Raw genomic sequence first — 57,671 nt, 5'->3', positions numbered from 1 at the left:
CGCTGTGAGGTTGCTTTGCAGGGAATAGCCTACGGTGATTTAGTTAAGCAGTTAAATGATTTCTCTTTCCCGGAAGGGGTAAGCGGTTCCTTAGTGAGTCAGGAAACAGAACAAGAGATCAAGCTTATCGTCAAGGGAGTAGGGTCACATGGAAGTCTCCCGGAGAATGGAAAAAACGCGGTCTTCTATGCCTTGCGATTTCTGCGCACGTTAGCACTGAGTCCGGAAGAACAGCAAATTCTGGATTTTATCTTGGCTTACCCTGGCACAGGCTATTATGGTGAAGGTTTTGGAGTTGCTTTAAGTGATGAACCATCCGGTAAACTTTCCCTCAATCTTGGCATTTTAGAATTGACGGCAGATAATATTCGTTTCGTACTTGATATTCGTTATCCAGTCACCTACCAACGGGACGATGTTCTTCTCCCAATTGAAAAAATTGCCCGAAATGAGCAATTTAATATCAAAATCCTAAGCCATCAAGAAGCTCATCATGTCCCTAAAGAGAGTCCATTGGTTCAATCTCTGCTGAAAGCCTATTCAGATGTAACCGGACTTGAGCCATTTGCTTTTGCTATTGGCGGAGGAACTTATGCTAAAGCACTTCCCCAAGGAGTTGCCTTTGGACCGACTTTTCCGGGTGAGCCGGAAGTGATTCATTGTCCGGATGAATACATTTCCATTGACAACCTTCTTAAAACAACCAAGGTATATGCGCAAGCTATTCTTAATTTGGCGGCTGAATTAGAGAACTAAGCAAAACATAATCAAAGAGATATTGATAAATATAAACAAAAGGTTATTGACAGTTCTAAATTCTATATGTATACTAATAATTGTTGCTCGCGCGCCACTAGCTCAGCTGGTAGAGCATCCGACTCTTAATCGGCAGGTCCCTGGTTCGAATCCTGGGTGGCGCACCAAAAATGGTTTGTTAAGCAAGCGTTTCAGGTTACTGAGACGCTTGTTTTGTTATGTTTAACAAAATAGAAGGATCGTTTATAGGCCCTAGTGCTAAGAAGTCCCAATTTCTTAGCACTAGGTTTTTTACTTTTTTGCAATTATTCTCTATTAAAACCATAATACGACATAAAAAAATTAATATAGACAATATATTCCTGATTTACTATAATAATATAAGTAAACAATCACTCCTTAAGGTGGTAATGTATGGAAAATAACGGTTATGGATTACATAGAAAAGATAGACTTGTTATAACAACCATTGAGATCATTGATCAACTTGGCATACAGGGGTTATCGACCAGGGAGATTGCCAGAAGGCAAGGCGTTTCAGAAGCTACACTGTTCCGGCACTTTAAAAGTAAAAACCAACTGTTGCTCGTAGTTCTGGAAGACTTCTCAAAGTTTGATATTGATATATATCAATCTATCAAATTAAAAGAACTCAGACCTAAGGAATCTATTACATACCTTATCCGCGCCTATGCAGAATATTATGAGAGTTATCCGGCTATTACCTCAATCATGCAGGTGTTTGATGTTTTGCGGCATGAATCTGAACTGACAGACAGAGTTAAGAGTATATTAAATGATCGTTCAAGTTTCATGAAGCAATTGATTGAAGAGGCACAAAAGGCTGGAGAAATAAGTCCTGATATGGATAGTAAGAACTTAGCGGACGTGATCTGGGGCTTATGTCGGGAGATATGCCTTACCTGGAGACTTAACGGCCAAAGTTATTCATTGAAGGAAAGAACTCTATCAACCCTGGAAATGGTTTTAAAGGCTTTTAGTTAAGTTTGAGGGTAATCAGATTAGGAGTGTGAAGCAAGTGAAAAAAGTCCTTATTGTTGATGATGCAGCGTTCATGAGAATGTCAATTAAAATGATACTCGAGAAAAGTGGGTTTGAGGTATTAGGAGAGGCTGAAAACGGTATCGAGGGAGTTCGGAAGTACAAGGAGTTGAAGCCTGATGTAGTTACCATGGACATAACAATGCCTGAAATGACAGGCATTGAGGCGTTAAAAGCCATAAGAGAATTTGATCCCAAAGCTAAAGTTGTTATGGTATCTGCAATGGGGCAAGAAAGATTAGTTAAGCAAGCAATTATAAATGGTGCAAAATCCTTTGTTGTGAAACCCTTTACGGAAGACCATGTGTTGCAGACACTTAATAAGGTCTAAACAAAAATAAAACCTTAAGTTATAGGAGGTGATATAGATGGCAGATCAATTTTTAAATGAGCCAATGCTTGATTTGTTTATATTTGAAACCTCACAGTTGCTGGAACAGCTTGAACAATCCATATTAACCAGCGAAAAGACAAGCTGCTATACACAAGCAGCGATTAATGAAATTTTTCGCATCATGCATACCATTAAGGGTTCATCAGCAATGATGATGTTTAATAATATTTCAACTCTTGCCCATACGCTTGAAGATCTATTTTATTTTCTACGCGAGGAAAAACCCGATAATCCCGATTGCCTGGCTCTTTCTGATTTGGTATTAGAAGGGGTTGATTTCATAAAGGTAGAAATCGAGAAGATCAAAAACGGCGATGATGCAGATGGAGATACTGCGGCATTAATTGATAGCATAAAAGACTTTTTAGCCGAATTACAGCAGGGTAATCAGCCTGCTGCCCATAGGAAGGATATGGGACCAAACGACACCATCATACAGCAGTATTACATAAGTCAGGATAAGTCAGTAACTTCCAATTATAAACATACGTTTAAAGCGGTTATATATTTTGAAGACGGTTGTGAAATGGAAAGTATGCGTGCGTTTTCCATTATACATGATCTCAAAGATATCACTGACGAGGTTTTCTATATACCGGAAGATCTGATCGAAAATGAAGACAGCGGAGAAATCATAAGGCGGGAAGGCTTCAAGTTATACCTTAAAGCAGACCGCTCCTACGAACAAATGCATGAATTCTTCATGCAGACTATCTTTCTCAGGGATTTAGAGCTCATTCAACTGGAAGATAATGATGAATTTGAACAGTTCTCCCCGGTGAAGCAGATTGCTCCTCTGAAGTATCCCATTAAAGTACCTAATCTGGATGCGCAAGCTAAAGAGGAAAAGGAAGCTGCTGACAAGGAAATCCAAGCGGTCTCATCCCAGCAGAGTATTATCAGCGTTAGTGTTGCTAAGTTGGACAAGCTGATGGATTTAGTAGGAGAAATGGTGATCGCTGAAGCCATGGTTATACAGAATCCTGATCTAAAAGGACTGGAGCTGGACAACTTCCGAAAGGCAGCACGGCAGTTAAGTAAAATAACCGGTGAAATGCAGGATATGGTGATGTCTATCCGCATGGTCCCTCTCTCGGCTACTTTCCATAAAATGCATCGGATCGTGAGAGATATGAGCAAGAAACTGGATAAAGAAGTGCGGCTTGAGATTATTGGCGAAGAAACTGAAGTTGATAAAAATATCATAGAGCATATATCCGATCCGCTGATGCACCTTGTACGGAATGCTCTCGACCACGGGATGGAATCTACTGCAGACAGGTTGGCCAAGGGTAAACCACACGTCGGAACCATCAAATTGGAAGCCAAAAACGCCGGAAGTGATGTCCTTGTTATTGTCAAAGATGACGGAAAGGGACTAAACAAGGAGAGGATTCTTAAGAAGGCTAGTGAAAATGGTTTATTACATAAGTCTGAACCTGATATGACAGACAAGGAAATTTTTAATCTCATCTTCCTGCCGGGTTTCTCAACAAAAGACAGTGTGTCCGAATTCTCGGGGCGTGGTGTGGGGATGGATGTAGTAACCAAGAATATTGAGATGGTTGGTGGTTCTGTTTCGATCGATAGCGTTCCGGACAAAGGGACGACCATTACCTTGAAGATTCCTCTGACCTTGGCAATCATCGACGGGATGAATATAAAGGTAGGAAACTCCCGTTATACCATACCCATCATCTCCATTAAGGAATCCTTCAGACCAAAGGAAAAAGACATTATCACCGACCCCGATGGTCATGAAATGATTATGGTAAGAGGTCAGTGCTATCCAATTCTGCGCTTGCATGAGCTGTATAAGATTAAAAATAGCATTGCAAACATTATTGATGGAATTATCATCAGGGTTGAACAGGATACCAAGTCCCTTTGTGTGTTTGCGGACGAACTTATAGGACAACAGCAAGTAGTTGTAAAAGCGTTGCCTGATTATCTAAGAAAATTCAAGAAAATAAAGGGAATGGCTGGCTGCACCTTGTTAGGTGACGGCAGTATCAGCTTGATTCTCGATATTGGAGGGCTGATAAATTTGTAAGGGATTCTTGTGCTTGAGATAGATCATAGAGCAGAAGGGGATGAAACGATGGCAGACGTCATTGAAAATACAATGGAACTAGAGGAAGACACCCAAAAAGGCAGATTTTTGATCTTTTCATTAGGCAGAGAAAGCTATGGTATCGAAATCAAATACGTAACGGAAATTATAGGAATTCAAGAGATAACCGAGATACCTGAACTCCCGGACTATGTGAAAGGTATCATCAATTTAAGAGGCAAGATAATTCCGGTAATGGATGTCAGGCTTCGCTTCAAAAAAGAGCCTAGAGAGTATAACGATAGAACCTGTGTGATCGTCGTCGATATCAAGGATGTATCAATAGGGCTTATCGTTGACAGCGTTTCAGAAGTTCTGACAATTCCGGACCAAGGGATTGTTGAACCGCCAAGGATTAATAAGCAGTCTAATAACAGATACGTAAAGAACATCGGAAAAGTCGGAAACGATGTTAAGCTGCTGCTTGACTGTGAAAAATTACTAACAGAAGATGAACTGGAAGGATTAAGTGAGGCATTGTAAACTCTAAATTCATCTGTAAAGGGGAGTTTGAACGATGAAATGGTTTTATGATTTGAGAGTTGCTGCGAAACTGGTAAGCAGCTTTATAATAGTAGCTGTTATTGCGGGTGTGGTAGGAGCGGTAGGGATTGTAAACATCCAAAGGATGAATGTTTTAGACACTGAAATGTTTCAGAAGCACACCTCAACGATGGATGATCTTGCGGTATTTATAGATTCGTTTCAGCGAATGCGCGGAACATTGAAAGATATGGTAATCAACAAAGATACTAACAAAAGAGCAGAACTTGCCGACAGCATAGATGAATTAGTTAAAATGGAGCGCAGCAGCCTTGATGAATTTGAGAAGGGAATTGATGATTCACAAGTCCGGGTGGAATACGATAAAATCAACGGGCTAATTATGAACGAATTTATACCTTATAAAGATAATGTAATCAGACTCATTCGGGAAGGAAGAGATGATGAAGCAGCTGCATACATGTATAGCGAAGGAACAAATATTGTAAATGGGGTACAAGATTCTTTAAATAAATTGCTTGAGCTTAAAATTGCCTTGGCGGCTCAGAGCGCTCAAGTGAATTCAGATGCCGCAAGGACAGCATCTATCACAATGATCATCGTAATCATTGCCGGTGTGATTATAGCAATAGTGCTTGGCATTTTTATATCCCGAATTATCAGCAAGCCAGTCAACCAAATGGTTGAAGCTGCTGATAAGCTTGCTGTTGGAGATGTGAATGTAAATGTTGAAGCGGACACCAAGGATGAAATTGGCAGGCTTGCAGAAGCCTTTGGCAGGATGATCGCCAATATCCGTGCCCAGGCAATGGCTGCTGAAAGGATAGCCGACGGCGACCTGACGGTAGAGGTTGATGTAAAATCAGAAAATGATTTGCTGGGCAAAAAGCTGTCTGAAATGGTACGAAATAATAATGAAGTATTAACCAACATTGCCTCTGCTTCGGAACAGGTAGCGGCCGGATCGAAACAAGTATCTGATTCAAGCATAGCTCTTTCCCAAGGTGCTACTGAGCAGGCGAGTTCCATCGAACAACTGACAGCATCCCTTGAAGAAATATCTTCCCAGACAAAGCTGAATGCTCAGAATGCCAATCAGGCCAATGAACTGGCGGAAAATGCCAAGTCAAATGCTATTGAAGGCAATGCCCAGATGAAAGAAATGCTGATAGCTATGGAAGAAATCAATGATGCTTCCGCTAATATCTCGAAAATCATCAAGGTGATTGATGAAATTGCCTTCCAGACAAATATCCTGGCACTTAACGCTGCAGTTGAAGCCGCAAGGGCAGGTCAGCATGGCAAGGGTTTTGCGGTTGTAGCAGAGGAAGTCAGAAACCTTGCTGCCCGCTCAGCCAACGCAGCTAAAGAAACAACGGATATGATCGAAGGCTCTATCAAGAAGGTTGAAGGAGGTACAAAGATTGCAAAAGATACTGCAGACGCTCTGAATAAGATAGTCAACGGCATTGAAAAGGTAGCCGACCTTGTCAATGGCATTGCTGTTGCCTCTAATGAACAGGCAACAGGCATCGGACAGGTTAATCAGGGAGTTATGCAGGTATCAGAGGTTGTGCAGACGAATTCGGCTACTTCTCAAGAAAGTGCAGCTGCAAGTGAAGAACTTTCAAGTCAGGCTGCACTTTTAAAAGAAATGGTTAGCAAATTTAAACTAAGACAAAACGGCCGGTCGTTCAGCAAGTTGGATGAATTAAGTCCGGAAGTATTAACCATGCTTAAGAATATGTCCGAAACGAGAAACCTAAAACTAAGTCCGATGCAGGAAGCTTATGCTGAGGCGGCCGCCGCGAAAACGAAGATTGTCCTAAGCGATAGGGAATTCGGTAAATACTAAATTAGTTGAACATAAAAGGTATGGAGCAAGTCTCCATACCTTTGAAGGGCAGTTGTGACCTATGCTGGGAATTACCACTAAAGAATTCTGCCAATTAGCAGCCTATATCAAAGCCAATTACGGCATCCACTTGAAAGACGAAAAGAGGACTTTGGTAACTGGCAGACTTCATAATGTGCTCAGACAAAACAACTTCAGGGACTTCTCGGAATATTATGAGTACCTTCTTTCAGATAAAACAGGAAATGCGGCGGCGACACTCATAAATAAAATAACCACCAATCATACTTTCTTTATGAGGGAAGTTGATCATTTCAATTATTTCAAAGAAAAGGTGCTTCCTTACTTTAGAGGCAGAGTGAAAGATAAGGATTTAAGAATATGGAGTGCAGGGTGTTCCTCCGGGGAAGAGCCTTATACTTTAGCGATGATCATCGATGAATTTTTCGGGAACGAAAAAATGTGGTGGGATGCCAAAGTATTGGCCACTGATATTTCCAGCAATGTACTGGAAGAGGCTAAAAAAGGGATCTATAAAAAGGAAGAGATCTCGACCTTGCCGGCCCGGTGGAGGCTTAACTATTTCGAAAAAATTGACAACGAAAAATCGGTCCTTGTGGATAGGATAAGGAATGAAGTTATCTATAGGAAATTTAATCTCATGGATAGCACCTTTCCATTTAAACGGCAATTCCATGTGATTTTCTGCAGGAATGTGATGATATATTTTGATGCCCCAACAAAATCTGAATTAGTCAATAAGTTTTATGACTCTTTGGAGTATGGAGGATATCTATTTATCGGTCATTCAGAATCTCTTAACCGGGATGAAACTAACTTCAACTATGTTATGCCTGCAGTTTACAGGAAGGAATAACCTTTCAACCTATTTAGAATATAAGGGGTGATCAACAATGCAAAATAGGATATTGAAGGGGGAAAATCTTGAGTTTGCAGCAGCTGCCTTGTCTTGCATAGGAATTGGGGTTATCACAACGGACGTTAAAGGCAGAATCAGATATCTGAACCAAGCGTCGGAAGAAATTATTGGTTGGGAAGCAAATGAAGCTGTCGGAAAAGAGTTTGAAAAGGTTTTCGCCATCTTTAACGTAGACACGAAAAAACCTGTAAAATGTCCAATTGCCCATGTGCTTGTAAATGATACAACTACGGGCCTTGAGAATAACAGTGTTATTATTTCAAAGGACTACATCAAAAAATATGTTTCGGCGACTTGCTCTCCGGTAAAGGCGGCCGACGGTTCGACAATAGGAGCTGTCATCGTTTTTCGGGATATTACAAGGCTGAAAATGTTGGAGATTGAACGCCAACAGGAAGAAAATAATTTAAAGATCATATTCAACAATGCCCCGATAGGGATGCTTATTCTGAATGAAGGGGCTATCATCAATCAGGTCAATGACGCTGCTTTACTTCTGAATAACGGGAAAAGGGAACAGGTGATCGGAAAGCATTTTGGAGAAAGTTTTAACTGTGTTGTTGGAACTGAAAATGAGTGGGGTTGTGGTTATGGATCAGAGTGCCATAATTGCGAACTCAGAAAAGCAGTTGTTCAAGCTATTGGACATGGACAAGCAACCAGTAATGTTGAATTCAATAAGACTCTTATAACCGATGCCCGGGAAAAAGAATTTTGGTTTAGGGCTAGCGTCAATCCTATAGAAGTAAGTGGAAAGCGTCAGGCAATTGTCGCGTTATTGGATATTACTGAGAGAAAAGAGCAAGAGATTCGTATCATTCAAGCCAGGGACTATTGTAACAATCTTATCGATCAGATTCCTTCATTGGTGTGGAAGTCAGATATGAGTTTATTATGTAATTATGTCAATAAATCATGGAGAGATTTTGCGGGAATTGGTCTTGAAGCTGTATCAGACGGCTGGACCAATATTGTTCATCCGGAAGATCTTGACGAATTCTTAAAGATGGCTAGTAAGAGCGCTCTTAAAAAGGTTTCATTTCAACTGGAGGCTCGTTGCCGCCGTTATGATGGTATCTATCGTTGGTGCTTGGTTTCAGGAACGCCTTATTTTGATTTAGATGGACAGTATGCCGGTTACATAGGAACGGTTGATGATATAACTGAGCAAAAAGAAGCATTAGAGAGTTTAAAACGATATCAGCTGCTTTCGAAAAATGCCAACGATATTATCCTTTTTATCGATATGGATGGGCGGATTATTGAAGCCAATAAAGCAGCTGTTAACGCCTATGGTTATACTTACGAAGAATTGTCTTCAATAAACATTCGGGATATCAGAGATAACTGGGCTTATACAAAAGAGCAGATGGAACAGGCCAATCAAACGGGACTTTTCTTTGAAACGGTCCATTATTGTAAGGATGGAAGCCGCTTTCCGGTGGAAGTGAGTTCCCGAGGAACGACTATGGGGAATAAGCGTATACTTTTAAGCATAATCAGGGATATCACCGACCGGAAGAAAACGGAAAAGAAGATATTTGAAAGCCAGGCAAAATACCGCTCACTCTTTATGAATATGCACAGCGCTTATGCTTATTGTAAAGTGATTTATAACGAGTACAAGATTCCGACGGATTTGGAATTCATAGAAGTCAATGAAGCTTATGAGAAAATGTTTGGAATTACCAAAAAATACATTATAGGCAGGCTTTATACGGATCTTTTTCACCTAAACAATAATATGTTTACTGATATCATCCGAAAATATGCTCATAATCTTTTGCGGGGAGAGAGTGTTTACATTGACCAAATTTACTTAGATGCTGCAAATCGATGGTGCTCAGTTTCAGTATACAGTCCTGAGAATAATCACATTGTAACGATTATAACGGATATAACGCATATGAAGGAGTCGGAAAACCAGCTTAAACGAGCGAAAGAAGCGGCTGAAGCCGCCAATAAAGCCAAGAGTGAGTTTTTAGCCAATATGAGTCATGAGATCCGCACTCCCCTCAATGGCATGATAGGAATGCTGGATCTTACCTTACTGACCGACTTGAATTATGAACAGCATGATAACTTGATTACCGCTAAAGCTTGCGCCAATTCACTCTTGGAAATTATCAATGATATCCTGGATTTCTCTAAGATGGAAGCTGGTAAATTTTCTATCGAAACGATTAATTTTGACCTAAAGGAACTCATAGAAGGGATTGTCAAGATGCATTCACCCCGGATAGAAGAAAAAGGGCTTGAGCTAAACTATACCTTTTCCTCTACCATACCACAATTCCTGGTAGGAGATCCAAACAGGCTCCGCCAGGTACTGAATAATCTCATAAGTAATGCTATGAAGTTTACTGAGAGCGGTGACATTACCCTAAAAGTCAGGAAGGTTGAGGAAAGGGGCAAGGAGCATGAATTACTATTCAGCGTATCTGATACAGGAATAGGGATTGCTTCGGAAAATATTGAACAGATCTTCAAAAATTTTGTTCAGATAGACGGCTCATTTACCAAGAAATTTGGAGGTACAGGACTGGGACTTGCTATATCGAAGCAGCTTATAGAGATAATGGGCGGAAAAATATGGGCGGAGAGTGAGAAGGGAAAGGGCAGTACGTTTTATTTCAGTCTGAAATTCAAGATGGGCAGCCCTATGGCAGAGAATAATAGGCAATCGCCTATTCTGAAAGCTGCAAACCCCACCAGTGTTCTGCTGGTCGAAGATGATGCTATCAATCAAAAGGTAATCGCGAAAATGCTTAAAGAAAAAGGGCATAGGGTAGAGACTGCAAGCAACGGCAAGGAAGCCTTAGGATTATTTAAGCCGGGAGTCTATGATGTGATTTTGATGGATATCCAGATGCCTGAGATGGATGGCATCGAAGCGTCAAAAAAGATAAGAGAAATGGAAGACCCCGGAAACTATATACCAATAATAGCCATGACAGCTTATGCCTTACAAGGTGATAGGGAGAGATTTCTGGCTTTAGGTATGGACGGATATGTTTCAAAACCTATACAGATGGGAGAATTGTTTTATACGATTGACAGACTCGCATCACTCCAGGGAAAGTGGGGAGAGTGCCTGCCGGATAGAGTGCTGCTCTCAGATCAAGGAGAAGTCACATTTGCCAGAAGAGAACCGCATCAGCCGACTATGCAGATGAGCCCGGCAATTGCTATGATTTCGACCTATATTAAAGAAATTCAGTTAGCTCTGGAAAACGACGATCTTATGGTCATTGAAGAAAGGGCGCATCAAATAAAAACTCTTTCCAACAAGATTGAAGCGGTTGAACTAAAAGATGCTGCATTTAAAATCGAACTAGCGGCAAGACGGTGTAATTTGGTGGATGTTGCTAAATACGTAGAGAGAATCAACCGACAGTTTAAGCTCTTTGAAGAATCGACTATTTTATTGGAGGAGAACGAAAAATGAGGATACTAATCGCTGAAGATGATCTGACAAGCAGAAAATTTTTATTTAAGTTCCTTTCTCAATATGGAGAATGTGACTTGGTAGTGGATGGATTGGAGGCCCTCGATGCTTTCCTGATGTCCTTAAAGGAAGGAAAACCCTACGACCTCATCTGCCTTGATATTATGATGCCTAAGGTGGATGGGGTAAAAGTACTGAAGGCAATCAGGGATCTGGAAACTCAAAAGGGGCTTCTTCCGGAAAAGCGGGCGAAAGTTATTATGACAACTGCTTTGGCTGAAACACAATTTGTACAGAATGCGTTCGAAATTGGCTGTGAAGCTTATGCTGCCAAACCCATAGACATTACAAAGTTGCTTGAGGTTCTGCAGAGATTGGGGTTAATCTCCACAGGACACATTTAGATTGACTATCTTAACCAAGGAGGAATATGAAGTTATTAAGAAGCACACCATTTGGGGTTATGAAATGATTGAAGGTATGAATGATTATCATCTTACTTGGTAGGAGCCAGTGTTCTGCTTAATAACGGTCAAACTGGAGAAATCGTTTATGTTCCTTTGCAGAACCTTACATGTCCCATCATTAAAGTCCCATCTGGCTATTTGGATCTTTCCAGAGAAAGCAGATTGAAGATGTACAAAACCCATGCTTCCGCAGCTTTTCTTAAATCAATCTTGACGCTCTTGCCGCAACGTGTTATACTGATCTATACCCCTATAGGTATGGGAAGGCGGCGAAAAATTATGAAACAATGCATGGACAGTGAAAATCTGCACAGACGGCTGAATAAAATTATGGGACAGTTAAGAGCCATCGACAAAATGATTGATGAGGATATCCCCTGCGAGGATGTCCTAATTCAGATAAATGCTGCCAAGGGAGCGCTTCAAAAGGTGGGGCAGGTTGTGCTTGAAGGTCATCTGAACCACTGCGTTCGTGAGGGAATTGAACATGGCAACGCAGAGCAAACCATTGCTGAATTTGCCAAGGCGGTTGAGCACTTTTCAAGAATGACATAAACTGAATAAAATAGTCTTTATAAAGGAGCTGTAAAAAAACAGCTTTTTTTTCTTGACAAAGCATACCCACGGGTATGCTTTACCTATACCCCCATTGGTGCATAAATTCATCCTTATTGCTTAAATGGAAAATGAAATAACAGGCTGGCTGCCAAGTGTCACAGCCAGCCGATTCTCCAAGCAATGATGTTACGGAATGTGCGTTTCCAGTAATAAATTAGTTTGGAACTCCTCGGAAGGAGCGCTCTTAGATCCTAAAATTGCTAACCCCAATTTGTAAACCCTGAGCTAAGTTTGTCAGGTTCTGACAAGAAAGGTTAATCTCATCGATTGAAGCTGTGAATTCGTCAATAGCCGCGGATACACTAGCTGCTTGTCCAGCTGTGCTCTGGCTGACTGCACCAATCTCCTGAACTCCTAAGACAATTTGTTGGCTGCCGCCTGCCATTTGTTGAATGGAAGAGGCAATACCGCTTACTTTTTCGGCAACTTCATTAATCATATTCAGAATTTCACTCAGCTCATCGTCTACTTTATTCACCATTTTAATCCCGTCGTTGACGTGGCCCTCTTCTGTGTCAATAGCAACAATAGCATGATGAATATTATTCCTGTTTAAGGCGACTAAAGCGCTTATTTGTCCGGTTGCAGCTTTCGCTTTTTCTGCTAATTTACGAACTTCTTCAGCTACTACGGAGAAACCACGTCCGTGTTCACCGGCTCGGGCAGCTTCAATAGCAGCGTTTAGTGCCAGAAGGTTTGTTTGCTCTGTGATACCGGATATCAGGCTGGCAATGTCAGCGATTTGTTCAGAGCCATCGGCCAAGGAAGTAATGGTCTCTTTCACGACTTGAGTACTTTTGCTGATGTTGGTCATTTGTTCAATTGCTTGCAAGAGTTCCCGCTGCCCTTCTTCTGTTGTAAGAGCTGTTTTTGTTGTGAGGGTGCTGACTAGCTGACCAGCCTCGGCCGCCATTTGGATATTGGCGCTTATTTGTTCTATAGCAGCTACGGTTTCGCTGACTGCTGCCGCTTGTTTTTCTGTTCCGCCTGCCACTTCAGCCACGGCCAGGGCAATTTGTCCGGAGGCCTTTGAACCTTGTTCAGTAATATTAAGGAGTTGTTGGGCGGAAGCAGTTACTTCTTCAGATGACGCTGAGACTCTTCTTACCAGAGTGGATAAACTGACTGTCATCCTGTGAAAAGCCTGCGCTAATTGTCCGGTCTCATCCTTGGCTTCATTTTTGATCTCGGTCACTCTGAGGTCACCTGCAGCAAGTTCCAGTACTTTTTTCAGCATAATCTGCAGTGGTTTGGAGATCGCACGGGCCACTAGCGCCCCTATGAAAATCGCCAGAATTGCAGCGGCAAGCGGGAGTCCGAACAGCATTTTCTCTGCGTTATGAAAGTTAATATTTTCGCGGGCAATAGTGCTTTTAGCCTCCTGATTGCTATAGTCTACAAGTTCAGGGAGCAAGGTGTTAATTTCATCTAAATCCTTGGTAAGGGTATCGGAAAAATATAGGTAGGCAGCTTCCTTGTCGCCCATCTCCATTAAAGCAACAATCCTTTGCCATCCCTCATCGTATCTTTGGAGAGTATCTCTTACTTGTGCCAGCTTGGCGGCTTTAAATGGATCTTGAGCAAGGGGAGAATAATTATCGAGGGATTCCATAATAAAGCCTTTGAGGACTATGGCCTGAATGAGCAGGCTTTGCTTTTTTGAAGAGTCAAGAGGGGCTAAGAGAAACTCTATATTGACACTACGAATCATTCGAACATTGGCATTGGTTTCATTGATGAGTTTTACAGACATCAGGGAATTTGTATAGACTTCATTCATGGCCAGGTTGGCTTGCCGATAATAATAATAACCCATCGAACTTAATCCGAGCATAAAGACGACCATGACAAAGACTAAAGCGTTAATCTTATGGAACATCTTCCAGTTATTAAACCAACTAAATTTGATCCCCCTGGATTTAGGCCATTTAAATTTAAACCGCTTAAAGTTAAACCATTCGAACTTATACCACTTCATTGATTTGAATTCCTCCTCTAGCGTAGTAAAAATGAGTTGCCTCCCATTGCCTTAACTTCTTTTTTGATATGGGCGGCTCGCTCAGAGACGAGCAAGGGAGTCCAAAGCTGGTCATGGGGGTTTATAATGAGGCCGGCCAGAGCAATGCTTAGGTTCCCGGTGCCGGGCAGCTGCTCGCAAGATTGTTCAAACCGGGTGATTATGTTAATTGCTAATTTTTCAAGGTCCGAGGGGGTAGAGATTATAATAAAATCGTCTCCCCCAATATGCCCAACAAAGGTTTCCTCGGCGGCACTATAGGAGACATTCAGCAAAACATCGCTTAAGGTCTTGATGGCTGCATCTCCTTGCTGGAAACCATATAAGTCGTTATAATATTTGAATTTGTTTAAATCGACATAAATAAGGCCAAAGGTTATATTCCGTTCTAAATGTTGTCGGATTTCCTGATCAATGAGCAGATTGCCAGGCAACCCGGTAAGGGGGTTAGCACCTCGGGCTATCTGGATCTGCCTCTCAGACATGGTTTTGATTAAATTTGCGACTGAGACCATACCAATCGGCTTGCGCTGGTTAGCAACAATAATTCCGTCATACAACTGAGCATCCGTACGCTGCATAGCTAAACTAGACACCACTTCTATGGGAGTGGTGTCTTCTACTATGAGAGGATTTTTATCCATCAAAATTGGAATTGTGCGTTCTAAATAAAGAGAATTACCGTAGCGCGTGCCTAGAGCTGCAAAAAGTCTGTCGCGCTGCATTACACCAGCCAGACGGGAGTCCTCAGTGATCCCTACTAACCATTGATGGGGATGTTCACGAAAGTAAGTTTCAACGGCATTGACCAGGGTATGGGTATTGAAGAGTGGCAAGGGTTCTACCATAGAAAGAATAGGGTGTTTCTCTATGGATTTAAGCCGGCGTTTCGGATCTAAAATTTCCTTAACGGCGGGATTAATGGACTTACGTTCAAAAGAGGGTTTTGCTATAAAGTACCCCTGAATGAAATCTACCCCTAATTGGATCACTGTGCGCATTTCCTCGATAGTTTCCACACCTTCGGCAATTATCCGGCAGCCTATACGCTTGGAAAAGGTGACAAATGTCTCCAACATGGCCCATTTGATTGAGTCGGCATTTACACCTTGTATTAGAGAGCGGTCCACTTTCAGAAAGTCGGGATGCAGTTCGGCTACAGACTGTAAAGAAGAGTAGCCCGCACCAACGTCATCCAGGGCAATAAGGTAACCTTGATTACGATAATGTTCCAGGGCATCTCGGAATGTGGAAAAATCCTCGATGGCACTTCGTTCGGTTATTTCCAGCACAACATCGGTTGGAGCCAGTCCTTGTTCATTGAGTAGTTTTCTGGTATGTCCTGAAGCAAACTCGGGGTCGATGAGGACCAGGGGGTTAATATTAAGGAAGAGTTTCTCATTGTTTTGGGCAATCGGAGGGTAGGATGTAATTGCCTGGCGCCGACAGAGTGTTTCGACTGGATAAAGCTGTCCTATCTTCTCGGCAAATGGAAAGAGGTCAGCAATATTGTTGAAACAAGTGGAGTTTGGTATACGGGCTAACGCTTCAAAACCAAACACCTCGCCGCTTCGAGTCTCAATGATTGGTTGAAAAGCTGCTTTAAGGTACTTGTCGGGTTCTTCGATGAGGTGGGTAATTTCTTCACGGCGAGCAAAGAAATTTGGATCTGGTTCTGCTTTGTTCAGAAGGAAGGCCTCTTTCACAGCTGCATACAGCAGATAATCTGCACTTCGGCCGATTTCGCTGACACATTGAGCAAGCCCGGAACGCAGGCATATTTTCTCGTATACTAGTTTCTTAATCCTCTGATTGAATCGTTCTTCCAGAGGGAGAACCCATTCTTTAATGACTTCTGTAATAGTCCAGTCCGTATTTTTTCCCGGAACAAAATAAACAACAAAGTCGTCCCCGCCTCTGCTTTCGTAATGAGAAAACAGATAGAGATTACGCTGCAGCTTAATCGTATGATGAATCTCTTTTTCAATTTCGTCTAAGATTTGTCTGCAGATCCTGTAACCGTATCGAAATTCCACTTCGCTAAATTTAACAATATCAAGATATAGCACCCAGATAGTTTTCTCTTCCTTCAGTAGACGGTATAGCTTTCGTTGTCTGATATCTACCGATTTAAACATTTGAAAACCCCTTCTTGAGACCAAGCCTGAAAACTGACCCCGAGTCTGTTTTTATGTATATCCCTACAATTCTAAGAGTAACTCACGACTGTAAAGATTTAATGAATTGAATGTTAATATAATGTTAAATCTGTCTTCCTTGAGCCAAAAGGCTTAGGATATAAAGTAATTTGAAAAGTTTTAAAAACTTTAGAATAAATAACGTAAATTTAACAAGAGTTACTCTATTTTTAACTTGTAAATAATACGTTCTTTACAATCATGTCTTAAAATTATCTCAAGAACGAAGGAGAGGTGTTGACTTAACTTGAATGAAAGGATAATTGGTCAGACACTGTCTAAGATGACTAAGCTGCTTCTTGCTTCGGCAGGCCCACTGCAATGCTTTTTCGATTCCCCGGGTTTAACTCATGTTCATTGCCTGGAACAAACTTACGTTGTTCTGAAGCAAGATGGCAAAGAGGATATGGCAAGATTATTCAAGTCACATCATTCTGCGCTGGCGAAAGGATTATTTTGGGCTGACCGGGGCTGGAAAAATGTCAATCATTTTTATACCGACCCAGGCAAACAAGGTTTTATAGGATGGCCTGGGGCTACCGGTGAGTGTCAGTATTATTTCAATAAGGCTTTCACCCTCTTTCCAAAGAATATCGATAAAGGCATGTTTTTTTTAGGAGCGGCGTTGCATCTGGTACAAGACATGTGTGTACCGCACCATTCTCAGGGAATTCTTTTCGATGGACATAAGGAGTTCGAGACCTGGGCTACTGACAATTGGAGCAAGTTTCCTGCAGCCAGTGGTATGTATTTGCCATTATCTCACCCCGCTCAATGGATAGATCATAATGCCAAAGTCTCCGCTCCGCTCTATCACTTGGTATCACTTGAGAAGGGGTGTTCAGAAGAGAGCTACAGAAGGGCTTCTAAAGTCTTGATTCCTCTGACAATTTCCACTTCAGCCGGATTTTTGGATTTTGCGGGTAAACGGTTATTCGATTTAAGATTTACGACTTGAGTGGATTCCTTAATTTTTTGGAGAGGATGTTGAAAGGAGAGATACAGAGTTGAAGCAGTTAAGGATTCTTGTATTCTCTGCAGGGTTTGGAAACGGACATTTTCGGGCAGCAGAAGCTGTGGTTGAAGGGATACAGTTAAAGGAGCCTGATGCCGAAATTATCCATTTGGATTTTGGCGAATTTTTGAATAAGCGTTTGAACACCGTAGCTAAGCGTTTATACATGGAGATGATTAAACATACCCCGAGGCTCTGGGGGACGTTTTATTATAAAACAGCCAAGCTGCAGCCTAAGTCTATAATGCAGCGTTTTCTGAATCAGCTGGGCCGCAGTGATTTTCTTAAATATATTCAAGGGTTTGAACCGGATCTTATTGTATGCACTTATCCCACAGTTTCCTCAGTATTAGCGCAGCTTAGGCAGGAACGTATCCTGCACGTTCCTGTGATTACGGTAATCACGGATTATGCAGTTCACAGTCATTGGGTTCATCCAGGGGTTGATCGTTACATGGTGGCTTGTAAGGAAGTAAAGGACAGCTTAGTGTCCTGGGGAATTGAAGGGCAGCGGGTTCGTGTTACGGGGATCCCGGTCAGTCCGAAATTCGAGAGGAAAATAGATCGCGGGCAGATCATTTCCAAATTCGGCTTGAATCCGGATCTGCCAACCTTTTTAGTAATGGGCGGAGTGTACGAGGGGGAAATAGTAAAAAGAATCTGCAAGCAGCTTACAGATTCTCAGGTTCCAATTCAGTCTCTGGTCGTTTGTGGAAAGAATGAAAAGCTTTATCAATCTTTAGAAGATCTAAGTGCACAGGCTCGTAACCTCATCGTACGGTTCAGGTATATTGATAATGTTGAGGAATTAATGGAGGTTTCCGATCTGATTGTCACAAAGGCCGGTGGGTTAACGGTTACTGAAGCATTAACGAAGCACCTGCCTTTGGTAATATTTAAGCCGATTCCAGGCCAGGAAGTAGAAAATGCACAGTTTGTGAAGCGGCAAGGCGCGGGGCTTGTCGCTGGAAGTGAAGAGGAATTGGAAAAGCTTCTGGATTGTTTCTCAAATTATCCGAAGGGTAGAGAACAATTGAAGAAAAAAGCAGCGGCAGTTCTGCCCGGCCGGTCTGCAGAACGAGCCGTAGAGGCTTTGCTGCAATTAGTTCCAGAATTGAGAATAGAGCAAAAAATCGGATAAATAGTGTTATAATTTAATTCATTGACGCGTAGGGTTCAAAAGATTCATTTTTCCAAAGTGAATACCAGACTAATTAAAAGGAGGCTGGATAATGACCCCGCAATATAAATATTCTTTATTGAACACTAAAGAAGCTACCTATTATCTCGAAGTGTCAAGTTTTAAATTTAAAAAGCTTATTAAAGAAGGGCAATTGAATCCACAGATTTGGACTCTGCGCAGCGGAAAAGAAGTACATTTCTTCGATCCTGCGGAGCTGACTAAAGTTAAGAAGATGTTGATTAAGGAAGGGTATCACTATCAACATGCGTAAGAAGGTTAAGGAATTCAATCTCCTTGTTAACAAGTACCATATGATGATTCAAGGGGTAATACTTAGTAAGAAGTAAGTGAGGTATGTCGAAATGGAATTGCTGGTTGATTTGCATACTCATACTATTACAAGCGGACATGCGTACAGTACGCTGACAGAAAATGCACTTGCGGCTTCAAATAGAGGACTCAAATTATTAGGTATGACAGACCACGGCCCAAGCATGCCGGGTGCTCCTGACCTTTACCATTTTGGCAACCTGTCCATTATTCCTGATCAAATATCCGGAGTAAGGATATTACCAGGTGTTGAAGCTAATATCACGAACCATGAAGGCGAGTTGGATATGCCGTTAAGATATTTGGAGCAGTTGAAGCTCATACTTGTTGGGTTGCATCCGATCTGTTATCAGGGTGGGACCAGCGAACAAAATACTGAAGCGTATCTAAAGGCAATGGAAAATCCTTATACAGATATAATGGTCCATCCTGGAAGACCTGATTTCGAGATGGATCTTGAAAAGATTGCACACGCTTCGGCTCGTTTGAATATTCCGCTCGAAATTAATAATAGTTCACTAGCGACGATTACAGAAAAGGCCAGAGCGCGGGATAATTGCCGTTCTATTGCCCGTTATATGGCAAAGTATAAAGGTCCGGTTGTTTTAGGAAGTGATGCTCATTTTTGGGATCGGGTCGGTGAGTTTAGCGAAGCGGTAGAATTAGTTCGTGAGGTCGGGATTTCTGACTATCTGATTCTTAACACTTCGCCTGAACGGGTTTTGGAGTATTTGGCTTTACGGCGTAAACAACGTACAGATTCCAACCAACGATCGATCAAGCATACGCGAAGCATTGCTTAGAGGCTGCAGGAGCATTAAAAATGTCAAATTCAATTGAAATAGCAGATAAGTTAGTTTCTCAGATTCTCTCAGGTAAATATAACCCTCATGATAAACTGCCGTCGGAAAATGAGGCGGCAGATCAATACCAGGTGCCTAGAACTACTGCCCGGAAGGCCTATGAAAGACTCGAAGAATTGGGATATATCTATAAAAAGCAGGGCAAAGGAAGCTATGTCAAAGACAGAAATAAGCAAATCGAGCTTGTTCTATCCGGGGATGTGAGTTTCAGTCAGAAAATGATAGAAAAAGGGTATGATTTTCAATCGGAAACATTATTCTGTCGGGAGATTAATTATATCAAGAAGATTTATAACTATTTAGAAACAGAGCAAGAGGAAAGAGTTTTCAAAATAGGGAGACTGAGGTATATTGAACAACAACCCATTGCACTTCATATTTCCTATGTAGCAAAATCAGTATTTAACGATATCGATGCAGTGGGTATGGAAATTTCGTCTATGTTCAAATACTACAATAGCAAAGGATATACAGAATTTTGTTCAAAACCCAGCATCCTTAGCGTTTCCTTGCCGACTAAGTTGCAACGACAAGTGTTGAATTGTAATTCATTCATACCGCTTTTGGTCTTGGAATCGGGCTGTACGGATAAAAAGACCGGCAGAGTATTGGAGTATGTAAGGATTTATTATAGAAGTGATTGTTTTTCGTGTGTTATACCCTAAATGGATAAAGGTTCGCTCAGGAAATAGCTTTATGCTTATGCATAGGGCTATTTTAAGCTATTAGCCCTGGTTTTTTAGGTTTACAGAGATTTAACCTAATACATACAAAGCTTTAACAACGCCAACTTGGCAACAAGTTATGATGTTTTTGTGGCAGACGTATGCCAAGGGAGGCTGATTAATGATTAGGAATAAAAGAACTGAGATATTAATCAAAGGTTCGGCAGAGGTTTCAGGAAAGTTAGCCCAAGAAATAAAAACCGGCTATGATGTAAAGATCATTGAGGAACCCAATACGAGTCTGGTGATGGTTAAAGTGCGGGAAAGTGCTAAACGAAGTTTATTCTACTTAGGTGAGATATTGATTACGGAATGTAAGGTTATGATCAATGAATCCTTAGGAATCGGTATGGTCAAGGGACATGAACCCGCACTTGCCTACAATCTGGCAATGATTGATGCAGCATATAATGCGAATTTACCACAGACAAAGGCTTGGACAGAGATTTTATTGCGGGAAGAAGCCTGCATTAATGAAGAATGTGAAGGGCTAAAGAACAAAGTCCTCAAAACAAAAGTCAACTTTGACACTATGAAGGTTTAGGTAAGAGGAGGAAGCCGATGAAACTCGATTTAGTTCATGATATACAAGCAGCTTATCGTAAAACGCTGGATTCGATGTCAAGGCCGGGCTTGATCAGTAATATCCGTAATCAGGCAGACAAGGTGAATATAGAGAGTGGTTGTTTAAATTCAACCTTAGTGATGGTAATGATGCTATTAGATACCGAAGTGAAGTTTAAGGTGTATTCCGAACGCGAAGCCGAAATTAATAAGCTCATTAACCAGTTAACCTATGCTAAAGCGACAGAAGCTGAGAGTGCAAATTATATTCTGGTTTTGAAGGATTCTAAACCAGAGGATTTTGAGAAGGCCTTTAGAAAGGCCTATCCGGGAGATTTGCTGGACCCTCATGCAGCAGCAACTATTATCGTTGAAGCGGAATCTCTAAGCAATGATCGAATGCTAACCTTAACAGGTCCGGGCATCGCAAATGAACGCTATATTAATGTAAAGACGATAGATGATTGGGTAGATTTACGGTCTGAGAAAAATTCTGAATATCCCTTGGGAATCGATCTTATCTTTACGGATCCAAACGACAACATTTTATGTCTTCCGCGTACAACACAAATCCTCAAACAGGTGGTTCAATAGATGGGCTATGTAGCAATAAAAGGTGGAACTTCTGCTATTGAAGAGTCCATCAAACGACTTAAATATGAACGGCTGAAAAAGGGCATAGTTTTGGATTGTGACAGAATTGAAGGGGGCATGCGCTGTCTGATTGACCAGGTTATGTCGGAAAGCAGTCTCTACGATGAGACTCTGGCAGCGCTGGCGATTAAGCAGGCCGAAGGAAGTCCTGAGGAAGCAGTCTTTCTCATGAGGGCCTATCGTTCGACCTTGCCGCGCAAGCATTATTCGCGGACGCTTGAGGGCTCAGATATGCTGGTGGAACGAAGAATATCGGCAAGTTTTAAAGACATTCCCGGTGGACAGATCTTAGGTGCGGCCAATGATTATACTCATCGCTTAATCGACTTTAAGTTAAGCGAAGAAACAGACCAAGAGGTCATTAACTGGGTACGCGACTATGCCTGGGAAAGTGGATGTGACGAAGAAACGGCTGATTTAGCCAATCTCCCTAAAGTTTTGGATTATCTGCGGGAGGAAGGTCTGATTTCAGCTTGTGAAAATGATGATAGCGAGCCCGACGATGTTACGAAAGAGAGTTTGCAGTTTCCTGCCAGCCGCAGTGAGAGACTTCAGATTTTAACGCGGGGGCAGACGGGTGCTGTTGCTGCATTAGGGTATGCAGCCCTGCGCAGTTATGGGGCACTGCATCCGACGGTAGGAGAATTACGGATTGGAAACCTGCCCATCTATGTTGATAATCCCTTCGACGAACGGAATGAGGACGGAGAGGCTTATTATATCGGAGAAATCAAACTGACTGAAGTAGAGACGGTGTTTCCGAAAGATGTTCAAAGATTAAATGGGCAAAAAGAGATTGAGTTCAGCTTGGGGTATGGAATTTGTTATGGACAAAATGAAACTAAGGCGATTGCCATGAGTATCTTGGACCATTGTCTGGAAACAGGTAATCAAGAGTACCCGACTCATAACGAGGAATTTGTCCTTTTGCATATTGACTCGGTTGAATCGACAGGTTTTATTTCCCATCTTAAGTTACCTCACTATGTGACCTTTCAGTCTAAACTTGACAGTGTCCGTAAGTCAAAAAGCGAGAACACTGTGAAAACCATTAGGAGCTGAATTAATGAATAACAAGTATAATTTTGCCTTTTTTGACGAAGGGTCAAAACGGGAAATTAGACGAGCGACTTTAAAAGCGATTGCTATTCCCGGGTACCAGGTTCCATTCGCTTCAAGAGAGATGCCCATTGCCAGAGGTTGGGGAACGGGAGGACTTCAGTTGACCCTTTCCCTTGTGGGCAAAGAGGATGTTCTTAAAGTCATCGACCAAGGCTCAGATGAATCCGTTAATGCCGTCAATATTAAGAAGCTCATTGCCGCGACAACCGGTATCGCAGTAACCAACGAAACATCAGAAGCAAGCATTATTCAATCAAGACATAGAATACCGGAAATCCCACTGCAAACTGGTCAGATTCTCGTTCTTCAGGTACCGCTGCCAGAACCCTTGAGATATTATGAGCCGAGTGAATATGAAACTAAAAAGCTTCATGCCGAACAAGAGTATAGTGGCGGATGGCTCATGCTATTTGAGCAAATCATGAACTATGGAACAACATCAACGGGTGCAGACCATCCGGTTATGGTTCATAACAGGTATGTTATGGCTCCCAGCCCTATCCCGAGATTTGATAATCCTAAGCTGAATAGTTCTCCGGCATTGATACTTTTAGGTGCGGGCCGTGAAAAGAAGGTGTATGCTGTGCCACCCTATACAAAGGTTGTATCACTTGATTTTGAAGATTATCCTTTTGAAGTTGAATCATTCCGGGATAAGTGCTGCAGATTGTGTGGGGCGGAAGGAGTATTTCTAGATGAAATACTGAATGATGCAACGGGTGAAACCTTTTATCAATGCAACGATTCCAGCTATTGTTTGCAGAAATTGAACCAAAATCAAGAGGATGAGGGAGCGTAAATGGAAGTTTTTGAACAGCCTGTCTTGTCTATCCGCAATCTAAATAAACAATATGGCAGCGGGTGTGTGTCCTGCAGAGATTCAAAAAGAAACAATCTGCTAAAAAATTATTGTCCTGCCTGCGGTACGGTCTACGCCTGCAGGGATATCCGGTTTGAGGTGTATGGGGGAGAAATATTAGGAATTGTCGGTGAAAGCGGCAGCGGCAAGTCAACCTTAATGGATTGTCTGTATTTCGACCAGGGGGTAAGCAGCGGAGAGGTTTATATTAGCTCCCACAAGGACGGAAAAGCGAATGTCTTGGCAGAATTGTCCCAACAAAAACGATATATAAGAAATCATAGGATGGGAAAAGTCTACCAGAATCCGCGTATGGGTTTAAAGATGAACGTTTCATCCATTGGCAATATCGCCGAGAAACTAATTTCTGCCGGAAACAGGCGTGTCGGAACGATGGAAGAGAGAGGAAAAAAATTACTGGAGCACGTCAACATACCGGTTTACCGTATGAAAGAAGCTCCCAAGAACTTCTCAGGCGGAATGCAGCAGAGGGTTCAAATTGCTAAAGCATTATCCAATAATCCCTCCCTGCTCCTGCTCGATGAAGTAACAACGGGGCTGGATTTGTCGGTACAAGCCAGTGTCCTTGATTTAATCAAGAGTATCCAGAGAGAGTTGAAGATTACAGTAGTCATTGTTTCCCATGATTTAGGCGTGATTAGAATGCTGGCGGACCGAACCATTGTGATGTTGGATGGAAGGATTATTGAACAAGGTTTGACCGACCAGATCCTGGAAGATCCTCAGCATCCTTATACACAGCAGTTAGTACAATCCCTCCTTTAATTTTATAGAAGGGAATTTTATTAGCCAAGGCTGCAAAATGTTCCTTATGAAAAGACAGAATATGAGGCTGTTATGCCCGCTTGCAGGTAGGATTGGATAAATGTGAAAGGACTGAGGAAAAATGATCCTTCGACTTGGCGAAGCTCCAACCATCCATGAGAACTGTCAATTGTACAATGCTGAGTTAGGTAGGTATACCGAGATTGGACTTTATAACGTTTTCGAAAATGTTGTATTGGGGGATTTCTCCTATACCGGCCGCTTTTGTACCTTACAAAACGTTGAAATCGGCAGGTTTTCTAATATTGCCGACATGGTAAGAATCGGCCCGGTGTTTCATCCTGTAGAAAGGCCGACTCTGCACCACTTTACTTACCGGCGGATAAAGTATGGTTTGGCTGAATCAGATGATGAGTTGTTCTATCAATGGCGAAGAGAGCAAAAAGCTTATATTGGACATGATACCTGGATTGGACATGGTGCGATCATCATGCCTGGTGTGAGGATTGGCAATGGAGCGGTTGTAGGGAGTGGTGCAGTGGTGACGAAAGATGTTGATCCCTATAGGGTCGTAGTTGGAGTGCCGGCTAAACCAATCAAGCGGCGATTTGCTGAGGATATCCTAAGCAAACTGGAAGCTATTAAGTGGTGGGACTGGCCCTATGAGACCATTAAAGCAAGGCTTGATGACTTTTGCCTTCCTATTAATGAATTCATTGACAAGCATTATAGAGCGGGTGAGTAAATGCAGGAGATACTAACCATTAAGCACTTATCGAAATCTTTTATGATCCATAATTTAGGCAAGCAAATTGAAGCATTGCGGGATATTTGTCTTGACTTGAGAGAAGGTGAATTTGTCGGAATCACAGGGAAAAGCGGCAGCGGGAAATCAACTGTTTTTAAGTGCATTTATCGTACTTATATACCGCAAAAAGGGAGTATATGGTATCAATCCAAAAACTTTGGACTTGTAAACATAGCGGAACTATCTGAACGACAAATGGTTTATCTCAGGAAACATGAGATTGGCTATGTATCTCAATTTTTAAACACTATGCCCCGGACAACGGCTCAGGAGCTGGTCAAGCATGCCGTCTTGGAGATGGGACACAAAGAAGAGTACGCAGAATGGGAAGCCAATAGTATGCTGGAGCATTTTGAATTGGACAGAGGATTATGGGACTGCTATCCGAGCACGTTTTCCGGAGGGGAAAAGCTGCGTTTGAATATTGCCAGAGCGATGGTAAAGCGTCCAAGGCTGTTGCTTTTGGACGAACCTACAGCAAGTTTGGACCATGCCTCCAAATTAAAAGTAAGAGAACTGATCGAGCAATTAAAACGAGAAGGAACAACCATGATAGGAATCTTTCATGATCTTGAGTTTATGGAAAATCTCTGCAGTCGGGAATACACGATGCGAAATGGGAAATTGGAGGATATTGAAAATTTAACCTAATAGTTACAGTGACATAATAGGGGCTTAATCATTCTCAGGTAAAATAAGAGTGCGGTTATCCAAGGGTATAATCATTTTTAAAGTTGAGAGGAGAATAGACGTGAAAAAAGCAGGAGTATTTGCTCTGGTTGTCATTCTGGTTGCGTTCCTTTTAGTAGGGTGTGGGGCAAAAGAACCGGATACTATCACTATCGCCTGGCTGCCGAATAATGCTGCAGAAGATTTCAAGGATACCCGGGCCGAAATCGGTAAGGTTATCGAAAAAGCTACAGGCAAAAAAGTGGCGGACAAATTGACCACAGATTACGCCATTGCGGTTGAGGCGATAGCCAGCGGTAATGCCCAAATTGCCTTTCTCGGAGGGGAATCATATGTAGAGGCTCATGAAAAAAATAGTAAGGTTATTCCGCTTGTAGTGAACAGCGGCTCATCGGGTACTTTGCAAGATGCCATGTATTATAGTCGGATTGTTGTTAAAAAAGGCAATGAAGATCAATACAAATCCGGTATGGATTATTCGTTGGAAAACATAGCAGGGAAAAGGTTCTCCTTTGTTTCAACGAGTTCAACATCTGGTTTTAAAGTGCCTTCAGCCGGTATCGTAGCTCATTTCTCAAAACAAGACAAGTGGAAGGACCTCAAAGCAGAAAACCTGCTTCAAGGCGGCAGTGATAAACTTTTTAGTCAAGTAATTTTTGGAGGGTCTCACCAACTATCCTTAGTCAACGTGCTCACAGATAAATCCGAAGTCTCTGCGGTCGATGATATTGATGTAATCAGTTATGTAGAGCTTGCAGGGGGAAAAGACAACACTCCCGGGGCAGTCTATACTGTTAAAAAAGATGCTACAGATCCGTTCAGCAAATTAGCGGGAAAGCAATTTGTGGTCATTGACTCAACCCCGGTTATTAACCCACCCTTTGCTGTTAATTCAGGCGAATTAAGCAAGGCAACCATCGACGCTATGATTCAGGCGCTCACTTCAGATGAAGTTACTAATAATGAAAAGATCTTTATCCCTAAAGACTCTAAAATGAAAGGGTTTTTCAATGCACCGCAGCGTTTTCTTACAGTAGAAGATTCCTTTTATCAGCCTATCCGTGATCTAAGCAAATAAAGGGGCGGGATGACCATTCCTGATTAGTCTTTTGTATAGGTGAGGAGTGGCAGCAATCAACTTCTTAGATGCTGCCACTCATAATCTGATGGACAGGGGAAGATTGTATGGCTTTATTAGAATTGAACCATGTCACAAAAAATTATAACAGCCAATTTTGTGCTCTAGATAATGTTAGTTTCTCCGTCGATGAAGGGGAGTTTGTATCCATTATTGGTCCTTCCGGAGCGGGGAAATCCACTCTTCTGCGCTGTATTAACCGGATGGTAGAAATAGACAAAGGCCAAATCTCCATTGACGGCGTTATTACTTCAAGTCTGAGCAAGAAAATGTTAAGAAAGCTAAGAACAAAGATCGGTATGATCTTTCAGCATTATAACCTGGTGGACCGGCTGACAGTGATCGAGAACGTGCTCCACGGCAGGCTCGGGTATAAATCGACATTGGCGGGGATCTTTGGCAAGTACAGTCAAACAGAAAAAGCTCAGGCTTTCCGCATTATCAAGATTTTGGGGTTGGAGGAGCAAGTCTATAAGCGGTGCGATCAGTTAAGTGGCGGTCAAAAACAGCGGGTTGGCATTGCCCGCGCTTTGGTGCAAAATCCTAAGATAATTCTTTGCGATGAACCGATTGCCTCCTTGGATCCTAATTCTGCAAAGATTATCATGGATCACTTAAGAACTATTTGCAAGGAAATGGGAATAACGGTCATTGTGAATTTGCATCAAGTAGAGGCAGCTCTGAAGTATTCGGACAGAATTATCGGCATTAATCGAGGAAAGGTTGTGTTTGATGGATTTCCGGAGAATTTGACCCCTCTACAGATTCGTGAGATTTATGGCTCAGAGTCCGATGATTTGATGCCGGATTTAGGAGAACGACATGCGGGATGACATTTTCAACAAACGAAGAAATAACATGCTGGTCTTTGTTTCATTACTCTTAGTGCTTTCCTTTGGTTCAATTATCATTACTGAGTACGATGTGAGGAAAGGATTTTTCAGCATATGGAAAGCGATGGCTTGGGGAGGAGCAAATTTTTACCCTGATGTTGAGTCATTGAGAATCGTACCTGAGATATTGCCTAAATTGAAGGAAACCGTGTTGATGTCTATTGCGGCAACAACGGTTGCTGCCCTGTTTGCCTTATGCTTATCTTTGGCAGGTTCTCAAACAACAAGGATAAATTGGGCATTTAGTATTATTAGCAGGGGAATTGCTTCTCTTTTTCGGAACATACCCCTGGTGGCTTGGGCCATGGTGTTAATGCTGGCGTTCAACCAAAGCCCGCTGACTGGTTATTTGGCCTTGTTTTTGGGTTCTTTTGGGTTTCTGACACGTGCTTTTATGGAAACGATTGATGAAGTTGGCAATAACTCAATTGAAGCTCTGCAAGCGTCCGGAGCCAGTTATTTTCATATTATCTTTCAAGCTGTGTTACCTGCCGGCATGCCTCAAATGATTAGCTGGTTATTGTACATGATTGAAACCAACATTCGTGACGCTACTTTGGTTGGAGTACTTACCGGAACAGGTATCGGGTTTTTGTTTGATTTGTATTACAAAAGGTTCGAGTATCACGAAGCTAGTCTAGTCGTACTTTTTATCGTGATTACTGTTATTACCATTGAAGTTATATCAAATAAAATCAGAAGGGTGATTTTGTGATGCAGTTTGAAGAATCAATCCGCGGATGGGAGCAAGTAGGCCATAACCTAAAAAGTATAAGCATTGCGCCTATCAAACCCCTGAACAAATCCGGTATTGCCATGCGGGTTGTCTTGCTTGCCTTAAGTGCTATAACAATTTATTTCTTCTTGACGATTGATTATCAGGGTATTGATCTAATGAAGGGTTTTGCCGATACAGTTGTCAATTTTATGACAATCTTTCTGCACCCTTCGTCACATCGTTTTACCTTAGGGGAGGCGTTCTATAATGTTGTCGTGACCTTGGGTCTAGCTTTTCTGACGACTTTAATCGGCGGAATTGTCGCGTTGTTTTTAGGATTGCTGGCTGCTCAGAATTTAGCGCCCAAACAAGTTACCCATATAATTAAGGGTTTTGTCGCGATTATTCGAGCAGTGCCTACAATTTTATGGGTTTTAATCTTTGCGGTTGCTGCCGGACTGGGCAGTGCTGCGGCGATTATCGGTATGAGTTTTCATTCGGTTAGTTATTTGACTAAGGCCTATTCTGAATCCTTCGAAGATCTGGATAGAAGTGTTATTGAAGCGTTAATGGCGAGTGGCGCTAATTGGTGGCAGATTGTTTTTCAAGCGGTTCTGCCCTCCTCTCTAACTTATTTGCTCTCCTGGAGCTTCTTGAGGTTTGAAATCAATTTTGCTAATGCAGTTGCGATGGGGGCTGCGGCCGGAGCAGGCGGAATTGGATTTGATTTGTTTATGGCAGGGGATTTCTACTTCGATTTACATGAAGTAGGCCTTATCACCTATTTGATTATTGCTATTGCAATTGTTCTCGAAGTAGTTTCAACTCAGTTTAAACGCAGACTCCAAAAGAGTTCGTAAGGTCTTCGTTCGCCGAACAAGCTCACTGGAGATTGATAAAGGATTAATCAGGCAGCTCACAATAAATAGAAGGAGTATTGACATGAGAACTGAGCGGGTATGTATTTATAATGCATTGATCATTTTGCCTAATGATGTTGTCAAGGGACATATTGTAATCGATGGTAATAAGATTTCAGAGATAGAGGAAAGTGATTTCCCAAGGGTCAAGTGTTATTCAGATATCACGATGATTGATGGGGAAGGTTGTTATATCATGCCCGGCATGATTGATCTGCATAGTGATGCCATTGAAAAAGAGATACAACCCAGGCCCAATACGTTATTCCCGATAGATATGTCTTTCTATGAACTGGAAAAAAAGCTTGTGGTAAGTGGTATTACGACCATGTATCATTCCCTGACCTTGAGCGATGAATGGGGAGTGCGAAACATCAGCACGATCCTGGATATCATTAAGAGCATAAACCGGCTTAAGCGAACTCGTCCGATGATTCATCACAAAATACACCTCAGATATGAATTGCCCTTCCTGGCTGGGGTTAGTGCTTTGGAAAGTCTCATCAAGGAGAAGAGCATAGATTATATGTCCTATATGGACCATACTCCTGGTCAAGGCCAGTTTAAAGATGCGGAGTTACTTAAGGAATTTACCATACAACAGCATGGTAAAAATGAGCGGGAAGTTGAGGATATGATCGATAGAACCATTGAAAACCAGACCAGGATCGATTGGCTAAAGCTAATGGCTTTGGCTAAAATCGCAAGAAGTAAAGGAATTAGATTGGCCTTCCATGATGATGATTCAAAAGGGAAAATAGATACTCTTTATGCCTGCCAAGGGACTGTCAGTGAATTTCCTATCAATCTGGAAACGGCTCTTTATGCTCGTTCTAAAGGAATTCATGTCTGTGTCGGGGCGCCTAATATTATCCGTGGTAAGTCCCACAGTAATAATATGAGAGCGTTCGACGCTATTAATAATAATGCGGCAGATATCGTTTGTTCCGACTATCTGCCCAGCGCAATGCTTCCGGCTATTTTTCATTTGACTAAAGAAGGGATTAAGCTGACTGAAGCCGTCAAGTTGGTGACTTTAAATCCGGCTATGGCCTTAGGGATTGATAGTGATGTTGGAACTATAGAGGTAGGAAAATCTGCGGATTTAATAATTGTTGAGATACATCAGAATTATCCCATTCTCAGAAAAACTCTGGTTGGCGGAAAGACTGTTTTTCAATCAGATTTTCAGGAGTTAAAGATTGAAAGAGTTGATAATGTATGTTGATCAGGCAGGCTACAGAGACGGATCTCCCTCAAGTTATAGAACTTTTGCAGGGTATGGACGAAGAAGAAGTCCTTACTCTCGATGAGGCGTTGAAACTATGGCAAAGGATGAAAGAATATCCCTATTATAAGATCTTTGTCGCTGAAGATAAGAAAGTCCTTATCGGCACATGCAGTCTCATAATGCTTGATAACTTAGGGCATCTTGGAACTAAACTTGCTGTTGCGGAAAGTATGATCGTTAGTAAGAGGTACAGAGGACGCGGTGTAGGAAAAGAATTAATGCAATTTATTATGGGATTAGCAAAAGAGGAAAAATGTTATAAATTAATGCTTTCCAGCAATAAAAAGAGGGTTTCAGCTCACAAATTTTATGAACAGTTAGGCTTCATGCAGCATGGAATAAGTTTTATGGTAGAGGTTGGCAGCAATGATTGATTTACATGTGCACACAAAGATATCTGATAATTCCCTAAGTACCAAAGAGGTAATTCGACTGGCTAAGGAAAAGGGACTGACTCATATTGCCATTACAGATCATGACACAACGATAGGTTTACCTGAGGCCATAAACCTTGGCCGGGAGATAGGAATAGGGATAGTGCCGGGGATTGAACTATCTGCTTATGATTTCCGCAGAAATAAGAGAGTGCATATCCTCGGCTTGTATATTGAACCGGGACATCCCGCTTTGGATCGGCTTTGTACGCCACTTCTTCAGAGCAGAAACCAAACATCCCAGGAAATGGTTCAAAGGATCAGCTCCGCCGGCTATGATATTTCCTGGGAGGATGTTCAGCACTATAGAGGAGGAACGGGTGTCTTTAAACAGCATATTATGCATGCCTTACTGGATAAAGGGTATTGTGAGAGTATTTATTGTGATCTATACAAAACTCTTTTCCAAAGAGGGAACCCGCCTGAATCTCGAGGAATTGCTTATATTCCGCTCGTATACTTGGACGTTCGGGCCGCGATTTTGGCTGTCAGAAAAGCCGGAGGGGTTCCCGTCCTTGCTCATCCGGGCCAGTTTGCGAATTTCGAGGGAATTGATGAATGGGTAGAGTTGGGATTGGAAGGAATTGAAGTGTTTCATCCCACTCACAATCAAGATCATCGCCAAATCTCCTTGGAATTTGCGCAAAAGCACAAACTGGTCATTACAGGGGGATCGGATTTCCATGGCTTTTATGGGGAAAAACCTGTTGAATTGGGATGTCCTGAGTTGGAAGTAAAATGTCTTTATGAACTGTTAGCCAGAAAAGAAGGATGGAGGCTTCTCTAAAAGAGAGGCCCTAGATCATAGAAGGGTGATTTTGTGATCCGAGTCAAAGAAGAAACAAGACATGAATCAAAAACTATTTGTGAGCAGCACAATTTTGCTTACATTATCCAATTAATACTATTAATTAGGGCTTGCTAACGAGTGCTAAACGCCAGGGAAAAACCTGATTTAACAAGGGTTTTTGGGCATTTACGTCGAATCTTTAGTGCAAGGAAATATGAATTTAGATTAAAAAAACCGTGCACTTGGAGGTTGAAAATGTACCGTAAACCGAGTCCCCAGCTAACCATAGATGATTTCATCCTGCCTTTTTCGGGGAAACTGGATCCCGAAAATCGTTGGGTTCAATTAGCTAATATAATTCCTTGGGATGAGTATGAAAAAGAATACGCCCATATGTTTCCGAGTGATCGTGGCAATGTGGCCAAACCGGTCCGTATGGCACTCGGTACGTTAATCATCCAAGCTCGCTGCGGTTATACTGACCGTGAAACGGTTCAGCAGATTACGGAGAATCCTTATCTCCAATGGTTCATAGGCCTCAAGGAGTTTCAATTGACTCGTCCTTTGACTCCAGTCGCCCTGGTGAAATTTCGCAAGCGCTTTAAGAAAGACCGCATGGCTAAAATCAACGAGCGCATTGCTTTAGCTGAGCGGGCGGCAAAAACATCTGAAAAGGAAGCCGAGAAGAACGATGATGATCAACAAGGACCTAATCTTCCGGATGCGGATAAGGAAGAGAAGAAAACCCCTGCTGACTCTGATTCAGAAGAATCCAAACCGAATCAAGGTATGTTGATCCTTGATGCCACCTGCACACCGGCCGATATAAAATATCCGACAGACCTCGGACTGCTTAACGAATCCCGCGAGAAACTGGATGAGATCATTGATACGCTTCATAAAGCGAAGGGTAAAGCAACCAAACGGCCGAGAACTTACCGTGAAAAAGCGAGAAAAGCTTATCTGAGTGTGTCTAAACAGCGGAGTCCGAGAAAGAAGCAACTTAGAAAAGGCATCAAGCAGCAATTGCAATATTGTAAAAGAAACCTTCGCCACGTTGACCAAATGCTGAAAGAAATTCCCTCAGGCTTTGAAGCCTTAAGCAACCGACAAGTCAAGTTATTGGAAACCATTCGAACCGTAATTGAGCAGCAGGAAACAATGTATAAGACAAAACAACATCAGATACCGGATCGAATCGTCAACCTCTATCAGGATCATGTCCGACCGATTGTACGCGGCAAAGCCAGTGCCAAAGTAGAATTCGGGGCTAAGGTAGCCATAAGCATCGAGAAGGGATTCTGCCGCATCGAAAAATTGTCTTGGGACGCGTTTAATGAAGCAGAAACATTGATAGATAGCGTAGAGCGTTACAGAGCCCGTAATGGATGCTATCCTGAGGCGGTGCTGGCCGACAAGATATACCGTAACCGCAAAAATCTGGCGTATTGCAAAAACCACAACATCCGGCTCAGCGGTCCCAAACTAGGCAGGCCCTCAGGAGATGCCCTGAAAAAAGTAGAGAAGGCCATTGAACGGATGGATGCCAAGATGCGTAATGCTGTAGAAGGCAAGTTTGGCGAGGGTAAAAGGAAATATGGCCTTGATCGTGTTTATGCTAAATTGAAAGAAACAGCAGAGTGCATGATTAGCATGCAATTCTTTGTCATGAACTTGGAGCATAAGCTCAGGGTTCTTTTTGTCCAAATTTTGAAGAGGTATTTTCAAATTACAGATATTGGTGTATTTGCGTAATCGAACGAATAAAAAGGATTCGGTTAGCAAGCCCTAATTATTACGGGATTGACAATCTACATTAGTTTAAGGATGGATTATAAGAGTATTGAGATTTTCAAGGGTTTGTCTGATAAACTTGATCATTTTAAAATGATGTTTCTGTACCCGTATTCTCATAGCTTTACCTTATGGAACGCTGTTCAGAAAATTATGACGACTTTAGGACTGGCTTTATTCGCGACCTTGAGCGGTGGATTAATTTCTCTGGGCTTGGGGTTGTTAACCGCTCAAGATATGTATTCTAAATATATTAGCAATATTATCAAAGGACTTGTCACTATTATCCGACCAGTTCCTACAATATTATGGGTATTTATTTTTGCAGTATCTACTGAACTCGGCAGTGCTGCGGCACTAATTGGCATGACATTTCACTCGATTGGCTATTTATCTAAGCCCTATTTTGAGCTTTTTCAGAATAGAGATAGAAGAGTATGCTTTAATACCCACTTGATAGCCTGGTCTTACATGAGATTTCAAATTAACTTCGCTTATGCAATTTCCATGAGTGTGGTTGCCGGAGCAGGGGAAATTGGGGTTATGACATACTTGATTCTTGCGATAGCGATCCTTCTGGAAACAGGTTCTATGAATAAAGTAAGATAAATAACAGCTGTCTTCGAATTTATTTCAGAAGACAGCTGTTATTTATCTTACCTTTCTGACTGAGATTACAATATTTAACACTAACTTTACATTATGTTCATTTAGACTTTACATACAAAGCTTATGATATGTGTAGGTGATCTTTTAGATACAAATTTCGTAAGGGAGGAAAATTTATTGAGGGGAGTTAAGATGTGGCCAAAATTTTGCTCGTAGACGACGAAATTAAAATTCAAGAACTTACTCGCAATGATTTAGAAAGGGAAGGGCATACTGTACTTATCGCTGCGGACGGTGAACAAGGATTAGATCTGGCCAGGCGGGAAAGTCCGGATATCATCATCTTAGATCAAACTCTGCCGTTTATTGATGGATTAGATGTGTGTAAATCCATTCGATCACACAATGAATTTGGATCTGTTCCAATAATTATAATGAGCGATAGTGATGATGTAACAGATAAAGTCATCGGCCTTGAACTGGGAGCTGACGATTATATAACAAAGCCCTTCAATTCCAGAGAATTATTAGCGAGAATTAAAGCGAGGCTTAGAGAAGTTCAACGAAAAGCTGAAGCCAAAAAGAGTCCTTTAAGGTGGGGAACTTTAGAGATTTGGCAAGAAAATTACCTGGTTACTTTAGATGAACAGCCTCTAAGCCTTACAGTAAAGGAGTTCGAACTTTTAGTTCTCTTTGTAGCCAATCCTTACCAGGTGTTTAGCCGGGAATATTTAATACAGAAGATTTGGGGCAATCTTTCCAGCACAGGGACCAGAGCTTTAGACGTGCATATTAGTCATTTAAGAAATAAATTAAAGCCTTTAGGACCGGTTATTGATTCAGTAAGGGGAGTAGGTTATCTTTTTACCCGTCGGGAGTAAAATTAAAACTTTAACTTAAAGTTTACATTGAATTCATTAAGACTTTACAAACATTTTGTATAATCAATCTGCACTCAAGAAAAAATTAAGGGGGAAACAAACTTGTTTAAAACGAAATCTAAGATCGCATTTGTAGGTACCACATTATTTGCTTTACTGGCTTTGGTGGGCTGCGGCCAAACCGCAGAACCAACCAAGGAGACAACACCTGCACAAACTGTTGAAAAGAAAACTATTTCCGCTGCTGGTTCAACAGCCCTCCAGCCACTGGTCAAATTAGCAGCCGATGAGTTTATGTCAAAGAATGCTGGCGTACAAGTAAACATAAGCGGCGGCGGATCATTTACAGGTCTGAATAACGTTGCCAGCGGTTCTGTAGATATCGGAAACTCTGATGTAGAAGTTACGGATGAACTAAAAGATAAAGGTTTAGTCGATCATCAAGTTGCAGTTGCACCCTTTCTCATTATTGTTAATAAAGATGTCACAGTCGATAACTTGACCAAAGAACAATTGACCGATATCTTCACCGGAAAAATTACCAATTGGAAAGACGTTGGTGGCAGTGACTCCAAAATATCAATTATCGGTCGTGCTAAATCGTCCGGTTCTCGTGCAACGATCAGTAAAATTGTGATGGATGGAAAAGATTTTACAGATGCGGCAGCGGCTCAGGATTCTACCGGAAACTTAATTACTGGTGTAGCACAAACCTCCGGCGCAATCGGTTATTGTGATGCCGCTTACTTGAAAGACACTGTTAAGGCCTTGAAGTATAATGGTGTAGAATACAGCGTAGAAACAGTTGCCAACGGAACGTATCCTATTTATGCCTTTGAACACATGTATACTAAAGGAGAGCCAACAGGAACTGTAAAGGCGTTCTTAGATTATATTATGAGCAAAGAATTCCAAGAGAAGAATGTTGAAAAAACTGGATTTATCCCTGTCAGTATGCTTAAGAAATAAGACCGGTTTTATACGCAAGTTTAAGTTTAACAGAACTATAGATAAGCCACAGAGAATAGGAGCAAGGTTTTTCCTTGCTCCTATTCTCTGTGGTCAAGAAGAATTAGAATTAAACGATCCCACAAAGTTAACCTAAACTTTACATTCCCTTAATTGCTAGTTTACACAGATAAGTTAGAATAAATCATGCTCAATAATTCAACGGTGCCAGGTTGACTATTCAGCAGTTGATAATATGGATTAAGATTGGCGGAGGTGTAAAAGGTTGACTAACCCTAAGTCCTGGGTATATTTCAATGATCGTCTGTCACGCTATTTATTTATTAGCAGCGCAGTTTTAGTTTCATTGATTATTTTGTGTATTATTTGGTTTGTAGGCATGCAGGGTTTATCCACGTTTCGAGAAGTAAGCATCTTTGAGTTTTTTACCAGCAGCAAGTGGAGCCCTGATAATGGACAGTTCGGAGCTCTTACATTTATAGCGGGCTCCCTAGGAACGACATTTATCGCGATCCTGCTTGGCGGACCCCTTGGACTAGCGGGAGCTGTATTTTTAGCTGAGATTGCTCCGCCATGGGTACGCGCTATTATGCGTCCGGCCACGGATTTATTTGCCGGAATTCCCTCAGTAGTATACGGATACGTAGGTATTACGGTCATCGTGAGCTTTACAGGCAAACTGACGAACTCGCCGACCGGTTATGGTATGTTGGCTGCAGGCATCGTATTAGCAATTATGATTTTGCCTACGGTTATTAGTCTTTCGGAAGATGCTTTACGCTCTTTACCAAAAACTTATAAAGAAGCTTCACTAGCTTTAGGGGCGACACGCTGGCAAACTATTCGCAAAGTTCTTGTACCGGCGGCATCCCCAGGCATATTAACCGCTATCATTTTGGCAATGGCCAGGGCTATCGGAGAGACAATGGCGGTACAGATGGTTATTGGCAATTCTCCGCGCTTCCCTGATTCTTTAGGGAGTCCAACATCCACATTGACCAGTGATATTGTTATGGAAATGGGCAACACTCCTTTTGGATCAACTTGGAATAATGCTTTATTTATGATGGCCTTTATTCTTCTGATTATTGCCCTGATTATGATTATTCTTGTTCGAACAGCCTCACGAAAGGGGGCAGCCCGTTGAAAGCTCATCAAGCGGATCGGTTTGCCAGTGCTTTGCTTTGGTTAGGAGCTCTAGCTATTGTCGCTTTACTAGTTGCTTTCTTAGCTCTAATTTTGGGAAAAGGTCTACCTCATCTTACAGTTGAGTTCTTCAATGGTCCGGATGGCGTAAGAGGTCAACTTTTCAACTCCTTTTATATTTTATTTCTCTCGCTGATTTTTTCTCTGCCGGTCGGTTTGGGTGCTGGAATCTATATGGCTGAATATGCCCCTAAAAATAAACTTACAGACCTGATTCGCTTGAGCACAGAGAGTTTAGCGAGCGTTCCATCCATAGTATTTGGTCTCTTCGGCATGATTCTCTTTGTGAACATGTTAGGTCTTGGCTTCACTATTTTAGGTGGAGCGGCTACTCTAGCCTTACTCAATTTACCAATCTTAGTTCGTGTTACAGAAGAATCTTTGTTAGCAGTACCCAGAAGTTATCGAGAAGCTAGTTTAGCCTTAGGAGCTACCATGTGGCAAACCTTGCGAAAAGTTATTCTGCCGACAGCCCTTCCTGGTCTTATTACCGGAATAACCCTTGTCGCCGGCAGGGCGTTGGGAGAGACAGCTATTTTAATTTTTACTGCGGGAATGAATGTTTCACGAATACCCTTTGATGTTAATCCTTTAGCGGCCGGAGAAACATTAGCGGTCCATTTATTCGCCGTTAAGTCAAATCCGTTGCCAGGGACAAATCCGGATCAAATTGCCGATGGAACGGCTGCGCTGTTAATCATCATGGTGATCGTCTTTAACATTTGTTTGACCCTGCCCAGTCGTTGGCTGCAATATCGGCATCAAGGGAAAAATAAGGCGTAATACTCAATAGGGATGTAAGGAGAATTCAATATGGATAAGATCGCGGTTGATAATCTCGACCTTTTTTATGGTGATCAACAAGCCTTAAATAAAATATGTCTATCGATGAAGGAAAAAAGTGTGACTGCCCTGATTGGTCCTTCAGGTTGCGGTAAATCGACCTTTTTACGAACTCTCAATCGAATGCAAGATTTAATCCCAGGTGTCAGAATTACAGGGCAAGTGAATATTGACGGACAGAATATCTATGCATCGGATACGGATGTAGTATTACTTCGCAAAAAGGTAGGCATGGTATTTCAAAATCCGAATCCTTTTCCAAAGTCGGTCTTTGAAAATATTGCTTATGGTCCTCGTATTCATGGAGAAACCGATAAGAAAAAACTGAGTGAAATAGTTGAAGCCAGTTTAAAGGATGCAGCTTTATGGAACGAAGTCAAGGATCGTTTGCATGAATCCGCATTAGGGCTTTCAGGTGGTCAGCAGCAGCGGCTCTGTATAGCACGCCTCTTAGCAGTGGGTCCGGAAATCTTATTGATGGATGAACCTACATCCGCACTCGACCCAATTTCCACCATGAAGATTGAAGAATTAATTGCAGAGTTGAAAGATAAATATACGATCATGATTGTTACTCATAATATGCACCAGGCATCCCGTGTCTCGGATCGAACCGCATTTTTCTTAAGTGGCGATTTAATCGAAGAGGATGTAACAAGTATCCTCTTTACCCGGCCGGCTAAGAAAAAGACCGAAGATTATATATCCGGACGCTTTGGTTAATGACCTCTGTCTATTGTTATTGTTGATTTTGAGGAAGTTGCTTACCGCTATATTTTTGTGGAAATCACGCTTATAATAATTTTAGATATCGAGAGGAGGACTGCTGTAATGCCAACCCGGCAGAAATTTGATAATGAATTAGAGGAACTTCGTTTAAATATTTTAAACCTGGGGGAAATGGTCAGCCAACAAATTTCGAATGCTGTAAGTTCATTGCTGAACCAAGATCTTGAATTAGCCAACTCTATTGTAGTGAAGGATTTGGAGATTAATGATTTGCAAGCAATTATTGAAGAAAAATGCATTCTTCTTATAGCTACTCAGCAGCCCTTTGCCCGTGATTTACGCAAGCTGGTGGCTGGCTTTAAAATCTCTATTTACCTGGAGAGAATGGGCGATTTGTCGGTTGATCTGGCAAAGATAACGATCAGAATAGGTCAGGAAAAATTCATAAAGCCGTTAACTGATATTCCGCTCATGTGTGCTTTGGTTCTGGAAATGATTGATATTGGACTTAAAGCATATATTAATGAAGATTGCGGTACTGCAGCAGAAATGTCATTGATTGATGATAAGATTGACAAAATCTATTCGGGAGTCTTCGGGGAACTTAAGGATCTGATGATGGAAGACCCTAATAAAGTAACACAAGCTAATTATCTTCTCTTTGCGAGTCGCTTTTTAGAGCGGTTAGGGGACTATTGCACTAATATTGCTGAAGAAATTGTCTATATTTGTAATGGGAAAAGAATGGATTTAAACGAATAGAGTAGAAGGCATCTTCATATTTAAGTAAAGTATTTCCCTCTTTGGGCGGCCAGCTTGAGTCAATACTATAATTCATTTGGGTCTCCTAGCGTAAGTTACTTGCCTGTGTGCCAATATCCAGAAAACTAATTAATTCATGGCATTGAACACAAAACCCTTAGTAGTTGCGGTCACTGGAAAGTATTAGATACACAAAATAAAACAAATCGCTATGGCAGATTCCTCTTCTGCCATAGCGATTTGTTTTTGTAAATAATTTACTGTGTGATTTAAGCCACACTTTAGTTTCAGTATATTTGCTACACTACCTCAGAAGGATAAAATAAGCTCATTATGATCGGAGATTTTTGGGGGAATGGAAATGAAGCAAACAGGATTTCAGATTGAACATTGTCGGCCGGATTGTCAAAAATCTGCCCGTAAATGGAATGATCTTCATGAAGCATTAACAACCAATTTATCCGAGTTAAATATTCTTGAAACATTTGAAAACAGGTTTCGCCCACTGCTGCATCACCATTTTCCGAAAGTTGGTTTAGCCGGCTGTCCAAATGGTTGCTCCCGACCTGATATTAAAGACTTTAGCATTACCGGATATGTAACTCCGCTAATCACTGAGGCAATGTGTCTAAAATGTAACTCTTGTGTTCGCTCTTGCTTAGAAGAAGCAATATCAATGCAGCCGAGCGGAATAAGCATAGATAAAGCTCGATGTCTTTCTTGCGGCAGCTGTCAAACTGTTTGCCCTTCAGGGACCTTAACAAATGGAGAAAGCGGTTGGATTTTACGCCTTGGTGGCCGAGTAGGCAGACACCCCCGGTTCGCAACGTTCGATAAAAAAGTTTCGACGGATGAAGAAGTGGTAGAATGGGTTTGCAATATAATTCTCGACTATATGAAGAAAAGCAAGCCGGAAGAGAGATTAACACACTTCCTTGAAAGCAGAGCTTCTTCAGTTTAGTGAACGGGAGCGGGCAGCTCGTTCATGGATCCACACCCGCAGAGTTTGCATATCTAAGACGGTAATATTTCTTTTATTAATTTCAATAATTTTTACTTCTTTTAATTCAGTTAATATGCGGCTCACAGACTCCCGGGCAAGACTGCACATGCCTGCAAGTTCCGTTGCGGAAAGGGGAATAGTAATCAAAATCCCGTTTTTAGACTTCAAACCATGTACATGGGCTAAAGCAAAGAGTTTAGCGCCCAAACGTAAACGTGCATCCCCAAGTGATAGGTTTCTGATTTGCCGGTAGGATCGACGCAGATCCAAAGCAAGTTCACGATAAAAGATCCATAGTAAGGATGGATTGCTTTCAATAAAGCGCATAAACGTGTGCCGATCGATTGATAATACTTCAGTATCCTCAATACAAAGCGCAGAATGAGGATAGGGTTTTCCGTCCAGTATGATTTCAGGGAAAAAAACAGGTGGTTTAAGTACGCGAATAATCTTTTCCGTAAACTCACCCATTAAGTAGAGCCGAACTCTTCCTGAAATAAGAAAGTAAACCGTATTTCCCTCATCCCCGGAGAAATACAGATATTGTTTGGGAGCATAATAACGAATTCTTCCATGAGTCAGACAGAAATTAATGAAATCAGGGGGCATGTTACCTGAGAATAGTTTAGTCGTTAAGATGTCACGAAGTTGCTGCTCGTTCAGCATTCTATCCCTCCAGCCTCTCGGGAAGTTTCTCTGTAATTTATGGTCATGCTTTCCTTATTATATTATAGCACGTCAGGGAATCCGCAGAATGATTAATTACACTATTTAACAGAAAAAAGCAGCATAGCTAGTACTTCCAGAGGAAAAACTAGGTTTAGGTTTAGGTTTAGCTTGACTTACGGAAAGGGAGGATCAATAATGGGTGCTCACAAGAAAGTATCGCGACCAAAATCACCGGTAACCGTAAGAGATCCGCATTACCAGGAGTTTGATACGCATAAAGAGCGTAATATTCAGAAACGATTAAGCCATAAAAGCCCATAAGTATCGCTAAAGAGGGAGTGTGCATAGGCGCACTCCTTTTTATCGGTCAACTATTCCTTTATAATATTTGGTAATGTATCAATCATAAATAAGTTTAGTCGTAAAAAGAGGATTTGTAGGATTTTAGTCGAATAGTCTGATAACACAGAAAAATTCCAACAATGCCAAACCGTCATTAGTAGGATAAATGTACTATATGATTTATTAATTATGGCCATATTGACTTATTGAGCGCTGAATGCTAGTCTTTACTTGTGGGAGAGAGAGATTATAACAGCTTGTGCATTTTATTACGTTCAAAGTTGAGTTAAGGTCGTATTGATAATTACATATTTTATAATCACATATTTCGACAATATGTGAAATTTATCTTATTTATGCGGTTGTCCAAGGATTTTGCTGGGAACTCTGCTTAGCCTGGGACTAGTCAGAGTCTACAATACTTGTGTTGGAAATAAATTCCTTCTCACGCATTTATAGGGGGTGTTATGAACAAGATAAGTGTTTTAGGTGTCTCTTGGAGGAGGACTTTGTAGTCAAAGACGTAGTTATCTTAAATGGAGGCTCGTCACCTCGTCTATCAAAGGTACCGGTGAGACTTAATTATCGTCATTCTTGAGTATTAATTTTGTTGCAGTAAGGGGGAAACAGTGTGAATATTGTCGTTTTCATCAAACAAACATTTGATACTGAGGCTAAGATCGTACTAGATGGTAACGGTAAAATCGATGCCAATGGGGTTAATTTAATTATCAACCCTTACGATGAATTTGCCATTGAAGAAGGAATCAGGCTTAAAGAAAAGTTTGGCGGTGAAGTAACCGTTGTAAGTATGGGAGGCCCACGTGCCCAAGAAGCCGTCCGCACTGCATTAGCAATGGGGATTGACAAAGGTGTATTGGTCAATGATCCTGAAGTAGAAAATACAGATGAGTGTGGCAGAGCAGCAATTCTGGCTAAAGCAGTTGCCCAAATCCCTTATGACATAATTCTGGCTGGTCGTATTGCTATTGATGACGGTGCAAGTCAAATTGCCGTCCGTTTAGCAGAAGCATTAAATATTCCTTCAGTCAGCAGTGTTCTGAAGCTTGATATTGCTGGAACACAAGCAACAGTAGTCCGCGAAATCGATGGTGGAACTGAGACAATAGAAGTAAGCCTACCGGCTGTAATTACTGCACAAAAAGGGCTGAATGAACCTCGCTATCCATCCGTTGCCGGCATTATGAAAGCTAAGAAGAAACCATTAAAAACCTTAACCATTGCTGATCTTGGATTAAGCGCTGGAGATCTGGCCACAAAAATGACAATAAATGAATATAGCTTACCTACTCCTCGCAAGGGGGGACGTGTAATTCCTGGTGAACCTGCACAAGCCGCCAGTGAATTAGCAAAACTCTTGCGTGAAGAAGCTAAGGTTCTGTAAAGGAGGATTTAAACATGGCTAAAGGGATTTGGGTAATTGTCGAACAACGCAACTTACAAATTCGTAAGGTTTCATTAGAACTTCTCAGCCAAGGCCGCAAAATTGCGGATGAAACAGGTGAACCCTTAGTAGCTGTAATACTCGGTCAGGGCATTGAGGCACTTGCTAAAACCGTTGCCGAAAGCGGAGCAGACAAAGTAATACTAATTGATGATGCTAAGCTGGCAGAATACACGACAGGCGCCTATACATCTGTGCTTAATAAACTCATCCGTAAAGAAGAGCCACAAGCTGTTTTACTTGGCAACACAGCTGTAGGTAAGGACCTTGCTCCACGTTTAGCTCAACGTCTTGGAGTTGGCTTAGCTTCGGACTGCACTGGCATGGAAATTGATTCGAATAACTTCTTAAACTTTAAGCGTCCGATTTATGCAGGTAAAGCTTTCGCTCACCTTACATCAAACGTTCGCCCAATTATGGCAACGATTCGTCCCAATACGTTTCCAGTAGCTCCTCCGGACGCTGCCCGTCAGGCCGAAGTCGTCAAAGAAGCTGCAGAGATCGATTCCGCTGATTTAGCTGCTATCCTTAAGGAAGTTGCAGTGGCAGCTTCCAAGCGTCCGGAGCTTACTGAAGCAAATATCATTGTCTCCGGCGGACGCGGAATGAAAGGTCCCGAAAATTATGTCATCCTTGAAGCATTGGCTGATGTAATCGGTGCCGCTGTTGGAGCATCTCGTGCTGCTGTAGACTCTGGCTGGAAAGAGCACAAGTTCCAAGTCGGACAAACAGGAAAAACGGTTGCGCCTACACTCTACATCGCCTGCGGAATTTCTGGAGCAATCCAGCACTTAGCCGGCATGGGGTCCTCAAAATTCATTGTTGCAGTTAATAAAGACCCTGAAGCAAATATCTTTAATGTTGCCGATTATGGTATTGTTGGTGACCTATTTGAAGTCGTTCCCTTATTGACTGAAGAGTTTAAGAAACTAGTCAATGAATAAGGAATAGCATTTAGCGAAGCGCCTCTCCAAGGCGCTTCCTTAAATAAAAGGGTAAGGAGAGAAAAGAATGGCAACACGTCAAGTGTATTGGAACATTGAAGGTCATATATGGCTATATCTGTTCTTTATCATTTCACTAGCTATCTTTGGGTATGGAGTATACAAACGACTCCAGCTTTGGAAATTAGGGCAGCCAGAAAATCGCTGGAAAGACGTTTGGCCAGGGATTAAAGACGTTATTGTTTATACCTTTGCCCATAAACGAATTTTTAAAGATAGTTATCCAGGGTTAATGCATGCAAGTATATTCTTTGGATTTTTATTTTTAGCTTTTGCTACGGCCATCATTACTCTCCAAGCTGATTTTTCCCTCAATTTATTCCATGGCTGGCTGTATCTTTTTATCAAAGTTACCGCTAACTTATTTGGACTTGCTGCTCTAATTGGTATTGTCGTTGCCGCTTATCGGCGGTATATCCAACGTCCGGACCGTTTAGACAATAAACCTGATGATGCTATCACTCTCGCTCTATTATTTGCCATCCTATTAACCGGCTTTATTATTCAAGGGGCACGCATCGCTGTTTTGCCGGATCCATGGGCGGGGTATGCTTTTGTCGGACAATGGATGTCTGTTCCACTGAAAGCATTGCTTAATGAAGCGCAACTTTTGTCCTTACATGTTTTCTTGTGGTGGTTGCACCTTGTCCTCGCCATGGCGTTCATTGCTTACTTCCCATATTCAAAACTTTTCCATATCCTATTAGGTCCTCTTAACCAGTTCTTCCGTAATCGCGGACCTATCGGAATTCCGGAACCTATTGATTTTGAAGATGAGAGTCTTGAAACCTTTGGAAAAAGTCAATTACGAGAGTTTTCCTGGAAGACGTTATTTAATACCGATGTTTGCCTGCGCTGCGGACGTTGCCAGGATAATTGCCCCGCTTACTTAAGCGGCAAGCATTTAAATCCGAAGCGTATTATTCAAGATATGCGTGTATTAATGGAAGAAACGGGTGCTGCTCTCCAAACTCAAAACAAGTTTATGAACCAGACTGCCGGCCAGGAAGCTGCTGTTGCAAGTGAGACTGAAGAAGCGGAAGAGTGGACAGGACGGGCCCTGATTGGAGAAGTTATCCCTGAAGACGATCTCTGGGCTTGTACGACCTGTCGTTCTTGTGAACAACAATGTCCGGTCTTTGTAGAACATGTTGACAAAACCATTGATATGCGACGTAACCTTGTCCTCATGGAGACACGCTTCCCAGGTGAAGCACAATTAGCCTTCCGTAATATGGAGAATAACGGTAATCCTTGGGGAATCGGCTGGAGTACACGTGCAGATTATCTCACAGGTCTCGGGGTTAAGACGTTTGAAGAGGATCCCAATGCTGAGTATCTGTATTGGCCCGGCTGCTCCGGAGCATTTGACGCACGCAATCAAAGAGTTTCAGCAGCCCTTGTTAAGTTACTTCAAGCTGCAGGCGTTCACTTTGCTATACTGGGGAATGAAGAAAAATGCTGCGGCGATTCCGCTCGTAAATTAGGAAACGAGTATTTATTCTATTCCTTAGCATCTGAAAACATTGAAGTTATGAATGGGTATGGAGTTAAGAAAATTATTACACAATGCCCTCACTGTTATAATTTCTTAAAGAATGAATACCCACAACTCGGTGGAAACTTTGAAGTTATTCACCATACCGTATTCCTTTTAGACCTGGTCAAGTCCGGAAAACTTAAACTGACTAAAGCTGACAGGAAAACGGTTACCTATCACGATTCTTGCTACCTCGGCCGTTACAATGAAATCTACGAACAACCTCGCGAATTGCTTAAAGCGGTCGGGTTGGATATTAAAGAGATGTCACACACCGGTGAGAAGAGTTTCTGCTGTGGTGCCGGCGGGGGCCGAATGTGGCTGGAAGAGCATGAAGGACAACGTATTAATGAAATGCGTACAGATGAGGCCATCGCTATAAAACCAGATTTTGTCGGTACGGCTTGCCCGTTCTGTCTGACTATGATTGCTGATGGAATTGCAGCTCGTGAAGTCGGTGAACAAATGAAGGCTTTAGATATAGCCGAGATCTTAGAAAAATCCTTGTAATATGAGTTTGCAGGATGGCGAAAGTCCAGCTGATAGAATCAGTTGGGCTTTCATTTTTTTCAAGGAGGTAGGAGCAGTCGCACAATGAATATTTTTGAAAACCGGAACTAATACTAGTTTATCTGAATAAAAATGGTGTGTCGGACTCAAAAGTAGAAAGGGGAATTTCTATATGGCAAATGCACATATTAAAAAGATGTTTCCGGGCGCCGTCACAGCAGAAGGTTTTTACTCATTTTATCATTACATGATACAGCAAGATGCTAACCATATATTTGTACTTAAAGGAGGACCTGGAGTAGGCAAATCGTCATTTATGAAGAAAATTGCCCAAGCCATGCTGGATCGAGGTTACGATTTGGAATATCATTGTTGTTCTTCTGATAACGGTTCTATTGATGGAATCGTTATTCCTGAACTCAAAATTGGATTATTAGATGGCACAGCTCCTCATGTGGTGGATCCGAAAAACCCGGGTGCAGTGGATGAAATCATTAACCTCGGTGAATATTGGAACGAAGATATCCTTAAAAAATCAAGAAAAGAAATAACAACCTATAGTTCGAAGGCTTCCAGTTATTATCCCCGCGCTTACTTTGCCTTAAAAGAAGCGAAGAATGCCTTGGATGAATGGAGATATTATACATCTCAATATCAGGATTGGAATCAAATTAACCAAATGACCTTAAAAGTTCAAAGAGAAATCTTTAGAATGACACCTAAAGAGCATGGCAAAGAACGTCATTTATTTGCATGGGGGCATACACCGCAAGGTAAGACACAATTTATCGATACATTACTTAATAAAACTGAAACACTCTACATACTGAAAGGGCAGCCGGGGGCCGGTAAGTCGACATTCCTTTCCAGAATTGCCGAGCGTGCTGCAATGTATGGTTTGGATATTGAATACTATCATAATACACTTGACCCTGAGCATTTGGATCTTATTATCCTTCCTGATCTTCGAATTGCTTTGGTAATTGACTGTGAGCCCTATGTATACAAACCAAATTTCAACGGTGAAATTATCAATTTAGATTTTGAAAAAAGCCTTAATCAGAGCCAGCTTATGGAAAACTGCGGTGATGAAATTAAAGATTGTCAGGTTCGGGTTAACCAACATATAGCGAGAGCTCTCAAGCATTCTGCAAGTGCGAAAGCGACTCATGATTTACTGGAAGGGTATTATGTGCCGGCTATGGACTTCTCAGGAGTTGAAAACAAGCTCAAGTCCGTGCTCGAAACGATTATATCGTACGCGTCAGAAGAAGCAGTAGCGGTTGTAAATTCACAGCAGACATCAAAACTATAACATTTTCTTAATTGACTACTTTGTTAAAACTTGCAGTGCCAAGCTTTTGCAAGTTTTTTTCTTTTTTGGGAAGTATAATGGTAATCAACTGTATATAAGGGATCAACTTGCATTGTAATTTATAGTAATATTCATAAATATTAAATTATTATGCAGATACTAATAACGCAGGAATTAATTTCCTGGTCGGAGAATATAGTATAAGTTATGTTCTGTCCGTAAACAGATCTAATTAGTTAGTATTAAGAGGAGGTAACAAGTATGAAAGTAGCAATAAATGGTTTCGGCCGGATAGGTAGACTTACGCTCAGAGCATCCCTTACCCAAACTCTGCCCTTCGAAGTGGTTGCTATTAATGATTTAGGCAGCCCTGATTTGTTGGCCCATTTATTCAAGCATGATTCAGTTCATGGAGTTCTTCCTAATTCAGTCGAAATAGATGGAAGAACCATGATTATTGATGGTAAGCAGATTGAAATCTTCGCAGAAAAAAGCCCCTTAGATTTGCCATGGAGTAAGCTGGGAGTTGATATCGTCATAGAGTCAACAGGACGCTTTACAAAAAGAGACGCTGCTGCACAACATCTTACGGCAGGGGCTAAAAAAGTGGTTATCTCCGCTCCGGGAAAAGATGAAGATATTACGATAGTCATGGGTGTTAACGATAATTTATATGATCCGCAAAAACACCATATCATTTCCAATGCTTCTTGTACTTCGAATTGTCTTGCTCCGCTGGCGAAGGTTTTGTTGGATGCCTTTGGCATTGAACATGCTATGATGACAACAACCCATTCAGTAACCAATGACCAACGGATTTTAGATTTAGAACATAAAGATTGGCGCAGATCAAGAGCCGCTTATCAATCGATGATTCCTACAACCACAGGTGCCGCTAAAGCCGTTAGTCTTGTCATACCTGAATTAAAAGGTAAAATGAATGGCCTCGCAGTTAGGGTGCCGACTCCAAACGTTTCCTTGGTTGATTTTGTGGCACTTTTAAGCAAGCCCACGACTAAGGAAGACGTAAACGCTACCCTGCGGCAGGCAGCCGATGGTCGAATGAAAGGATATCTCGCTTATACAGAATTACCTCTGGTTTCTCATGATTTCAACGGTAACCCGGCCAGTGCAATTGTTGACGGATTATCGACAATGATGATGGGAGATCGAATGGTAAAAGTATTAGCCTGGTATGATAATGAATGGGGTTATTCAAACCGGATTTTGGATTTAGTAAAATTAATGGTAACAAAAGGATTCTAAGTCAGATGGAGGGCGCATTATGAGAAGGACGAAAATTGTTTGTACAATCGGTCCGGCAAGTGAGTCTAAAGAAAAGGTTCAAGCTCTTCTAGCCGCAGGTATGGATGTTGCCCGACTTAATTTCTCTCATGGAACTCATGCAGAACATGCTCAAAGAATCGCGATTCTTAGAGAAGAAGCCGCCAGGATCGGGAAGCCTTTAGGCATACTTCTGGACACTAAAGGTCCTGAAGTACGGACTGGGATAGTTCCTGAAGCAGGGGTTGTTCTGGAAAACGGCTCTGAATTTGTGTTGGATACCGATCTCAAGACCATCGGAAATCAACGAAGAGTTGGAATCACTTATACCAATCTATGGACCAAGGTAAAAGCAGGCAGTCACATTCTCATTGATGATGGTCAGCTTGATCTAGAAGTTACTTCCGTCGCCAAAGAAATGATTCATACCATTGTTCGTAATGGCGGAATTCTGAAATCACAAAAAGGAGTCAATACCCCCAATGCGCTCATAGACCTGCCCGCCGTTACTGAGAGAGATATCGATGATATACGCTTTGGGATTTCACAGGGTATTGACTTTATTGCGGCTTCGTTTACCCGTAAAGCCTTAAATATTCTGGACGTACGCAGAGTCGTTGAAGAAATGGGTGCGGATGTCCATATTATTGCCAAAATTGAAAGTCAAGAAGGATTAAATAATTTAGACGATATTCTTGAAGTCGCGGATGGACTCATGGTTGCACGCGGGGACCTGGGGGTTGAAATTCCTGTCGAAGAAGTCCCGATCAGACAAAAGGAAATGATTCGCAAGTGTAATTTGCTGGGCAAACCGGTTATTGTTGCGACTCAAATGTTAGACTCTATGATTCGCCAGCCAAGACCAACAAGAGCTGAGGCCAGTGATGTCGCCAATGCAATTCTGGATGGAACGGATGCAATTATGCTTTCCGGAGAAACTGCGGCAGGCCTTTACCCCATCGAAGCGGTAAAAATGATGGATAAGTTAGCCAAACGTACTGAGAAGACATGTGCCAACAATCAATCTTCCCGGAATTCTCAGCTTAACGTTGCGGAAGCCATTAGTTTTGCAAGTTATACAATAGCAAAAGATCTCCAGGCTGCTGCGATACTAACCCCAACTCATTCAGGCCTAACGGCGCGGATGATTTCAAAGTACCGGCCCCTGGCCATGATTGTGGCTGCAACCCCTTTTGAGGCTACGGCCAGAAAGCTATCATTGCAATGGGGTGTAAAACCCATCATCGTTCCTGAAAGCACAGGAACAGATGAAATGTTGTCAATTACTGTGAATACATCATTAAAACAAAACTTAATTCATGCCGGTGATGTGGTAGTCATTACAGCTGGCGTACCTATTGGCAAGGTAGGCTCAACAAATATGATTAAAGTTCAAATAATGGGCAATATTTTAGCCAAAGGTACCGGAATTGGACGCAGGTCGTATTCCGGCTTTGCCAGAACGATTAAATATCCGGAAACGGATCTCTTCAATGAGGGAGATATTCTGATTGCAGAGTCAACCGATGCGCGCTTTATACCATTGATTTCCCGGGCAGGAGCTTTGGTTGTTGAAGAAGCAGGTTTAACGTCCCATGCTGCTATCACAGGATTACAGTATGGAATTCCGACAATTGTTGGTGCTGTTGAGGCGTTTTCCAAGGTTGAAAACGGTAAGACACTGACAGTCGACGCTTTAACCGGCATGATGTATGAGGGCTCCGTAAGTATTCTCTGATTTTAAATTCCATAAAAAAATTTTACATTAATAAACGCGAATAGTCTTAAGTTTGACTATTCGCGTTTATCTGGTTATGCTTAGCTGAATCAATTATTTGGGAAGAGTTAGTGAGTCATCTTTATGTCGTTTGAATCCTTGGAGTTCATGGGAAAAGCTCCCGGTGTTGGTCATCTGATCATCCATCATATCTTTGTCAATTGTACTATGTGACCTGTCATTAAATACTCTAATTAGTCCCGCATGCTGAAGTTCACTGGCAATTTCAAAAAGCGATTCCCGTTTATGGCGGGGTAAACTGTTGACAAAGCGGTTTATCTTGACAGGGGGAACAAGATTTCGAAATTTTACTCCTCCGTACTTTATAATGCGTTCCGGCAAAGATGATCCTCCTCCTTAATCTAAACTTAGATTTTTGATCCGTTCTTATTATTTGCCCAATGATTAAAACAAATACGTTTTTCAAGATCTGGAGAATCATTAACTATTTAAAGGGATTTAAAGTATTAGGCTGCTACAAGAGTGCAAGACAGTTCTTGCACTCCATAGCTATTGGATAGGGGAATCCTTTGCTGCCTGAGCTTTGCTCAAAGTATCTTTAACTTGTTCACGAATATAAGTCAAATATTCCTGGCGCAATGCCTCTTGCTCAGCGCGCTCCCATTCTTCTAAGCCAATAGAACGCTGCTTTCCGGACAACTCATTAATACGTTCAATAAATACTTGCATGGGTGAAATGCTCAAGGAAAGATACCTCCTATATACCCTGTCTAAAATTGAATTTTGCACATTATACCATATTGGATAAAATGTATACAAATTGTGTGTAATCAATAATTTGCTGAAAGAGGGTCATAGATAATGGGATTGTCATCTAATACACGTTTACGGGTTCGCTATGCGGAAACAGATCAAATGGGAATTGTCTATCATTCCAATTATTTGATTTGGTTCGAAGTTGGAAGATCGGAATTATTCAGGGAGTTAAACCTTCCTTATACGGAGTTTGAGAAACAAGGTTTAGGATTGGCTGTAGTAGAAGCTAATTGCCGCTATCGTAAATCTACTCATTACGATGAGGAGCTTGTTATAGTCACCGAAGTCGAAAAAATGACTTCGCGAAGTATTGCCTTTACTTATCACGTTTATCACGATGAAACCCTTGTGGCGGAAGGGAAGACGTTCCACGTCTTTGTTAACCGGGAAGGTCGTCCTGCTGATGTCCGCAAATTCGAAATTTGGCAGCGGTTACAGCCTATTTTTGCTAAACAAAAAAAATCCGGGGTGCTTTTATCATAAATAAAATTTATTGATGCAGTGATTGTATTATCCTATTTCCCATGGTATTATGTATACATAATACAAGGAGAGAAGGGATTCTATGTTTCTTGTAACTTGGATCGAAGGAGAAGAAGTCAATTATCGGGTCGTAAAGAAGCAAGAACTTCCAAAGGTTATGGCTATCCTTGGTCAGCATGCAATCATTCAACAGATTTAGCTCGTTCTATTCCCAACCTGGTTAGAATATATAATAGTGTAGATTAGCCTATCGCAACGATAGGCTTTATTTTTTTGTACAGAATGGCAGGATATTCTCTGCTCATCCACGAATAGAAATTAAGTTATACTTAAGTTGGAGGTGTACTATGTCCTTCAAAGTAATTGTTGACAGCGCATCAGATATTCCCCGTGCCCTTGCGTCCTCAGCAGGAATTATTATTGTTCCAATGCCGGTAACCATCGATGATAAGACTTACTTGGAAGGGATTGACCTGCAAACCAAAGATTTTTATGCTCAATTTGCTGCCTTTAAAGAGCTGCCCAAAACGTCTCAGCCTAATCCGAATTCCCTGTTGGAGCACTATGAAAAATCCTTATCTGAAGGGCATGAGGTAGTAGCTATTCATCTTTCATCGGGTATAAGTGCAACCGCTTCGACCGCACAAATGATTCGGGAAATGACTTCAGCTCCGGAAAGGGTTCACATTATTGATAGCTTAGGTGCTTCATTCGGACATGGGCTGCTGGCGCTATTCGCCCAAGATACCTTAAAAACGGCCTCGTCATGGGCAGAGGCTGAAGAGACAATCTTAGAATACCGAAAGAAAATGCGTTACATTTTTACCCTGGACACCCTTGAATATCTTGTTAAAGGGGGAAGAGTCAGCCGATCAGCCGGATTTATTGGCGGCCTGCTTGATGTTAAACCTGTTTTGCATTTTACTCCTGAGGGAACCATCGAGCCTTTTACCAGAGTTCGCACCCGTCGGGCGGCAATTCGTAAATTAGTTGATGTTATGGAACAAGAGATCGTTCACCCGGAGCAACAAGTGATAGGAATATCTCATGCCGCTTGTTATGAAGATGCCCAGCTCTTAGCTCATGAAATTCGGCAGCGTGTCCAGACAAAGGATATTTTGATCAGTGAAGTCGGCTGTGTTGTTGGCAGTCATACGGGACCAGGAACCCTGGCACTTTTTTATCAAAGGTAGTTTTTCATTTTAGGAGGCATTTTCGTCAATGAAATTGATCATCACAGTCTTTATTATGCTTTATAGCCTGGTTAGTGTTACGCCCCCTGTTTATGCAGAAGAACCTCCGCCGGTCATACGCGGAGAAGGGGCCTACTTGATAGACGTAATGTCCGGACAAGCTCTTTTTATGAAAAATCCAAATACGCAATTAGCTCCCGCAAGCACCACAAAAATTATGACAGCACTATTGGCCATCGAAAAAGGAAATTTTAGTGATATTGTAACGGTCAGCTCAACAATGCTCAACAATAAGTTGGTTTATGGTACTGCGATATACCTGGAGCCCGGGGAAAAAATAGGGTTTGAAGATCTGATTTATGCTACCTTGTTAAACTCTGCTAATGATGCAGCAGTTACCCTTGCCGAGCATATTGGCGGCGGTGATATACCAAGCTTTGTCGAAATGATGAATCAAAAGGCTCTTGATATTGGGGCAACCCAAACTCATTTTGTGAATCCAAGCGGATTAACAGAGGAAGGGCATGTCACCACCGCTCACGATCTCGCGCTTATAGCACGAGCCGCTTATCGAAATCCTATGTTCGCAGAGTATGTTCGCACCAAAACCCATCCTATCTCCAGATCCAAAGAGAATGTTCCCATTCTAATGGTTAATCAAAACGAATTATTATGGAAAGACCCTTCAATCAATGGAATCAAATTAGGGTACACACAAGCCGCTCAAAATTGTTTTGTTGCCTCAGCCTCCAAAGATGGACGTCAGCTGATTGGCGTGATTCTCAAGTCACCGGGAAAAGAGATTTGGACTGATATGCAGGCTATGTTTAACTATGGCTTTTCCCAGTATAAAAGCACGGTTTTTAAGTCCAGGGGGTCAGTTATTTCATCAATTATCGTTAATAATGAACCAGTAGATCTTATTCTTGACGATCCGATTTATATGACCCAGAAACTAAACGAACCTCAAGCCTCGCTGAATCTGCGTGTAACTCAAGACACTAATCCATTAACCTCTGTAGAAAAGGGGCAGGTGGTTGGCCATGTTGAAATCCTGGAGGGAGAAACACTCTTAAACACATTGCCCCTCAAAACCTCAAGGGGCGTCGAGGAGAAATCCGGAATTGATTCGGTAGGCTCATCTCATCTGGCTTGGATTATCGGTTCAATTCTTACTATTTCGTTTATAGCACTTATGGTTAATAGTTATCAAAGAAGACGCAGGACTCGTTATTGGCGGCGGCAAGTAAGGCGCTCAACAAGAAGAAGGAATTTATCCGGTAATTTTGATTCACATGAATCAAGGCTGAAGTAATCTTCTTAGGAAGAAAGTTTGGTCTTCCTCATCAGAGGATGAAAACGTGAGTGCGCTTGGGTAGGGCAGCTTCATCCACATCCACTCACCGCAGCATTCCGAGGCTGGCCCACTTGCCGGTGCGGGACTTCGCCAAACCTCCGGGTAGTACCTGATGTGAACCCGTGGCTACGTTTCCCCGCACCGTCTTGTGGGCTTTTATCGCCTCTCCATGCAATGGGTTCGCTTCTGTGGACGAAGCTGCCCTGCTTGCGGGTCTGGGGACTTTTCTGCGTGTCTTTAGGGCCTTTTTCAGTGTAGCCGCCCATACCGCCTACTGCACCATCAGATGATGAAAATAGGTCCTTTGGGTCGGGCAGCTTCTCCCACATCCGTGCAAGATTAGTTAATTCGTGCGAAGACAGTGTCTTCGTACCTCAGCACTCCGAGGCTTGCCCACTCACCGGCGTGGGAGCTACCTTCAGCGGATAAGTATTCTTTGTAGACAGCCGCTTCGGCGAAACTGTCCACCGGACACTTTCGTGCCAAACCTCCGGGTAGTACCTTTGATGTGAACCCGTGGCTACGTTTCCCCGCGCCGGCTTGTGGGATTTTAACGTCTCTCCATGCAATGAGTTCACTTCTGTGGGAGAAGCTGCCTTCCTTTGAGGTCTACAGATTCTTTGAATGTTTTTGAGGTCTTTTTCAGGGTGACCAAAAGTAGCCTGCTTATTACGCTGAAAAGCAGTGAGTAGATTGGTGAACTGATCAGAATTTGTTCTTGCATTAATAAACCAGTATAATGGGATATATGAATTATGGGTACATTGGGAGTTGAACATTCTTGAAGAAGGACAAAAAGGTTGTGACATTGGCCTACGGCTGTCAGATGTCTGAACGTGATGCCGAAACATTGACCCAAATTACAAGGCAAGAGGGCTACACGAGTTCAGATGATCTTATGGATGCCGATTTAGTCATCATTAATACCTGTTGTGTAAGAGAAAGTGCCGAAAATAAAATCCTCGGGAAAATCGGTGAACTAAAACGACTTAAAGAAAGAAATCCAAACTTAAAAATTGCGATTAGTGGGTGTATGGTCCAACAGCCTGGTGCCTTGGAACGTTTGAAAAAACGAGCCCCTCATATTGATATTTGGGCCGGGACTCACAATTTGCATGATTTTTCCGCACTTCTGCATCAGGCTGAACAGGGAGAAAAGGTTGCGGAAGTCTGGGAAGAACCGAAGATGACCATAGAATCGACGCCGCAAGCCGAAAAAGGCAAGCTGCAAGCTAATGTAAATATCATGTACGGCTGCAATAATTTCTGTTCGTATTGCATTGTTCCTCACGTACGCGGGAGAGAAAGAAGCCGTAAACCTGAAGAAATCATTCAGGAAATCAGAGACCTTGTCTCCAGCGGCTGCCGGGAAGTAACGTTGCTTGGTCAGAATGTTAATTCTTATGGTCAGGAATTTTCTCCTGGGTATGACTTCGCAGATTTACTTCAAGAGGTCGATCAAATACCGGACCTTTTACGGATACGCTTTATTACGTCTCATCCCAAGGATTTATCCGATAAGCTGATTGAAACGGTTGCTCATGGGAAAAAGCTTTGCGAACATTTTCATCTTCCTATCCAATCAGGCAGTAATTTCATTTTAGAGCGCATGAATCGAAAATACACAAGGGAATACTATTTAGGTCGGGTTGAAAAGATTCATGCCTTTCTGCCCCAGGCGAGTTTGACAACGGATATTATTGTTGGTTTTCCAGGCGAGAGTGAAAGGGATTTTGAACTGACGTTAGAAACAATGGACTTAATCCATTATAGCCAAGCCTTCACATTTATGTATTCGAAACGATCAGGTACGCTGGCAGCCGAAATGGAAGATCAAATACCTCTTGACGTTAAGAAGCGGCGTTTACAGAGATTAATGAGTGTGCAAAACCAAAAAAGCTTGGAATGGCGGCAGCAGATGATCGGCAATATCTTTGAAATCTTGGCCGAGGGACCTAGTAAGACGAACCCTGAGCGCTTAGTCGGACGAACCCGCGGCAATGAACTTGTCGTTTTTGAGGGACAGCCGGAACAAATCGGCTCTTTAGTTAATGTCCGGATCACAGAAGCCGGCTCATGGACATTGTTTGGAGTTATTGAAAGCTAATTTTAGAATTTGTTTGAGCCTGTACTTTATAGCAGGAATCATGCTATTCTATGTAGAATGTAATAAATGGAGGTGTGAAGATGACAAACGAAATTATTGAAAATGCCCAACTATTGGCTGATGCTATTGCACGAAGCTCTGAACTTGCCGAATTACACAGCAAGGAAGATGCAATGGCTGCTGATCCTTCAGCACAAGAATTGATTGCAGAATTACAGAAAGCTCAAGAACGGTTTATGCTGGCCCAACAAAATGGTGAAGAGCCTTCTGAAGCTGATAAACAAGCGGTCGATGAGATTGAAGCTAAAGTAGAGGCGAATGCCGCCATTGCAGCTTATATGAAAGCGCAAGACGAATTCACAGTAATGCTGGATAGAGTTAACGCTATCCTCGCCGGTGCTATCGCAGGCGACTCAAACGGTTGTTCCTGTGCGGATGACAGCTGCAGTCCAGGCGGCTGTGGAAGCGGAGGTTGTGGTTGCGGGAACTAATCCCTGACAACCTACCGAACCTTAGGAAAGGGAAGGGCTGAATCAAAGCTCTTCCCTTTTAGGGTTATATTAGTTTACTTATTTACAAAGATACCCCATAATCCAGAACACAAACTAAAAGGGGAGAAAACCATATGACTACCCCGATGATGCAGCAATATCGAAGTATTAAAGAAAAGGCCCCCGATGCCATTCTCTTCTTTCGGCTGGGTGATTTTTATGAAATGTTTGGCGAAGATGCCGAAGTCGCTGCACCTATTCTGCAAATCGCTTTGACAGGACGGGACGCGGGAGAAGGAAGACGAATTCCTATGTGTGGAGTTCCTTATCATGCCGTCGATAATTATTTGTCTAAGCTTGTTAATTCGGGTCATAAAGTGGCAATTTGCGAACAAGTGGAAGACGC

The 57,671-nt window shown here is 42.0% G+C and carries 57 protein-coding genes and 1 tRNA gene (2 of these 58 cut by a window edge); 51 read left to right on the top strand and 7 right to left on the bottom strand.

Going from position 1 to position 57,671, the window contains the following annotated elements:
• From pepV to DESYODRAFT_RS14180, 11 genes are all read left to right on the top strand, one after another.
• Positions 1 to 756 carry the 3' portion of a dipeptidase PepV gene (gene pepV / locus DESYODRAFT_RS14230; RefSeq protein ID WP_007784180.1) on the top strand. Its footprint begins 645 nt before the window's first position, so only the last 756 of its 1,401 coding nucleotides appear in the window; its start codon lies off the left edge, out of view; its stop codon occupies positions 754 to 756.
• A 91-nt stretch (positions 757 to 847) separates the two neighbouring features.
• Positions 848 to 923: transfer RNA gene (locus DESYODRAFT_RS14225), tRNA-Lys, on the top strand.
• A gap of 247 nt (positions 924 to 1,170) precedes the next feature.
• Entirely contained in the window at positions 1,171 to 1,761 is a 591-nt protein-coding gene (locus DESYODRAFT_RS14220) for a TetR/AcrR family transcriptional regulator (RefSeq protein WP_007784178.1), read from the top strand.
• A gap of 34 nt (positions 1,762 to 1,795) precedes the next feature.
• Entirely contained in the window at positions 1,796 to 2,149 is a 354-nt protein-coding gene (locus tag DESYODRAFT_RS14215; RefSeq protein WP_007784176.1) for a response regulator, read from the top strand.
• 37 nt (positions 2,150 to 2,186) lie between these two features.
• Positions 2,187 to 4,265: a chemotaxis protein CheA gene (locus DESYODRAFT_RS14210; protein ID WP_007784174.1), complete on the top strand. Its 2,079-nt coding sequence runs from the start codon at positions 2,187 to 2,189 to the stop codon at positions 4,263 to 4,265.
• A gap of 48 nt (positions 4,266 to 4,313) precedes the next feature.
• A complete protein-coding gene (locus tag DESYODRAFT_RS14205) occupies positions 4,314 to 4,808 on the top strand; it encodes a chemotaxis protein CheW (protein ID WP_007784173.1) in 495 nt (164 codons plus the stop codon).
• Positions 4,809 to 4,842: 34 nt separating this feature from the next.
• Positions 4,843 to 6,684, top strand: coding sequence for a methyl-accepting chemotaxis protein (locus tag DESYODRAFT_RS14200; RefSeq protein WP_007784172.1), 1,842 nt, complete (start codon positions 4,843 to 4,845; stop codon positions 6,682 to 6,684).
• Positions 6,685 to 6,745: 61 nt separating this feature from the next.
• Positions 6,746 to 7,561: a CheR family methyltransferase gene (locus DESYODRAFT_RS14195; protein WP_007784171.1), complete on the top strand. Its 816-nt coding sequence runs from the start codon at positions 6,746 to 6,748 to the stop codon at positions 7,559 to 7,561.
• Positions 7,562 to 7,598: 37 nt separating this feature from the next.
• A complete protein-coding gene (locus tag DESYODRAFT_RS14190; RefSeq protein WP_007784169.1) occupies positions 7,599 to 11,072 on the top strand; it encodes a PAS domain S-box protein in 3,474 nt (1,157 codons plus the stop codon).
• Complete coding sequence (locus DESYODRAFT_RS14185; RefSeq protein ID WP_007784167.1) at positions 11,069 to 11,476, top strand: response regulator; 408 nt, start codon at positions 11,069 to 11,071, stop codon at positions 11,474 to 11,476. The genes DESYODRAFT_RS14190 and DESYODRAFT_RS14185 overlap by 4 nt, the downstream gene beginning before the upstream one ends.
• A 342-nt stretch (positions 11,477 to 11,818) precedes the next feature.
• On the top strand, positions 11,819 to 12,094 hold the full coding sequence (locus DESYODRAFT_RS14180) for a metal-sensing transcriptional repressor (protein ID WP_007784166.1): 276 nt from the start codon (positions 11,819 to 11,821) through the stop codon (positions 12,092 to 12,094).
• A gap of 247 nt (positions 12,095 to 12,341) precedes the next feature.
• Here DESYODRAFT_RS14180 and DESYODRAFT_RS14175 read toward each other — a convergent pair whose 3' ends face one another.
• Entirely contained in the window at positions 12,342 to 14,135 is a 1,794-nt protein-coding gene (locus DESYODRAFT_RS14175; RefSeq protein ID WP_007784164.1) for a methyl-accepting chemotaxis protein, read from the bottom strand.
• Between the two features lie 17 nt (positions 14,136 to 14,152).
• Positions 14,153 to 16,312, bottom strand: a complete 2,160-nt coding sequence (locus DESYODRAFT_RS14170) for a GGDEF domain-containing protein (RefSeq protein WP_007784162.1) — start codon at positions 16,310 to 16,312, stop codon at positions 14,153 to 14,155.
• 307 nt (positions 16,313 to 16,619) lie between these two features.
• Between DESYODRAFT_RS14170 and DESYODRAFT_RS14165 the strand changes: the two genes are divergently transcribed.
• The 28 genes from DESYODRAFT_RS14165 (at position 16,620) to DESYODRAFT_RS14030 (ending at position 40,909) form a co-directional block, all read left to right on the top strand.
• Complete coding sequence (locus tag DESYODRAFT_RS14165) at positions 16,620 to 17,330, top strand: zinc dependent phospholipase C family protein (RefSeq protein WP_007784160.1); 711 nt, start codon at positions 16,620 to 16,622, stop codon at positions 17,328 to 17,330.
• 49 nt (positions 17,331 to 17,379) lie between these two features.
• Positions 17,380 to 18,528 carry an MGDG synthase family glycosyltransferase gene (locus DESYODRAFT_RS14160; RefSeq protein WP_007784158.1) on the top strand — a complete coding sequence of 383 codons (1,149 nt, stop codon included), beginning with the start codon at positions 17,380 to 17,382 and terminating at the stop codon, positions 18,526 to 18,528.
• 91 nt (positions 18,529 to 18,619) lie between these two features.
• A complete protein-coding gene (locus DESYODRAFT_RS14155; RefSeq protein WP_007784157.1) occupies positions 18,620 to 18,841 on the top strand; it encodes a hypothetical protein in 222 nt (73 codons plus the stop codon).
• A gap of 91 nt (positions 18,842 to 18,932) precedes the next feature.
• A complete protein-coding gene (locus DESYODRAFT_RS14150; RefSeq protein ID WP_007784156.1) occupies positions 18,933 to 19,703 on the top strand; it encodes a phosphatase in 771 nt (256 codons plus the stop codon).
• Between the two features lie 20 nt (positions 19,704 to 19,723).
• Positions 19,724 to 20,428, top strand: a complete 705-nt coding sequence (locus DESYODRAFT_RS14145) for a GntR family transcriptional regulator (RefSeq protein WP_007784155.1) — start codon at positions 19,724 to 19,726, stop codon at positions 20,426 to 20,428.
• Between the two features lie 181 nt (positions 20,429 to 20,609).
• The gene (gene phnG, locus DESYODRAFT_RS14140; RefSeq protein ID WP_007784153.1) at positions 20,610 to 21,032 is read left to right on the top strand and encodes a phosphonate C-P lyase system protein PhnG; all 423 of its coding nucleotides are present in this window, start codon (positions 20,610 to 20,612) and stop codon (positions 21,030 to 21,032) included.
• Between the two features lie 17 nt (positions 21,033 to 21,049).
• A complete protein-coding gene (gene phnH / locus DESYODRAFT_RS14135; protein WP_007784151.1) occupies positions 21,050 to 21,646 on the top strand; it encodes a phosphonate C-P lyase system protein PhnH in 597 nt (198 codons plus the stop codon).
• The gene (locus DESYODRAFT_RS14130; protein WP_007784148.1) at positions 21,647 to 22,768 is read left to right on the top strand and encodes a carbon-phosphorus lyase complex subunit PhnI; all 1,122 of its coding nucleotides are present in this window, start codon (positions 21,647 to 21,649) and stop codon (positions 22,766 to 22,768) included.
• Positions 22,769 to 22,772: 4 nt separating this feature from the next.
• Positions 22,773 to 23,627 (top strand): alpha-D-ribose 1-methylphosphonate 5-phosphate C-P-lyase PhnJ, encoded by an 855-nt coding sequence (locus DESYODRAFT_RS14125; RefSeq protein WP_007784146.1) that lies wholly within the window; start codon positions 22,773 to 22,775, stop codon positions 23,625 to 23,627.
• Entirely contained in the window at positions 23,628 to 24,473 is an 846-nt protein-coding gene (locus DESYODRAFT_RS14120; protein ID WP_007784145.1) for an ATP-binding cassette domain-containing protein, read from the top strand. It begins immediately after the preceding gene.
• Between the two features lie 121 nt (positions 24,474 to 24,594).
• On the top strand, positions 24,595 to 25,218 hold the full coding sequence (locus tag DESYODRAFT_RS14115) for a DapH/DapD/GlmU-related protein (RefSeq protein ID WP_007784144.1): 624 nt from the start codon (positions 24,595 to 24,597) through the stop codon (positions 25,216 to 25,218).
• The gene (locus tag DESYODRAFT_RS14110; RefSeq protein ID WP_007784142.1) at positions 25,219 to 25,932 is read left to right on the top strand and encodes a phosphonate C-P lyase system protein PhnL; all 714 of its coding nucleotides are present in this window, start codon (positions 25,219 to 25,221) and stop codon (positions 25,930 to 25,932) included.
• A gap of 100 nt (positions 25,933 to 26,032) precedes the next feature.
• Positions 26,033 to 27,049 carry a PhnD/SsuA/transferrin family substrate-binding protein gene (locus DESYODRAFT_RS14105; RefSeq protein ID WP_007784141.1) on the top strand — a complete coding sequence of 339 codons (1,017 nt, stop codon included), beginning with the start codon at positions 26,033 to 26,035 and terminating at the stop codon, positions 27,047 to 27,049.
• 107 nt (positions 27,050 to 27,156) lie between these two features.
• Positions 27,157 to 27,942 carry a phosphonate ABC transporter ATP-binding protein gene (gene phnC, locus DESYODRAFT_RS14100; protein WP_007784140.1) on the top strand — a complete coding sequence of 262 codons (786 nt, stop codon included), beginning with the start codon at positions 27,157 to 27,159 and terminating at the stop codon, positions 27,940 to 27,942.
• A 25-nt stretch (positions 27,943 to 27,967) separates the two neighbouring features.
• Complete coding sequence (locus tag DESYODRAFT_RS14095; protein ID WP_242833466.1) at positions 27,968 to 28,717, top strand: PhnE/PtxC family ABC transporter permease; 750 nt, start codon at positions 27,968 to 27,970, stop codon at positions 28,715 to 28,717.
• On the top strand, positions 28,717 to 29,580 hold the full coding sequence (locus DESYODRAFT_RS14090) for a PhnE/PtxC family ABC transporter permease (RefSeq protein ID WP_042338588.1): 864 nt from the start codon (positions 28,717 to 28,719) through the stop codon (positions 29,578 to 29,580). The genes DESYODRAFT_RS14095 and DESYODRAFT_RS14090 overlap by 1 nt, the downstream gene beginning before the upstream one ends.
• Positions 29,581 to 29,662: 82 nt before the next feature.
• Positions 29,663 to 30,868 carry an alpha-D-ribose 1-methylphosphonate 5-triphosphate diphosphatase gene (locus DESYODRAFT_RS14085; RefSeq protein WP_007784136.1) on the top strand — a complete coding sequence of 402 codons (1,206 nt, stop codon included), beginning with the start codon at positions 29,663 to 29,665 and terminating at the stop codon, positions 30,866 to 30,868.
• Positions 30,862 to 31,305, top strand: coding sequence for a GNAT family N-acetyltransferase (locus tag DESYODRAFT_RS14080; RefSeq protein ID WP_007784135.1), 444 nt, complete (start codon positions 30,862 to 30,864; stop codon positions 31,303 to 31,305). Before DESYODRAFT_RS14085 ends, DESYODRAFT_RS14080 begins: the two co-directional genes overlap by 7 nt.
• Positions 31,298 to 32,152 carry a PHP domain-containing protein gene (locus DESYODRAFT_RS14075; RefSeq protein ID WP_007784133.1) on the top strand — a complete coding sequence of 285 codons (855 nt, stop codon included), beginning with the start codon at positions 31,298 to 31,300 and terminating at the stop codon, positions 32,150 to 32,152. The genes DESYODRAFT_RS14080 and DESYODRAFT_RS14075 overlap by 8 nt, the downstream gene beginning before the upstream one ends.
• Positions 32,153 to 32,410: 258 nt before the next feature.
• On the top strand, positions 32,411 to 33,910 hold the full coding sequence (locus DESYODRAFT_RS14070; RefSeq protein ID WP_007783992.1) for an IS5 family transposase: 1,500 nt from the start codon (positions 32,411 to 32,413) through the stop codon (positions 33,908 to 33,910).
• Positions 33,911 to 34,015: 105 nt separating this feature from the next.
• The gene (locus DESYODRAFT_RS14065) at positions 34,016 to 34,558 is read left to right on the top strand and encodes an ABC transporter permease family protein (RefSeq protein ID WP_169315924.1); all 543 of its coding nucleotides are present in this window, start codon (positions 34,016 to 34,018) and stop codon (positions 34,556 to 34,558) included.
• Positions 34,559 to 34,752: 194 nt separating this feature from the next.
• Positions 34,753 to 35,439, top strand: coding sequence for a response regulator transcription factor (locus tag DESYODRAFT_RS14060; protein WP_007784131.1), 687 nt, complete (start codon positions 34,753 to 34,755; stop codon positions 35,437 to 35,439).
• 102 nt (positions 35,440 to 35,541) lie between these two features.
• On the top strand, positions 35,542 to 36,408 hold the full coding sequence (locus DESYODRAFT_RS14055) for a phosphate ABC transporter substrate-binding protein (protein WP_007784130.1): 867 nt from the start codon (positions 35,542 to 35,544) through the stop codon (positions 36,406 to 36,408).
• Between the two features lie 265 nt (positions 36,409 to 36,673).
• Complete coding sequence (pstC, locus tag DESYODRAFT_RS14050; RefSeq protein WP_007784128.1) at positions 36,674 to 37,555, top strand: phosphate ABC transporter permease subunit PstC; 882 nt, start codon at positions 36,674 to 36,676, stop codon at positions 37,553 to 37,555.
• On the top strand, positions 37,552 to 38,397 hold the full coding sequence (pstA, locus tag DESYODRAFT_RS14045) for a phosphate ABC transporter permease PstA (protein WP_007784127.1): 846 nt from the start codon (positions 37,552 to 37,554) through the stop codon (positions 38,395 to 38,397). Before pstC ends, pstA begins: the two co-directional genes overlap by 4 nt.
• A gap of 30 nt (positions 38,398 to 38,427) precedes the next feature.
• Complete coding sequence (gene pstB / locus DESYODRAFT_RS14040) at positions 38,428 to 39,180, top strand: phosphate ABC transporter ATP-binding protein PstB (protein ID WP_007784126.1); 753 nt, start codon at positions 38,428 to 38,430, stop codon at positions 39,178 to 39,180.
• A 108-nt stretch (positions 39,181 to 39,288) separates the two neighbouring features.
• Positions 39,289 to 39,948 (top strand): phosphate signaling complex protein PhoU, encoded by a 660-nt coding sequence (gene phoU, locus DESYODRAFT_RS14035; RefSeq protein ID WP_007784125.1) that lies wholly within the window; start codon positions 39,289 to 39,291, stop codon positions 39,946 to 39,948.
• 361 nt (positions 39,949 to 40,309) lie between these two features.
• Positions 40,310 to 40,909: a 4Fe-4S dicluster domain-containing protein gene (locus DESYODRAFT_RS14030; protein ID WP_007784122.1), complete on the top strand. Its 600-nt coding sequence runs from the start codon at positions 40,310 to 40,312 to the stop codon at positions 40,907 to 40,909.
• Here the strand turns inward: DESYODRAFT_RS14030 and DESYODRAFT_RS14025 are convergent.
• Positions 40,901 to 41,617 (bottom strand): Crp/Fnr family transcriptional regulator, encoded by a 717-nt coding sequence (locus tag DESYODRAFT_RS14025; RefSeq protein WP_007784121.1) that lies wholly within the window; start codon positions 41,615 to 41,617, stop codon positions 40,901 to 40,903. The two genes, DESYODRAFT_RS14030 and DESYODRAFT_RS14025, sit on opposite strands and share 9 nt — an antisense overlap.
• 976 nt (positions 41,618 to 42,593) lie before the next feature.
• Between DESYODRAFT_RS14025 and DESYODRAFT_RS14020 the strand changes: the two genes are divergently transcribed.
• The 6 genes from DESYODRAFT_RS14020 to pyk all read left to right on the top strand — a co-directional run bounded on the left by DESYODRAFT_RS14020 (position 42,594) and on the right by pyk (position 50,818).
• The gene (locus tag DESYODRAFT_RS14020) at positions 42,594 to 43,367 is read left to right on the top strand and encodes an electron transfer flavoprotein subunit beta/FixA family protein (protein ID WP_007784117.1); all 774 of its coding nucleotides are present in this window, start codon (positions 42,594 to 42,596) and stop codon (positions 43,365 to 43,367) included.
• A gap of 14 nt (positions 43,368 to 43,381) precedes the next feature.
• Entirely contained in the window at positions 43,382 to 44,371 is a 990-nt protein-coding gene (locus tag DESYODRAFT_RS14015) for an electron transfer flavoprotein subunit alpha/FixB family protein (protein WP_007784116.1), read from the top strand.
• 67 nt (positions 44,372 to 44,438) lie between these two features.
• On the top strand, positions 44,439 to 46,481 hold the full coding sequence (locus DESYODRAFT_RS14010; protein WP_007784111.1) for a heterodisulfide reductase-related iron-sulfur binding cluster: 2,043 nt from the start codon (positions 44,439 to 44,441) through the stop codon (positions 46,479 to 46,481).
• Between the two features lie 172 nt (positions 46,482 to 46,653).
• Entirely contained in the window at positions 46,654 to 47,796 is a 1,143-nt protein-coding gene (locus DESYODRAFT_RS14005; RefSeq protein WP_007784109.1) for a PRK06851 family protein, read from the top strand.
• Positions 47,797 to 48,057: 261 nt separating this feature from the next.
• On the top strand, positions 48,058 to 49,062 hold the full coding sequence (gene gap / locus DESYODRAFT_RS14000) for a type I glyceraldehyde-3-phosphate dehydrogenase (RefSeq protein ID WP_007784108.1): 1,005 nt from the start codon (positions 48,058 to 48,060) through the stop codon (positions 49,060 to 49,062).
• Between the two features lie 19 nt (positions 49,063 to 49,081).
• Entirely contained in the window at positions 49,082 to 50,818 is a 1,737-nt protein-coding gene (pyk, locus tag DESYODRAFT_RS13995) for a pyruvate kinase (protein WP_007784107.1), read from the top strand.
• A gap of 93 nt (positions 50,819 to 50,911) precedes the next feature.
• Here the strand turns inward: pyk and DESYODRAFT_RS13990 are convergent, their stop codons facing one another.
• Together DESYODRAFT_RS13990 and DESYODRAFT_RS13985 are read right to left on the bottom strand one after the other, a co-directional pair.
• Positions 50,912 to 51,199 (bottom strand): hypothetical protein, encoded by a 288-nt coding sequence (locus DESYODRAFT_RS13990; RefSeq protein ID WP_007784105.1) that lies wholly within the window; start codon positions 51,197 to 51,199, stop codon positions 50,912 to 50,914.
• 168 nt (positions 51,200 to 51,367) lie between these two features.
• Positions 51,368 to 51,562: a DUF896 domain-containing protein gene (locus tag DESYODRAFT_RS13985; protein WP_007784104.1), complete on the bottom strand. Its 195-nt coding sequence runs from the start codon at positions 51,560 to 51,562 to the stop codon at positions 51,368 to 51,370.
• A gap of 117 nt (positions 51,563 to 51,679) precedes the next feature.
• Here DESYODRAFT_RS13985 and DESYODRAFT_RS13980 point away from each other — a divergent pair, with 117 nt between their 5' ends.
• The 3 genes from DESYODRAFT_RS13980 (at position 51,680) to DESYODRAFT_RS13970 (ending at position 54,625) form a co-directional block, all read left to right on the top strand.
• Positions 51,680 to 52,117, top strand: a complete 438-nt coding sequence (locus DESYODRAFT_RS13980) for an acyl-CoA thioesterase (RefSeq protein ID WP_007784103.1) — start codon at positions 51,680 to 51,682, stop codon at positions 52,115 to 52,117.
• 347 nt (positions 52,118 to 52,464) lie between these two features.
• Complete coding sequence (locus DESYODRAFT_RS13975; protein ID WP_007784101.1) at positions 52,465 to 53,310, top strand: DegV family protein; 846 nt, start codon at positions 52,465 to 52,467, stop codon at positions 53,308 to 53,310.
• A gap of 28 nt (positions 53,311 to 53,338) precedes the next feature.
• Positions 53,339 to 54,625, top strand: coding sequence for a D-alanyl-D-alanine carboxypeptidase family protein (locus tag DESYODRAFT_RS13970; RefSeq protein ID WP_007784100.1), 1,287 nt, complete (start codon positions 53,339 to 53,341; stop codon positions 54,623 to 54,625).
• Between the two features lie 85 nt (positions 54,626 to 54,710).
• Here DESYODRAFT_RS13970 and DESYODRAFT_RS29565 read toward each other — a convergent pair whose 3' ends face one another.
• Positions 54,711 to 54,842, bottom strand: coding sequence for a hypothetical protein (locus DESYODRAFT_RS29565; protein WP_282433027.1), 132 nt, complete (start codon positions 54,840 to 54,842; stop codon positions 54,711 to 54,713).
• Between the two features lie 199 nt (positions 54,843 to 55,041).
• Complete coding sequence (locus DESYODRAFT_RS28725) at positions 55,042 to 55,236, bottom strand: hypothetical protein (protein ID WP_169315900.1); 195 nt, start codon at positions 55,234 to 55,236, stop codon at positions 55,042 to 55,044.
• Positions 55,237 to 55,448: 212 nt separating this feature from the next.
• Here DESYODRAFT_RS28725 and miaB point away from each other — a divergent pair, with 212 nt between their 5' ends.
• From miaB to mutS, 3 genes are all read left to right on the top strand, one after another.
• Entirely contained in the window at positions 55,449 to 56,774 is a 1,326-nt protein-coding gene (miaB, locus tag DESYODRAFT_RS13960) for a tRNA (N6-isopentenyl adenosine(37)-C2)-methylthiotransferase MiaB (protein WP_007784098.1), read from the top strand.
• Positions 56,775 to 56,854: 80 nt separating this feature from the next.
• A complete protein-coding gene (locus DESYODRAFT_RS13955; protein ID WP_007784097.1) occupies positions 56,855 to 57,265 on the top strand; it encodes a YlbF/YmcA family competence regulator in 411 nt (136 codons plus the stop codon).
• A gap of 134 nt (positions 57,266 to 57,399) precedes the next feature.
• Positions 57,400 to 57,671, top strand: the 5' end (the start) of a protein-coding gene (gene mutS, locus DESYODRAFT_RS13950; RefSeq protein WP_007784095.1) for a DNA mismatch repair protein MutS. It continues 2,281 nt past the right edge of the window; the window shows 272 of its 2,553 coding nt (coding positions 1-272); its start codon is at positions 57,400 to 57,402; its stop codon lies off the right edge, out of view.

It is taken from the genome of Desulfosporosinus youngiae DSM 17734, from assembly GCF_000244895.1.
Lineage (GTDB): Bacteria > Bacillota > Desulfitobacteriia > Desulfitobacteriales > Desulfitobacteriaceae > Desulfosporosinus > Desulfosporosinus youngiae.
This window is presented reverse-complemented; position numbering and strand designations above follow the sequence as displayed.

Coding starts and splice junctions, on each gene's coding strand:
- DESYODRAFT_RS14220 (WP_007784178.1), top strand. CDS start 1,171: ATGGAAAATAACGGTTATGGATTACATAGAAAAGATAGACTTGTTATA.
- DESYODRAFT_RS14210 (WP_007784174.1), top strand. CDS start 2,187: ATGGCAGATCAATTTTTAAATGAGCCAATGCTTGATTTGTTTATATTT.
- DESYODRAFT_RS14205 (WP_007784173.1), top strand. CDS start 4,314: ATGGCAGACGTCATTGAAAATACAATGGAACTAGAGGAAGACACCCAA.
- DESYODRAFT_RS14200 (WP_007784172.1), top strand. CDS start 4,843: ATGAAATGGTTTTATGATTTGAGAGTTGCTGCGAAACTGGTAAGCAGC.
- DESYODRAFT_RS14195 (WP_007784171.1), top strand. CDS start 6,746: ATGCTGGGAATTACCACTAAAGAATTCTGCCAATTAGCAGCCTATATC.
- DESYODRAFT_RS14190 (WP_007784169.1), top strand. CDS start 7,599: ATGCAAAATAGGATATTGAAGGGGGAAAATCTTGAGTTTGCAGCAGCT.
- DESYODRAFT_RS14185 (WP_007784167.1), top strand. CDS start 11,069: ATGAGGATACTAATCGCTGAAGATGATCTGACAAGCAGAAAATTTTTA.
- DESYODRAFT_RS14180 (WP_007784166.1), top strand. CDS start 11,819: ATGAAACAATGCATGGACAGTGAAAATCTGCACAGACGGCTGAATAAA.
- DESYODRAFT_RS14175 (WP_007784164.1), bottom strand. CDS start 14,135: ATGAAGTGGTATAAGTTCGAATGGTTTAACTTTAAGCGGTTTAAATTT.
- DESYODRAFT_RS14170 (WP_007784162.1), bottom strand. CDS start 16,312: ATGTTTAAATCGGTAGATATCAGACAACGAAAGCTATACCGTCTACTG.
- DESYODRAFT_RS14155 (WP_007784157.1), top strand. CDS start 18,620: ATGACCCCGCAATATAAATATTCTTTATTGAACACTAAAGAAGCTACC.
- DESYODRAFT_RS14150 (WP_007784156.1), top strand. CDS start 18,933: ATGGAATTGCTGGTTGATTTGCATACTCATACTATTACAAGCGGACAT.
- DESYODRAFT_RS14145 (WP_007784155.1), top strand. CDS start 19,724: ATGTCAAATTCAATTGAAATAGCAGATAAGTTAGTTTCTCAGATTCTC.
- phnG (WP_007784153.1), top strand. CDS start 20,610: ATGATTAGGAATAAAAGAACTGAGATATTAATCAAAGGTTCGGCAGAG.
- phnH (WP_007784151.1), top strand. CDS start 21,050: ATGAAACTCGATTTAGTTCATGATATACAAGCAGCTTATCGTAAAACG.
- DESYODRAFT_RS14130 (WP_007784148.1), top strand. CDS start 21,647: ATGGGCTATGTAGCAATAAAAGGTGGAACTTCTGCTATTGAAGAGTCC.
- DESYODRAFT_RS14125 (WP_007784146.1), top strand. CDS start 22,773: ATGAATAACAAGTATAATTTTGCCTTTTTTGACGAAGGGTCAAAACGG.
- DESYODRAFT_RS14120 (WP_007784145.1), top strand. CDS start 23,628: ATGGAAGTTTTTGAACAGCCTGTCTTGTCTATCCGCAATCTAAATAAA.
- DESYODRAFT_RS14115 (WP_007784144.1), top strand. CDS start 24,595: ATGATCCTTCGACTTGGCGAAGCTCCAACCATCCATGAGAACTGTCAA.
- DESYODRAFT_RS14110 (WP_007784142.1), top strand. CDS start 25,219: ATGCAGGAGATACTAACCATTAAGCACTTATCGAAATCTTTTATGATC.
- phnC (WP_007784140.1), top strand. CDS start 27,157: ATGGCTTTATTAGAATTGAACCATGTCACAAAAAATTATAACAGCCAA.
- DESYODRAFT_RS14095 (WP_242833466.1), top strand. CDS start 27,968: ATGCTGGTCTTTGTTTCATTACTCTTAGTGCTTTCCTTTGGTTCAATT.
- DESYODRAFT_RS14090 (WP_042338588.1), top strand. CDS start 28,717: ATGCAGTTTGAAGAATCAATCCGCGGATGGGAGCAAGTAGGCCATAAC.
- DESYODRAFT_RS14085 (WP_007784136.1), top strand. CDS start 29,663: ATGAGAACTGAGCGGGTATGTATTTATAATGCATTGATCATTTTGCCT.
- DESYODRAFT_RS14080 (WP_007784135.1), top strand. CDS start 30,862: ATGTTGATCAGGCAGGCTACAGAGACGGATCTCCCTCAAGTTATAGAA.
- DESYODRAFT_RS14075 (WP_007784133.1), top strand. CDS start 31,298: ATGATTGATTTACATGTGCACACAAAGATATCTGATAATTCCCTAAGT.
- DESYODRAFT_RS14070 (WP_007783992.1), top strand. CDS start 32,411: ATGTACCGTAAACCGAGTCCCCAGCTAACCATAGATGATTTCATCCTG.
- pstB (WP_007784126.1), top strand. CDS start 38,428: ATGGATAAGATCGCGGTTGATAATCTCGACCTTTTTTATGGTGATCAA.
- phoU (WP_007784125.1), top strand. CDS start 39,289: ATGCCAACCCGGCAGAAATTTGATAATGAATTAGAGGAACTTCGTTTA.
- DESYODRAFT_RS14030 (WP_007784122.1), top strand. CDS start 40,310: ATGAAGCAAACAGGATTTCAGATTGAACATTGTCGGCCGGATTGTCAA.
- DESYODRAFT_RS14025 (WP_007784121.1), bottom strand. CDS start 41,617: ATGCTGAACGAGCAGCAACTTCGTGACATCTTAACGACTAAACTATTC.
- DESYODRAFT_RS14015 (WP_007784116.1), top strand. CDS start 43,382: ATGGCTAAAGGGATTTGGGTAATTGTCGAACAACGCAACTTACAAATT.
- DESYODRAFT_RS14010 (WP_007784111.1), top strand. CDS start 44,439: ATGGCAACACGTCAAGTGTATTGGAACATTGAAGGTCATATATGGCTA.
- DESYODRAFT_RS14005 (WP_007784109.1), top strand. CDS start 46,654: ATGGCAAATGCACATATTAAAAAGATGTTTCCGGGCGCCGTCACAGCA.
- gap (WP_007784108.1), top strand. CDS start 48,058: ATGAAAGTAGCAATAAATGGTTTCGGCCGGATAGGTAGACTTACGCTC.
- pyk (WP_007784107.1), top strand. CDS start 49,082: ATGAGAAGGACGAAAATTGTTTGTACAATCGGTCCGGCAAGTGAGTCT.
- DESYODRAFT_RS13980 (WP_007784103.1), top strand. CDS start 51,680: ATGGGATTGTCATCTAATACACGTTTACGGGTTCGCTATGCGGAAACA.
- DESYODRAFT_RS13975 (WP_007784101.1), top strand. CDS start 52,465: ATGTCCTTCAAAGTAATTGTTGACAGCGCATCAGATATTCCCCGTGCC.
- DESYODRAFT_RS13970 (WP_007784100.1), top strand. CDS start 53,339: ATGAAATTGATCATCACAGTCTTTATTATGCTTTATAGCCTGGTTAGT.
- DESYODRAFT_RS13955 (WP_007784097.1), top strand. CDS start 56,855: ATGACAAACGAAATTATTGAAAATGCCCAACTATTGGCTGATGCTATT.